General features: G+C 70.5%; 52 protein-coding genes, 2 tRNA genes, 1 pseudogene and 1 riboswitch (2 of these 56 cut by a window edge). Of the genes and pseudogenes, 18 read left to right on the top strand and 37 right to left on the bottom strand.

Annotated features, from left to right (window positions below; genetic code table 11):
* The 8 genes from ABD346_RS26680 to ABD346_RS26645 all read right to left on the bottom strand — a co-directional run.
* Window positions 1-498: the 5' portion of a GNAT family N-acetyltransferase gene (locus ABD346_RS26680; RefSeq protein WP_344378317.1), read on the bottom strand. It extends 21 nt beyond the left edge of the window; 498 of the gene's 519 nt are visible here — the first part of the coding sequence; its start codon is at window positions 496-498; the stop codon falls past the left edge of the window.
* Window positions 498-1,670 carry a type III PLP-dependent enzyme gene (locus ABD346_RS26675; RefSeq protein WP_344378316.1) on the bottom strand — a complete coding sequence of 391 codons (1,173 nt, stop codon included), beginning with the start codon at window positions 1,668-1,670 and terminating at the stop codon, window positions 498-500. The genes ABD346_RS26680 and ABD346_RS26675 overlap by 1 nt, the downstream gene beginning before the upstream one ends.
* Complete coding sequence (locus ABD346_RS26670; protein WP_344378314.1) at window positions 1,663-2,982, bottom strand: DUF6271 family protein; 1,320 nt, start codon at window positions 2,980-2,982, stop codon at window positions 1,663-1,665. The genes ABD346_RS26675 and ABD346_RS26670 overlap by 8 nt, the downstream gene beginning before the upstream one ends.
* Complete coding sequence (locus ABD346_RS26665; protein WP_344378313.1) at window positions 2,964-4,034, bottom strand: phytanoyl-CoA dioxygenase family protein; 1,071 nt, start codon at window positions 4,032-4,034, stop codon at window positions 2,964-2,966. The genes ABD346_RS26670 and ABD346_RS26665 overlap by 19 nt, the downstream gene beginning before the upstream one ends.
* 787 nt (window positions 4,035-4,821) lie before the next feature.
* On the bottom strand, window positions 4,822-6,339 hold the full coding sequence (locus tag ABD346_RS26660) for a glycoside hydrolase family 3 protein (RefSeq protein ID WP_344378312.1): 1,518 nt from the start codon (window positions 6,337-6,339) through the stop codon (window positions 4,822-4,824).
* Between the two features lie 9 nt (window positions 6,340-6,348).
* On the bottom strand, window positions 6,349-7,203 hold the full coding sequence (locus ABD346_RS26655) for a carbohydrate ABC transporter permease (RefSeq protein WP_344378311.1): 855 nt from the start codon (window positions 7,201-7,203) through the stop codon (window positions 6,349-6,351).
* Window positions 7,204-7,205: 2 nt separating this feature from the next.
* Window positions 7,206-8,204, bottom strand: a complete 999-nt coding sequence (locus ABD346_RS26650; RefSeq protein ID WP_344378310.1) for a carbohydrate ABC transporter permease — start codon at window positions 8,202-8,204, stop codon at window positions 7,206-7,208.
* Window positions 8,205-8,280: 76 nt separating this feature from the next.
* The gene (locus ABD346_RS26645; RefSeq protein WP_344378309.1) at window positions 8,281-9,561 is read right to left on the bottom strand and encodes an extracellular solute-binding protein; all 1,281 of its coding nucleotides are present in this window, start codon (window positions 9,559-9,561) and stop codon (window positions 8,281-8,283) included.
* Between the two features lie 480 nt (window positions 9,562-10,041).
* On the opposite strand from ABD346_RS26645, the gene ABD346_RS26640 reads away from it, so the two are divergent.
* From ABD346_RS26640 to mctP, 3 genes are all read left to right on the top strand, one after another.
* A complete protein-coding gene (locus ABD346_RS26640) occupies window positions 10,042-10,803 on the top strand; it encodes a GntR family transcriptional regulator (protein WP_053729863.1) in 762 nt (253 codons plus the stop codon).
* A gap of 132 nt (window positions 10,804-10,935) precedes the next feature.
* Window positions 10,936-11,211 (top strand): DUF3311 domain-containing protein, encoded by a 276-nt coding sequence (locus ABD346_RS26635; RefSeq protein ID WP_344378308.1) that lies wholly within the window; start codon window positions 10,936-10,938, stop codon window positions 11,209-11,211.
* Window positions 11,208-12,827, top strand: coding sequence for a monocarboxylate uptake permease MctP (gene mctP, locus ABD346_RS26630; protein ID WP_344378307.1), 1,620 nt, complete (start codon window positions 11,208-11,210; stop codon window positions 12,825-12,827). The genes ABD346_RS26635 and mctP overlap by 4 nt, the downstream gene beginning before the upstream one ends.
* Here mctP and ABD346_RS26625 read toward each other — a convergent pair.
* Window positions 12,811-13,362 (bottom strand): annotated as a pseudogene (locus tag ABD346_RS26625) (Uma2 family endonuclease); the annotation flags it as partial. The gene mctP and the pseudogene ABD346_RS26625 overlap by 17 nt on opposite strands.
* A gap of 115 nt (window positions 13,363-13,477) precedes the next feature.
* Window positions 13,478-13,606, top strand: a riboswitch (cobalamin riboswitch).
* Window positions 13,607-13,733: 127 nt separating this feature from the next.
* Here ABD346_RS26625 and ABD346_RS26620 point away from each other — a divergent pair.
* Both ABD346_RS26620 and ABD346_RS26615 read left to right on the top strand, forming a co-directional pair.
* Complete coding sequence (locus ABD346_RS26620; protein ID WP_344378306.1) at window positions 13,734-16,109, top strand: ribonucleoside-diphosphate reductase subunit alpha; 2,376 nt, start codon at window positions 13,734-13,736, stop codon at window positions 16,107-16,109.
* Window positions 16,109-17,125 carry a ribonucleotide-diphosphate reductase subunit beta gene (locus tag ABD346_RS26615; RefSeq protein ID WP_344378305.1) on the top strand — a complete coding sequence of 339 codons (1,017 nt, stop codon included), beginning with the start codon at window positions 16,109-16,111 and terminating at the stop codon, window positions 17,123-17,125. Before ABD346_RS26620 ends, ABD346_RS26615 begins: the two co-directional genes overlap by 1 nt.
* Window positions 17,126-17,218: 93 nt before the next feature.
* Here ABD346_RS26615 and def read toward each other — a convergent pair whose 3' ends face one another.
* The 8 genes from def to ABD346_RS26575 form a co-directional block, all read right to left on the bottom strand.
* The gene (def, locus tag ABD346_RS26610; protein WP_344378304.1) at window positions 17,219-17,851 is read right to left on the bottom strand and encodes a peptide deformylase; all 633 of its coding nucleotides are present in this window, start codon (window positions 17,849-17,851) and stop codon (window positions 17,219-17,221) included.
* A 58-nt stretch (window positions 17,852-17,909) separates the two neighbouring features.
* Window positions 17,910-18,890 (bottom strand): tetratricopeptide repeat protein, encoded by a 981-nt coding sequence (locus tag ABD346_RS26605; protein WP_344378303.1) that lies wholly within the window; start codon window positions 18,888-18,890, stop codon window positions 17,910-17,912.
* 117 nt (window positions 18,891-19,007) lie between these two features.
* The gene (locus ABD346_RS26600; protein ID WP_344378302.1) at window positions 19,008-20,264 is read right to left on the bottom strand and encodes an HD-GYP domain-containing protein; all 1,257 of its coding nucleotides are present in this window, start codon (window positions 20,262-20,264) and stop codon (window positions 19,008-19,010) included.
* Window position 20,265: 1 nt separating this feature from the next.
* The gene (locus ABD346_RS26595; RefSeq protein ID WP_381227845.1) at window positions 20,266-21,762 is read right to left on the bottom strand and encodes an HD-GYP domain-containing protein; all 1,497 of its coding nucleotides are present in this window, start codon (window positions 21,760-21,762) and stop codon (window positions 20,266-20,268) included.
* Window positions 21,763-22,049: 287 nt separating this feature from the next.
* On the bottom strand, window positions 22,050-22,364 hold the full coding sequence (rsrA, locus tag ABD346_RS26590) for a mycothiol system anti-sigma-R factor (RefSeq protein WP_344378299.1): 315 nt from the start codon (window positions 22,362-22,364) through the stop codon (window positions 22,050-22,052).
* The gene (locus ABD346_RS26585) at window positions 22,361-23,005 is read right to left on the bottom strand and encodes a sigma-70 family RNA polymerase sigma factor (protein WP_167157084.1); all 645 of its coding nucleotides are present in this window, start codon (window positions 23,003-23,005) and stop codon (window positions 22,361-22,363) included. Before ABD346_RS26585 ends, rsrA begins: the two co-directional genes overlap by 4 nt.
* A gap of 247 nt (window positions 23,006-23,252) precedes the next feature.
* Window positions 23,253-23,888: an alpha/beta hydrolase family protein gene (locus ABD346_RS26580; RefSeq protein WP_344378296.1), complete on the bottom strand. Its 636-nt coding sequence runs from the start codon at window positions 23,886-23,888 to the stop codon at window positions 23,253-23,255.
* Between the two features lie 58 nt (window positions 23,889-23,946).
* Window positions 23,947-24,762 (bottom strand): SOS response-associated peptidase, encoded by an 816-nt coding sequence (locus tag ABD346_RS26575; protein ID WP_344378294.1) that lies wholly within the window; start codon window positions 24,760-24,762, stop codon window positions 23,947-23,949.
* Between the two features lie 50 nt (window positions 24,763-24,812).
* On the opposite strand from ABD346_RS26575, the gene ABD346_RS26570 reads away from it, so the two are divergent.
* From ABD346_RS26570 to ABD346_RS26555, 4 genes are all read left to right on the top strand, one after another.
* Complete coding sequence (locus ABD346_RS26570) at window positions 24,813-25,514, top strand: M50 family metallopeptidase (protein ID WP_344378293.1); 702 nt, start codon at window positions 24,813-24,815, stop codon at window positions 25,512-25,514.
* A gap of 26 nt (window positions 25,515-25,540) precedes the next feature.
* Window positions 25,541-26,866, top strand: coding sequence for a 3-phosphoshikimate 1-carboxyvinyltransferase (gene aroA / locus ABD346_RS26565; protein WP_344378291.1), 1,326 nt, complete (start codon window positions 25,541-25,543; stop codon window positions 26,864-26,866).
* Window positions 26,867-26,881: 15 nt separating this feature from the next.
* Window positions 26,882-27,895, top strand: coding sequence for a ribosome small subunit-dependent GTPase A (gene rsgA / locus ABD346_RS26560; protein ID WP_344378289.1), 1,014 nt, complete (start codon window positions 26,882-26,884; stop codon window positions 27,893-27,895).
* A 99-nt stretch (window positions 27,896-27,994) separates the two neighbouring features.
* A complete protein-coding gene (locus ABD346_RS26555; RefSeq protein ID WP_114038981.1) occupies window positions 27,995-28,318 on the top strand; it encodes a DMT family transporter in 324 nt (107 codons plus the stop codon).
* A 69-nt stretch (window positions 28,319-28,387) separates the two neighbouring features.
* Here the strand turns inward: ABD346_RS26555 and ABD346_RS26550 are convergent, their stop codons facing one another.
* Window positions 28,388-29,047 carry a TetR/AcrR family transcriptional regulator gene (locus ABD346_RS26550; RefSeq protein ID WP_344378288.1) on the bottom strand — a complete coding sequence of 220 codons (660 nt, stop codon included), beginning with the start codon at window positions 29,045-29,047 and terminating at the stop codon, window positions 28,388-28,390.
* Between the two features lie 154 nt (window positions 29,048-29,201).
* On the opposite strand from ABD346_RS26550, the gene hisN reads away from it, so the two are divergent.
* Both hisN and ABD346_RS26540 read left to right on the top strand, forming a co-directional pair.
* The gene (hisN, locus tag ABD346_RS26545; RefSeq protein WP_344378287.1) at window positions 29,202-30,008 is read left to right on the top strand and encodes a histidinol-phosphatase; all 807 of its coding nucleotides are present in this window, start codon (window positions 29,202-29,204) and stop codon (window positions 30,006-30,008) included.
* Window positions 30,009-30,261: 253 nt separating this feature from the next.
* Window positions 30,262-30,660 carry a CBS domain-containing protein gene (locus ABD346_RS26540; protein ID WP_053729881.1) on the top strand — a complete coding sequence of 133 codons (399 nt, stop codon included), beginning with the start codon at window positions 30,262-30,264 and terminating at the stop codon, window positions 30,658-30,660.
* Window positions 30,661-30,747: 87 nt separating this feature from the next.
* On the opposite strand, the gene ABD346_RS26535 is transcribed toward ABD346_RS26540, so the two are convergent.
* Complete coding sequence (locus ABD346_RS26535; RefSeq protein WP_344378434.1) at window positions 30,748-32,217, bottom strand: catalase; 1,470 nt, start codon at window positions 32,215-32,217, stop codon at window positions 30,748-30,750.
* A gap of 127 nt (window positions 32,218-32,344) precedes the next feature.
* Between ABD346_RS26535 and ABD346_RS26530 the strand changes: the two genes are divergently transcribed.
* Entirely contained in the window at window positions 32,345-32,761 is a 417-nt protein-coding gene (locus ABD346_RS26530) for a Fur family transcriptional regulator (RefSeq protein ID WP_053729883.1), read from the top strand.
* 169 nt (window positions 32,762-32,930) lie between these two features.
* Here the strand turns inward: ABD346_RS26530 and ABD346_RS26525 are convergent.
* The 4 genes from ABD346_RS26525 to ABD346_RS26510 form a co-directional block, all read right to left on the bottom strand.
* Window positions 32,931-33,004, bottom strand: a tRNA-Met gene (locus ABD346_RS26525).
* A 75-nt stretch (window positions 33,005-33,079) separates the two neighbouring features.
* Window positions 33,080-34,912, bottom strand: a complete 1,833-nt coding sequence (locus ABD346_RS26520; protein ID WP_344378285.1) for a tetratricopeptide repeat protein — start codon at window positions 34,910-34,912, stop codon at window positions 33,080-33,082.
* Window positions 34,913-35,152: 240 nt separating this feature from the next.
* Window positions 35,153-35,226 (bottom strand) — tRNA-Met (locus ABD346_RS26515).
* Window positions 35,227-35,340: 114 nt separating this feature from the next.
* Entirely contained in the window at window positions 35,341-38,226 is a 2,886-nt protein-coding gene (locus tag ABD346_RS26510) for a UPF0182 family membrane protein (protein ID WP_344378433.1), read from the bottom strand.
* Window positions 38,227-38,361: 135 nt separating this feature from the next.
* On the opposite strand from ABD346_RS26510, the gene ABD346_RS26505 reads away from it, so the two are divergent.
* Complete coding sequence (locus tag ABD346_RS26505) at window positions 38,362-38,907, top strand: PPA1309 family protein (protein ID WP_344378283.1); 546 nt, start codon at window positions 38,362-38,364, stop codon at window positions 38,905-38,907.
* A 25-nt stretch (window positions 38,908-38,932) separates the two neighbouring features.
* Here the strand turns inward: ABD346_RS26505 and ABD346_RS26500 are convergent, their stop codons facing one another.
* From ABD346_RS26500 to ABD346_RS26485, 4 genes are all read right to left on the bottom strand, one after another.
* Window positions 38,933-40,021, bottom strand: a complete 1,089-nt coding sequence (locus tag ABD346_RS26500; RefSeq protein WP_344378282.1) for a YlbL family protein — start codon at window positions 40,019-40,021, stop codon at window positions 38,933-38,935.
* A gap of 109 nt (window positions 40,022-40,130) precedes the next feature.
* On the bottom strand, window positions 40,131-40,301 hold the full coding sequence (locus ABD346_RS26495) for a hypothetical protein (RefSeq protein WP_344378280.1): 171 nt from the start codon (window positions 40,299-40,301) through the stop codon (window positions 40,131-40,133).
* Between the two features lie 163 nt (window positions 40,302-40,464).
* Window positions 40,465-40,929: a molybdenum cofactor biosynthesis protein MoaE gene (locus ABD346_RS26490; protein WP_344378278.1), complete on the bottom strand. Its 465-nt coding sequence runs from the start codon at window positions 40,927-40,929 to the stop codon at window positions 40,465-40,467.
* 78 nt (window positions 40,930-41,007) lie between these two features.
* The gene (locus ABD346_RS26485) at window positions 41,008-42,114 is read right to left on the bottom strand and encodes an SDR family oxidoreductase (protein WP_344378277.1); all 1,107 of its coding nucleotides are present in this window, start codon (window positions 42,112-42,114) and stop codon (window positions 41,008-41,010) included.
* Window positions 42,115-42,303: 189 nt separating this feature from the next.
* Here ABD346_RS26485 and ABD346_RS26480 point away from each other — a divergent pair, with 189 nt between their 5' ends.
* Together ABD346_RS26480 and ABD346_RS26475 are read left to right on the top strand one after the other, a co-directional pair.
* Window positions 42,304-43,758 (top strand): zinc-dependent metalloprotease, encoded by a 1,455-nt coding sequence (locus ABD346_RS26480; protein WP_344378276.1) that lies wholly within the window; start codon window positions 42,304-42,306, stop codon window positions 43,756-43,758.
* Window positions 43,755-44,276, top strand: coding sequence for an NUDIX hydrolase (locus ABD346_RS26475; protein ID WP_344378275.1), 522 nt, complete (start codon window positions 43,755-43,757; stop codon window positions 44,274-44,276). Before ABD346_RS26480 ends, ABD346_RS26475 begins: the two co-directional genes overlap by 4 nt.
* 86 nt (window positions 44,277-44,362) lie before the next feature.
* Here the strand turns inward: ABD346_RS26475 and ABD346_RS26470 are convergent, their stop codons facing one another.
* The 4 genes from ABD346_RS26470 to ABD346_RS26455 all read right to left on the bottom strand — a co-directional run bounded on the left by ABD346_RS26470 (window position 44,363) and on the right by ABD346_RS26455 (window position 48,202).
* Window positions 44,363-45,118 carry an AIM24 family protein gene (locus ABD346_RS26470; RefSeq protein WP_344378273.1) on the bottom strand — a complete coding sequence of 252 codons (756 nt, stop codon included), beginning with the start codon at window positions 45,116-45,118 and terminating at the stop codon, window positions 44,363-44,365.
* A gap of 13 nt (window positions 45,119-45,131) precedes the next feature.
* Window positions 45,132-45,812: an AIM24 family protein gene (locus tag ABD346_RS26465; protein WP_344378272.1), complete on the bottom strand. Its 681-nt coding sequence runs from the start codon at window positions 45,810-45,812 to the stop codon at window positions 45,132-45,134.
* Window positions 45,813-45,825: 13 nt separating this feature from the next.
* Window positions 45,826-47,499: a TerD family protein gene (locus tag ABD346_RS26460; RefSeq protein WP_344378270.1), complete on the bottom strand. Its 1,674-nt coding sequence runs from the start codon at window positions 47,497-47,499 to the stop codon at window positions 45,826-45,828.
* Window positions 47,500-47,605: 106 nt separating this feature from the next.
* Window positions 47,606-48,202: a M48 metallopeptidase family protein gene (locus tag ABD346_RS26455; protein ID WP_189962741.1), complete on the bottom strand. Its 597-nt coding sequence runs from the start codon at window positions 48,200-48,202 to the stop codon at window positions 47,606-47,608.
* Window positions 48,203-48,427: 225 nt separating this feature from the next.
* Between ABD346_RS26455 and ABD346_RS26450 the strand changes: the two genes are divergently transcribed.
* A complete protein-coding gene (locus ABD346_RS26450) occupies window positions 48,428-49,561 on the top strand; it encodes a ThiF family adenylyltransferase (protein WP_344378432.1) in 1,134 nt (377 codons plus the stop codon).
* 40 nt (window positions 49,562-49,601) lie between these two features.
* A complete protein-coding gene (locus tag ABD346_RS26445; protein WP_344378269.1) occupies window positions 49,602-50,972 on the top strand; it encodes an ABC1 kinase family protein in 1,371 nt (456 codons plus the stop codon).
* Between the two features lie 57 nt (window positions 50,973-51,029).
* Here ABD346_RS26445 and ABD346_RS26440 read toward each other — a convergent pair whose 3' ends face one another.
* From ABD346_RS26440 to ABD346_RS26420, 5 genes are all read right to left on the bottom strand, one after another.
* The gene (locus ABD346_RS26440) at window positions 51,030-51,200 is read right to left on the bottom strand and encodes a hypothetical protein (RefSeq protein ID WP_344378268.1); all 171 of its coding nucleotides are present in this window, start codon (window positions 51,198-51,200) and stop codon (window positions 51,030-51,032) included.
* Window positions 51,201-51,341: 141 nt separating this feature from the next.
* The gene (locus tag ABD346_RS26435; protein ID WP_114038864.1) at window positions 51,342-51,665 is read right to left on the bottom strand and encodes a hypothetical protein; all 324 of its coding nucleotides are present in this window, start codon (window positions 51,663-51,665) and stop codon (window positions 51,342-51,344) included.
* Window positions 51,662-52,030, bottom strand: coding sequence for a WhiB family transcriptional regulator (locus ABD346_RS26430; protein WP_053729898.1), 369 nt, complete (start codon window positions 52,028-52,030; stop codon window positions 51,662-51,664). The genes ABD346_RS26435 and ABD346_RS26430 overlap by 4 nt, the downstream gene beginning before the upstream one ends.
* A gap of 166 nt (window positions 52,031-52,196) precedes the next feature.
* Window positions 52,197-52,550 (bottom strand): hypothetical protein, encoded by a 354-nt coding sequence (locus ABD346_RS26425; RefSeq protein ID WP_189962743.1) that lies wholly within the window; start codon window positions 52,548-52,550, stop codon window positions 52,197-52,199.
* A 179-nt stretch (window positions 52,551-52,729) separates the two neighbouring features.
* On the bottom strand, window positions 52,730-54,916 hold the full coding sequence (locus ABD346_RS26420; RefSeq protein WP_344378266.1) for an ATP-dependent DNA helicase UvrD2: 2,187 nt from the start codon (window positions 54,914-54,916) through the stop codon (window positions 52,730-52,732).
* Window positions 54,917-55,179: 263 nt separating this feature from the next.
* Here ABD346_RS26420 and ABD346_RS26415 point away from each other — a divergent pair, with 263 nt between their 5' ends.
* Entirely contained in the window at window positions 55,180-55,422 is a 243-nt protein-coding gene (locus ABD346_RS26415) for a mycoredoxin (RefSeq protein ID WP_344378264.1), read from the top strand.
* A gap of 161 nt (window positions 55,423-55,583) precedes the next feature.
* Here the strand turns inward: ABD346_RS26415 and nudC are convergent, their stop codons facing one another.
* Window positions 55,584-55,921 carry the 3' portion of an NAD(+) diphosphatase gene (gene nudC, locus ABD346_RS26410; RefSeq protein ID WP_373300922.1) on the bottom strand. Its footprint extends 625 nt past the window's final position, so 338 of the gene's 963 nt are visible here — the last part of the coding sequence; its start codon lies beyond the right edge, outside the window; its stop codon occupies window positions 55,584-55,586.

The following is a 55,921-nucleotide window of genomic DNA, read 5'->3' as shown; positions in this document are numbered from 1 at the left end:
GTACACCGCGTTCGTGCCATAGCTCGCCGGCAGGTCCACCTCGGGGTGGGCGCGGTACCCCAGTCGGGCCCAGAGGACGTGGGCTCCTCGGACCGCCGCCATGGAGATCCGCTCGTATCCCAACTCCCTTGCCACGGAGAGAAGGTGGGTCAGGAGCTTTGGGCCCAGGCCCCGGCCCCGCAGGTGCTCGGCTATCACGAGGTCGTGCGCGTGCAGGTTGCGCGAAGGGTGGTCCCCGTCCTCGGCACGGCTGAGGTCAGGGCTCGTGAAGGGTGGGTACGGCAGGGCGAGGAGGTAGCCGCCCACCTCATCCCGGTGCTCCAGGACGAAACAAGTACCCGCTGCATAGCGGGACTTGAGGGCTTCCCGGCCCTCCGACAGGCCGTCCTCGGCATACGCTCCCGCCTCCAGGGCCACGATCGCGTCCCAGTCGCACTCGGCCAGCGGGCGGACGACGACGTCCGCGTCCAGCAGCAGCTCAGCGTCCAGCAGGCGCATTACCTCGAACCTCCGATGCAGGTGTAGGGCAGCGGGTCGAAGCCGTTGAAGCCCTGGGTCGTGTAGCCGACGGCGTACGCGCCGCAGGAGTGGATCCAGACCGGGTCGCCGGACGCCGCGCCCTCGGGGACCTGGACGAGTCCGGCCTCGCAGTCGTACGCGTCGTCGCTGTCGCAGGTGGGGCCCGCGATCACGGCCGGGACGTACCGGCCGCCCGCGTGGCCGGGAAACTCCAGGCGGTACTGCAGCTCGTCCATCTCGTACAGGCCGTTGAACTTTCCGCAGCTCAGGTACAGCCAGTGCTGCCGCTCGCCGTCGCGCTGCCGCCGCGCCGAGAGCCGGGCCACACGGGCCCGGATCGCGCCGTGGTCGGCGACCAGATGACGGCCCGGCTCCATGAGGAACTCCAGGGGGGAGGCCGACTCCTCGCTGAGGCGTTGCATGCCTTCGCGCAGGACGGCGAAGATCTTGTCGAGCGGCGGGTCGAGCGGGCGGCCGTGCTTGTCCAGGCAGCCGAGGGCGGGCAGGCCGCCGCCGAGGTTGACCGTGTCGAGCAGGATGCCGCGTCCGTTCAGGACCGCCACCAGGTCGGCGAGCTCGTCGAGCGCGCTCTGCCAGGCCTCGGACGTCATCTGCTGCGAGCCGACGTGCACGGACAGGCCCGACGGGGCCAGGCCCGCATCGCGCGCCGCTTCCAGGACGCGTACGGCATCCTCGGCCGAGCAGCCGAACTTCTGGCTGAGGCCCCACAGCGCGCCATCCCCGCTGGTGGCGAGACGGCAGAACACCCGGGACCCCGGGGCGAGCCGGGCGATCGCCGCGACGTCCTCGACACTGTCGGTCGCGAAGTCGCGGATGCCCATGCGGTAGGCGTCGGCGATGTTCTCGTCCGACTTGATCGTGTTTCCGTAGTGGATCCGGTCGAGCGGCACGCCGGTCCTGACGGCCTGCTCGATCTCGTTCGGGCTGGCCGCGTCGAAGCCGGCGCCCTGGCGTGCGAGGCAGTCGAGCACCTCGTCCACCGGGCACGCCTTCATGGCGAACCGGACCTGGATTCCGGGCAGTTCGCGCACCAGCGTCGCGTACTGCGCCTCGATTCCCTCCAGGTCGAAGAAGATCCGGTCGTCGGTGGCGGCGACCAGGGCGGCCCGGACGGCCGTGCTCTCACGCATCGTCGACACCCCGGACCGGAGCCTCGGCCCTGCTCGCGGTCACCAGCGGGCCCCACGCCTCGATGAGCAGCGCGAAGTCCTCGATGTCGGCCTGCGCCTCGTCGAGCAGGCGCTCGCGCAGCGGCACCAGGTGGTCGGCGAACTCGGCGTACCTTCCGCCGAGCTGGCGGTAGCAGCGGTCGAGGACCTCCAGTCTGCGGACGTTCTCGGTGCGGTCCGCGCCCGCGCTGTCCGCGGCGAGCCCGGCGATCGTGGCGGCGCGCACGTGGTGCTGCTCGTCGAGCAGGGCGCCGCGCGCCTCCTCCATCGCCGTGTAGACCGGGTAGAGGTAGAGCATCGACAGGAGGAACTTGGTGAACCGCAGCTGGTAGGCGGTGAACCCGGGGCCGGTCCGGCGCTCGGGGGTGTAGTAGTTCACGATGTTCCGGTTGTGGACCACGCCGGGCAGCGTCGCGTCGCGGACCAGGTGCAGCAGGAAGTAGTCGCTGCCTATCGTGCTGGTCGCGGGCGGCAGCGGCACGCGTTCGTACACCTCGCGGTCGAGGCCGATGTTGCACATGTCGACCCGCCAGATGTCGGGCGCGCCCAGCGTCGACTCGTCGTGGGTGAAGGGGTCGGTGCCGGCCCCGACGAACGAGTCCTCGACCAGCTCCCGCCGCTCTTCGGGCGGGGTGCCGGCGTCGGCCCACAGGCCGACCACCTCGTGGTAGATCTCGGGGTCGAGGTCGCGGATCTCGCCGATGTCCACCGACAGCTCGCCCACGAACGAACTGCCCACCATCGCGACCGGCTTGTGGATGTCCGCCGGGTCGAGCCGGGTCCGCGTGACGTCGGGCACGGCGTCCACGGCCCGCTTGCCGAGCGAGAGCAGTTCGTGGTGGATGGGGAAGACGGGCTCGCCGTCCAGGATCTGGTAGCTGCTGTCGGAGTCCCGGCGGTGCACGGAGTGGCAGCCGAGCGCACTCGCGACGAGGAAGGCCCGGTTGGTGCAGGCGCCGTACGACACCTCCGAGGGCAGCATGAGGTCGAGCATCAGATCGGGCTTGGCCAGTCCGGCCCGCTCGATGACGCGCTGGAGGAAGTCCCGCTGCCGCGCCTCGTCGAGGTGGTGCACGAGGACGCCCCCGACAGGCGTCAACTCCCTTACAACAGCGGCATGTCGCGTGCGGCTCGGCTCGTCGGCGGAGTCCAGGATCAGCAGATGGACCTCGACGTCGAAGTGTTCGGCGGCGTACGCGGCCTCCTCGTGCACGGCCGTGATCGTGGCCGCGCAGGCCCGGTTGGTGGGCAGCGTCAGGCAGATGCGTCGCACGCGGGCTCCTCGGTCGGCGTTGCGGGCCCGGTGGTGCCCCAGGATTCGAGGCCGAGCAGCTTGGCGCCGAGGTCGGTGAGTTCGGCGGTGGGGTACCGGAGGGACTCGTGCCGGCGCGCGTCGCCGACCAGCGTCTTGTTCCAGTCCGGGGTGCTGAGGCTGCGCCAGGATTCGACGCGGGACTTGCGCACCTCGTGGTCCGACTCCAGGGCGGGCATCATCGAGAGGTACTGGACCGCGCGGACACCGTTGTCGGAGGTGTTGCGGGCAACTCCGTGCGCGAGAAGCCCGTTCCAGATCAGCAGGTCACCGGCCTTGAGCTGGGGCCGGACGACGGGGAATTCGGCGCGGTCGGTGTTCGGCCTGATGGGGTCGCGGCCGGCGGGCTGTGCGACCTTCCACTCCTCGAAGCGGCGGAACAGCTCGGGCGAGCACTGGAAGCCGCCGTGGTCGTCCTGGGTGTCGTTGAGCGCGATGATCCCCTGGACGCGCTGCGGCAGCACGCCGAGCGTGGTGTCGACGTCCCAGTGCAGCTCGATGTCGAAGCCCTTGTCGGTGGGTTCGATGTGCGCGCGGTCGCGGTCCTTGACGTTGGGCGGGTTCAGATTGAGCCGGTCGAGGGTGACCCAGAGCTCCTCGCAGTCCCACACGTCGGCGAACGCGTCGTACACCCGCTGGGTCTGGCGGCTGTCCCACAGGAGCTGGTGGTGGTACGCCTCGACGAACCCGTAGACGTGCAGGTGCTGTTCGAGCTCGGAGGCGAACGCGCGGTCCTCGGAGTACCAGGTCTCGGGCCGCTCGGGGTCCAGGCCCTGGAAGTCCCAGGTGAAGTCGAGGAGGCGCCCGGCCGCGGCGGCCGGGATCGCCTCCTTCACTATGACGTAGCCGTACGTCTGCCAGAACGCGAAGTCGTCCTCGGACAGGACGCGCAGCGGGCGGGACTTCTCGATGTCCCGCAGCGGGGTGCGGGCGAGGTACGTCTCGCCGCCGTCGGAACTGAAATAGGGGACGTCGGAGGCGGCTCGGTAGAGATATCGGTCGGATGCCGGCATGCGGTCACTCCAGGGTGCGGATGGGCGGGCGGCTGAGGGGATCCCGCGGGCACAGGGACATGGCCCGGGCGCGGGCGTCCTGTTGGGCGGGGATCGGCAGGGTGCGGCGGCCGGAGCGGTACGCGCGGCCGGCCCGGGGAGTTCACGGTCGGCGGCGCAGAGCTGCGGCTGATGGGGTTCGGCATACGGTCGTGCTCGCGTCCGGCGTGCACCTTGCGGCCGTCCGGGGCCGGGAATGTGCGGTGTGCCGGGCGATGCGGGGCCCTCGGCGTGGTTCTTGCGCCGACCGGTTCACAGTCGGGCATTGCGAGGGCAAACAGGCGCGTGGCAACCGGACTTGGCAAGCTCGGCGCCTCGTCGCGCCGGCCGGTCACCCGGTGGAGAGTGTGCGTCTCCACGAAGACAGGGCCGGGGTTGCCACCTCCTTGCGCTCGGTGCCGCTCATGGGACGGGGGCACCTACACCGATCTTGCGTACCTCCAAGGTGGACTAGACCAACTTCCGGTGTCAACCCCCAAGTTGGGGCGGTGGCGACACCCAAAACGGACAGGTTCACGCACCGGACACACGGAGGATACGTACTGTCAAGTAGACGCCCCCACAGCCGAGTTGACGGCCTCTCGGCCGCGGGACCGGAGCGTTCCGCTCCGGCGGCTCGCACAAGTCGGCCCTCGCGGACACCGAAAGTCGGCCCCATCGTACATGCGGCGTCAGATGTGCCCGCACATGCAAACGTGGCGGGTGACGGTCCGCCGACCGTCACCCGCCACGTGGTTCGTGGGCTGTGTCAGGCCCCTGCGATGGCCTCCGCGGCTGCCCGTCCGCAGACCCGCGCCGCGCCGTGCGTCGCGATGTGCAGGGCGCCGCGCGGGGTCGCCCGCGGGACGCCCATCTCGACCACGACCGTGTCCGGGCGGGCGGCGAGGAGGGCGTCCAGGGCGGCCGCCATCCACGGGTGGCGGTGTTCGTCGCGTACGACCGCGACGACGCGGCGCTCCCCCGCGGCGCCGAGCACATCGGCGGCGGAGCAGTCCGTCCCGAAGGTGCCGCTCTCGGTGCCGGGCAGCAGGGCGGCGAGCTCGCCGCCGATGCTCCAGGGGGTCTCGCTGCTCACCGCGATGTTCATGACGGGCGTGAACGTGGCCACGTACGGGGCCTGCTCCAGCGGGCGCCACGACGGCGAAGCGGTGATCCGGGCGGCCCGGCGCGCGGCCACCAGGCCGATGTCGCTGCCGGTGCCGGGCGCGGTCCCCTCCTGCACCGCCGCGCCCGGCGCCGCCACATCCCCCCTGGCCCGCCTGGTCCACGCCGCCAGCGCACGTACCCGTGCGGCGGCGTCGGCCAGGCGTTCCTCGGCCAGGTCGCCGTCCCGTACCGCCCTGACCAGCGCGTCGCGCAGTCGCAGTACGGTGCCCTCGTCGGCCAGGCCGCCGCCGACGCACAGGGCGTCGGCGCCCGCCGCGATCGCGAGGACGGAGCCTCGCTCGATGCCGACCGTCCCGGCGATGGCCTGCATCTCCACCGCGTCCGAGACGATCAGCCCGTCGTAGCCGAGCTCCTCGCGCAGCAGTCCGGTGAGGATGCGCGGGCTGAGCGTGGCGGGACGTGCGGGGTCGAGCGCGGGAAGAAGGATATGCGCACTCATGACCGACTTGGAACCCGCCGCGATCGCGGCGCGGAAAGGCACCAGCTCACGGGCGTGCAACGTGTCGAGATCCACATCGATGCGGGGCATCGCGTGGTGCGAGTCGACATTGGTGTCGCCGTGCCCGGGGAAGTGCTTGGTGCAGGCGGCGACCCCGGCGGCCTGGAGGCCCTCGATGTAGGCGGCGGTGTGCCGGGCCACCAGGTCGGTCTCGGCTCCGAAGGCCCGTACGCCGATGATCGGGTTGTCCGGGTTGGAGTTCACGTCGGCGGACGGCGCCCAGTTCAGGTTGACCCCGCACTCGGCGAGCCGGCGGCCCAGCTCGCGGGCGACCTCGCGGGTCAGGTCCACGTCGTCGACCGCGCCGAGCGCGAGGTTGCCGGGGAAGGACGAGCCGGTGCGCACCTCGATGCGGGTGACGTCACCGCCCTCCTCGTCGATGGCCACCAGGAGGTCGTCCTGCTCGGCCCTCAACTGGGCCGTTAGCGCTGCCACTTGGGGCGCGGAGACGATGTTGCGGCCGAACAGGCCGACGGAGGCGAGGCCTTCGCCGATCCGGCGAAGGAGCCAGTCCGGCGCGCTGGTGCCGGTGAACCCGGGCTGGAGGACGGCGAGGGCGTCGCGGGTCAGCGTGTCGGAACCCGTGGTCATAGTCGTCATGGGGCGGAGTTATCCCTTCACTGCGCCGGCCGTCAGACCCGCGGCCATCTTGCGCTGGACGAGGAGGAAGAGAATCACGATGGGGACGGCCATCATGGTGGATCCGGCCATCATCGGGGCGTACTCGGTGCCGTGCTGGGTGGTGAAGTTGGACAGCCACACCGTGGCCGTCTGGTGGTTCTGGCTCATCAGCATGAGGGCGTAGAGGTACTCGTTCCACGCCTGGATGAAACCGTAGACCGAGGTCGCCACCATGCCGGGCGCGAGCAGCGGGAAGACCACACGGATGAAGGCGCCGGTGCGGCTGCAGCCGTCGACCATGGCCGCCTCCTCCAGCTCCTTGGGGACGTTGACGATGAATCCGCGCAGCGTCCACACCGTGAAGGGGAGGATGAAGGTCAGGTACGTGATGATCAGGCCCGAGAGCTTGTCGTACTGACCGAGGTCGTTGAGCAGCAGGAAGACCGGAATGATCATGGCGACCAGCGGCACCATCTGGACCGCGAGGATGCCGACGATGACGATCTTGCGGCCGCGGAAGGCGAACCGGGAGATGGCGAGCGCCGCGAGCAGGCCGACCGCGATGCCGATGAGGACCACGACGAGCGAGACGGTCAGGGAGCGGCCGATCGAACCCCAGAAGTCGCCGATCTGGAGCGCCCGCTTGAAGTTGTCGAGCGTGAAGTTCGTCGGGAACAGATGCGGATCGGGGTCGATCGCGTCCTTGGCCGGCTTGAACGCGGTGTTCAGCATCCAGTAGACCGGGAAGCCCGCGGTGACGAAGACGAGCAGGCCGAGCAGGTTCCAGCCGAGCTTGGTCTTCTTGCGGGCGGGGCGGCCGGGCGCCGCAGTTGAGGCAGCCATCGTTACTCCACCTCTCCGATCTTCAGCATCTGGCGCATGTACACGGCGATCACGCCGAGCAGCAGGATCACGGTGAGCAGGGCGATCGCGGAGCCCTGGGAGTAGTCGTTGACCACGAAGGCCTTCTCGTACGAGTACGTGGTGAGCAGCTGGAACTCGGCCTCGGGGTGGCCGCCGCGCATCACGAAGACCTGTGGGAAGACGCCCATGTCCCAGATGACCGACAGCGTCGCGAGCATCACGACGACGGGCTTGAGGATCGGCATGGTGACGTGCCGGAACACGCCCCAGGAGCCGGCGCCGTCGAGCCGGGCGGCCTCTTCGAGCTCCTTGGGGACCTGGGTGAGACCGGCGCTGAGGGTGATGACCACGAACGGCACCGCGCCCCAGACCACGAGCAGCATGATGACGGCGAGGCCCTGGGTGCCGTCGGCGAACCAGTTGTGGCCGTGCATCTCGACGCCGGGAAGCTGGCTGAGCAGCCAGTTGAGGACACCGAAGTCGGAGTCGAACATCCACTTGAAGACGGTGATCGCGACGACGATGGGCATGCCCCAACTCGCCACCAGGGCGACGTTGATGAGCGTCTTGACCCAGCCCGATACCCGCTGGAGCAGCAGGGCGATCAGCATGCCGATGACCATGGTCAGGACGACCGCGGTGGCGGCGAACAGGACGGTGCGTACGACGACCTGCCAGAACTCGGCGTCGCCCAGGACGTTGGTGAAGTTGTCGAAGCCGACCGACTCGGCGGCCTTGAAGCCCCACAGCTGCGGCTGCCCGAATTTCTGGAAGGACAGGGTGACGAGCCGTACCAGCGGATAGCCGAGGACGAGCGCGAGGACGAGCAGACAGGGCGCGAGCAGTGCCCAGGGCACCGCCGCTCCTCCGCCCGCGCCGCGCTTCTTCCCCGGCTCGCCGGGTCGACCGGATCCAGCACCCGGTAGTGGGTCGCGCCGCGCCGGCGGCACCTTGGCGGTGGTTGTCTCTGCGGCACTCATCGCGCGCTCCTGGTGATCCCTCTCTGGAACTGGCCGGGCAGGGCCCCGTCGTGGTGACGGGGCCCTGCCCAAAAGGTCACTTGGTGTTGATGACCTTGTCGATCGCGGCGTCCGCGTCCTTCGCGGCGGCCTCGACCGTCTGCTTGCCGGTGCCGATGTTCTGCAGCATGGTCTGCAGGACCTGGGCCTTCTCGACCTGGCCCCAGCCCGGCGCCATCGGGACGAACCAGCTGGACTCGGCCGCGGTGGCCGGGACGGCCGTCTTCGGGTCCGACTTCAGCGGTGCGAGGTCCGTCTTGTTGTTGGGCAGGTTGCCCTTGGCTATCAGGCCCTTCTGGCCCTGGGTGCCGGTGAGGGCGTTGATCCACTCGGCCGCGAGGCCCTGGGCCTTGGACTTGACCGGGATCGCGAGGTCGGAGCCGCCGAGGAAGACCGGCATGGCCTTGCCGGACGGGGCCGGCATGACGAAGCTCTCGATCTTGTCGGCGAGCTTGCCGACCTTGTCGTTCTCCGGCAGGGCGGCGTTGGCGCCCTCCCAGGCCGGGCTGAAGACGAGGCCGGACTTGCCCTGGCCGTAGACGATGGGACGGTCGGACTCGTCCTTCGTCTTGTCGCCCTTCATGTACTTGTCGACGACGTTCTTGAACTCGGTGAGGCCCTTGAGGGACTCCGGCGAGGACAGGTTGGCCTTGAACTTGCCACCGTCCTCCTTGGCGATGGAGCCGCCGGCGTCGTACACGAAGGACATCGCCGCGTACCAGTCGCGGGTGGGCTGGTACCAGGCGCTGAACTTGTCGCCCTGCTTCGCCTGGATCTTGTCCAGGTCGGCGGTCAGCTCGGTGTACGTCTTCGGGGTCGCGGTGATGCCCGAGTCGGCGGCGATGTCCTTGCGCCAGGTCGCCGTGCGGCCACCGGCGTAGTAGGGGACGCCGTAGGTCTTGCCGTCGTACGAGACCGAGGCCTTGAGGCCGTCCAGCCAGGCGGCGGAGTTGTCGAACTTCGACGGGTCGACCTCGGCGAACGCGCCCTTGATCGAGTAGGCCAGCATCTCGGTGTTGCCCATCTCGACCACGTCCGGCGCCTTGTCGGTGGCGAGGACGGCGTCGAGCTTGGCGTTCTTGTCCGGCCAGCCGTAGTACTCGTGGTTGATCTTCAGGCCGGGGTGCTTGGCGACGATCGCGTCGTCGGCCGCCTTGACCAGCTCGGGCCAGTTCTTCTGCGCGTCGACCGTCAGCCAGACGGTGAGCTCCTTGGCGTCACCCCCCGCGGCGCCGTCCTTCTTGTCACTACCGCCGCACGCCGCGGCGCCGATCATGATGCCCGCGACGCCGATCGCCGCGATGAGCTTGCGCTTCACGCCACTCTCCTCAGGGATCACTGACCCCGTTGCCTTCTTCGTGGCCGCGCCCACCGCGATGCCACATACGACGAGTACTGCCCGTGGGGCCGGGTTCTGGTCTTTAATGGTTTAGACCAGTACCGGGAGCTTGGCCTAGACCTTTAGGGGTGTCAAGGGTCGATAAGAACGCTGAGACCGTCCGTTATCGGACCGACACCTCACCGCCCGGAACACCCCGCAACTCCCCCCGCATGAGCCCGATCCGGCCCGCGCCGGGCTGCCCGCGGCGGCTCCACTGGGCTTTAATGGTTTAGACCAACTTGCACACTTCCCCGCACGTCCGCCGCGTGGCGGTGTATAAGAAGGGCTGTCGATCGCGTTACCGGACCGACACCCTGGCGGAGGGCGACGACCCGTGACCGGTCCGTGCCACCATGTGAGCCGCGACAGACGGAGGAGCCGGTGACGGCAGCAGCGCAGCACTCGGGAAGGCAGGCCATGGCCGACGGGAGCGGGAGCGAGACAGAGGCGGGCGCCGGCGCCCGCACCGCTCGCGTGCCCAAGTACTACCGCCTCAAGCGTCACTTGCTGGAGATGACGGAGACCCTGCCGCCCGGCACGCCGGTGCCGCCCGAGCGCACGCTGGCCGCCGAGTTCGACACCTCCCGCACCACCGTGCGCCAGGCCCTCCAGGAACTGGTCGTCGAGGGCCGCCTGGAGCGCATCCAGGGCAAGGGCACGTTCGTCGCCAAGCCGAAGGTCTCCCAGCCGCTCCAACTCTCCTCGTACACCGAGGACATGCGGGCCCAGGGCCTGGAGCCCACCTCCCAGCTCCTGGACATCGGCTACGTCACCGCCGACGACACCCTCGCCGGGCTGCTCGACATCACCGCCGGCGGCCGCGTCCTGCGCATCGAGCGGCTGCGCCTGGCCAGCGGCGAGCCGATGGCCATCGAGACCACCCACCTGTCCGCCAAGCGCTTCCCGGCGCTGCGCCGCTCGCTGGTCAAGTACACCTCCCTCTACACCGCGCTCGCCGAGGTGTACGGGGTGCACCTCGCGGAGGCCGAGGAGACCATCGAGACGTCGCTCGCCACCCCGCGCGAGGCCGGGCTTCTCGGCACCGATGTCGGCCTGCCGATGCTGATGCTGTCGCGGCACTCCCTGGACGGCCAGGGCGAACCCGTGGAATGGGTGCGGTCGGTGTACCGCGGCGACCGGTACAAGTTCGTGGCCCGCCTCAAGCGGCCGGCCGACTGAGCGCCACTTCCCGGTCGTTGAGCCGTCCGGAATCCGGACGGGGGTTCCCTTGACCGAAACTCTCCCCTAGATTTCCTGCGCATTACCAAGTGATCCAACGCACAGGTGATCGTGAGGGGACGGAGCCACCCAATGCCGGATTCGACAGAAGTGAGGAGACCGGTGATCACGCCCTTGCGCGTGGTCATCGCGCTCTGCCTGATCGCGCCCTTCGTGGCGATGCTGTGGGTGAGCTCGTACGCCAAGACCGACCCGGCGCTCGGCGGCATCCCGTTCTTCTACTGGTACCAGATGCTCTGGGTGCTGATCTCGACCGCGCTCACCATGATCGCGTACAAGCTGTGGCAGCACGACCAGCGCTCCCGCACCGCCTCCACGTCTGACAAGCAGGGGGGTGCGTCCACGTGAAGGACGGCGTGAACGGCGTCGCGCTCGGCGTCTTCATCTTCTTCTTCCTGGCCGTCACGGTCATCGGCTTCATGGCCGCGCGCTGGCGCAAGGCCGAGAACGAGGCGAGCCTGGACGAATGGGGCCTGGGCGGACGGTCGTTCGGCACCTGGGTCACCTGGTTCCTGCTCGGCGGCGACCTGTACACGGCGTACACCTTCGTCGCCGTACCCGCGGCGATCTACGCGGCGGGCGCTGCGGGCTTCTTCGCCGTGCCGTACACGATCCTCGTGTACCCGCTGATCTTCACCTTCCTGCCGCGCCTGTGGTCGGTCTCGCACAAGCACGGCTACGTCACCACCTCGGACTTCGTGCGGGGCCGGTTCGGCTCCAAGGGCCTGTCCCTCGCGGTCGCGGTCACCGGCATCCTCGCGACGATGCCGTACATCGCGCTCCAACTGGTCGGCATCCAGGCCGTGCTGGACGTCATGGGCGTGGGCGGCGAGTCCGGCAACTGGTTCGTCAAGGACCTGCCGCTGCTCATCGCGTTCGCGGTGCTCGCGGCGTACACGTACTCCTCCGGCCTTCGCGCGCCCGCGCTGATCGCATTCGTGAAGGACGGTCTGATCTACCTCGTCATCGCGGTGGCGATCATCTACATCCCGATCAAGCTGGGCGGCTTCGACGCCATCTTCAGCGCGGCGCAGCACAAGTTCGCGGGCCCGCCCGGCGGCAAGCCGACGGGGGCGATCGCGCCCGGCGAGTCGAGCCAGTGGACGTATGCGACGCTCGCGCTCGGCTCGGCGCTCGCGCTGTTCATGTACCCGCACTCGATCACCGCGACGCTGTCCTCCAAGAGCCGCAACGTGATCCGCCGCAACACCACGATCCTGCCGCTGTACTCGCTGATGCTGGGCCTGCTCGCGCTGCTCGGCTTCATGGCGATCGCGGCCGGGGTCAAGGTCAAGAACGGCCAGCTGGCGATCCCTCAGCTCTTCGAGGACATGTTCCCGGACTGGTTCGCGGGCGTCGCCTTCGCGGCGATCGGCATCGGCGCGCTGGTCCCGGCGGCGATCATGTCGATCGCGGCCGCGAACCTTTTCACCCGCAACATCTACAAGGACTTCCTCAAGCCGGACGCGACACCCGCGCAGGAGGCCAAGGTCTCCAAGCTGGTCTCCCTTGTCGTGAAGGTCGGCGCGCTGGTCTTCGTCCTGACCATGGACAAGACGGTCGCGATCAACTTCCAGCTCCTGGGCGGCATCTGGATCCTGCAGACCTTCCCGGCGCTGGTCGGCGGCCTGTTCACCCGCTGGTTCCACCGCTGGGCGCTGCTCGCGGGCTGGGCGGTCGGCATGGTCTACGGCACCCTCGCCGCGTACGGGGTGGCCTCGCCCACCCAGAAGCACTTCGGCGGCTCCTCGAAGGAGATCCCGGGCATCGGCGAGATCGGCTACATCGGCCTCACCGCGTTCGTCCTGAACGTGGTGGTGACGGTGGTCCTCACGGTCGTCCTGCGCGCCCTGAAGGCCCCCGACGGCATCGACGAGACGTCGCCCGAGGACTACACGGCGGACGCGGGCGACCCGGGCGTGGCCACGGAACTGCCCCCGGCGACGGCGGGGTCGGCGCACTGAGTTCTGCTCGTACACATACGCCGAAGGGCAGCGTGCGCACGTTCGCGTACCGGCGGCCTTCGGGCTCGCTGTAGACGGAGATCTCGCACTTGGCCCGGTCGATCAGCAGGTATACGGGAATGCCCGTCTCCGCATAGGCCTGAGGCTTCTCGACGTGGTCCCGCCGGTGAGTGTCCGAGTCCCACGAGGTCACCTCGACCACCATGAGAATGGGGTCCGGGTCGACCCAATCGCCCTGCCCGACGAAGGCATCCGGATGAGCCAGCACCGCATCGGGGATGGCGCGCCCCGTCCGGTATTCCTCCGCCTTGATCCCCTGTCCCGGGTGCAGGAAGAGGTCGTCAGGCCGAGCCTGCATGCAGACCTTGAGCAGCCACTGAATGATCCGGTTGTGATCGCCGTCCGGGATGGCCTTGCTCCTGATGACCCCGTTGATGAATTCGAGCCGCGTTCCCTCCCTCTCGCGGGCTGCTATGCGCGCCAGAGCCTCGAATTCGTCGGGCAGCATGTGGGGGCGGTCGGCCATCACGGTCATGCCTCGCTCACCTTCCTCGACGGTGCTGTCTCCGACGATAGCGGAGAGGTACGTCACAGGAGCGCCACATCGCGGCTGACACAACATGTGGGGGCTGCCGCATCCGGAGCCCCCCACATGTATGCTCGTCCTCGCTGTCGCCGCAGGGGAATCCGGTTCGAATCCGGAACTGTCCCGCAACGGTATGACCTGTACGTCTTTGTGCCGGTCGAGTCCGATGACCTGCCGATGGCGCGTCCGGGTCGACCGAACCGGATGCCAGACGTCCGGGCCTCGCGGTTGGGCCGGTGGACGACGCGCTCGGGCTGCCCCGACGCGCGCCGACGCCTCCCTCCGAAGGGCCCCGTGCCGAGCGAGGGAGTGCCCCCCACGTGACCATCGCCCCTGCGGATCCCGCTTCAGCGATCACCGAAGAGCTGGCGGATGCCCCGGGGACCGCGTTGCTGCGGACCCTGACCGATCTCACCGCCGACCTCGCGGACACCGACCCCGGCCGGGTCGCCGCCGCCGCGCTGCGGGGCCGCAACGCCCGTTCCGACGAGGCCGAGCTGCGCGAGCTGGCCACCGAGGCGGCCGCGGGGCTCATCTCCGAGGACCCGGCGTACTCCCGCCTCGCCGCCCGCCTCCTGACCATCACCATCGCCGAAGAGGCCGCGACCCAGGGCGCGGTCTCGTTCTCCGCCTCGGTCGCCGTCGGCCACCGCGAGGGCCTGATCGCCGACCGCACCGCCGAGTTCGTCGACGCCCACGCCGCCCGCCTCGACGCGCTGGTGGACGCCGCCCTCGCCGACGGCGCCGACGACCGCTTCGGCTACTTCGGCCTGCGCACCCTCTACTCCCGCTACCTGCTGCGCCACCCGATCACCCGCAAGGTCGTCGAGACCCCCCAGCACTTCATGCTGCGCGTGGCGTCCGGCCTCGCCGAGGACGAGTCGGTCCGCGCCCTGGACGAAGTGGCGTCCCTGTACGGCCTGATGAGCCGCCTGGACTACCTGCCGTCCTCCCCGACGCTCTTCAACTCCGGCACCCGGCACCCCCAGATGTCGTCCTGCTACCTGCTCGACTCGCCGCTGGACGAGCTCGACTCGATCTACGACCGCTACCACCAGGTGGCACGCCTCTCGAAGCACGCGGGCGGCATCGGCCTCTCGTACTCCCGCATCCGTGGCCGCGGTTCGCTGATCCGGGGCACCAACGGCCACTCCAACGGCATCGTCCCGTTCCTGAAGACCCTCGACGCGTCGGTGGCCGCGGTCAACCAGGGCGGCCGGCGCAAGGGCGCGGCCGCGGTGTACCTGGAGACCTGGCACTCCGACATCGAGGAGTTCCTGGAGCTGCGCGACAACACCGGTGAGGACCAGCGGCGTACGCACAACCTGAACCTCGCGCACTGGATCCCCGACGAGTTCATGCGCCGGGTCGACGCCGACGGCCAGTGGTCGCTGTTCTCGCCGGCCGACGTGCCCGAGCTCGTCGACCTGTGGGGCGAGGAGTTCGACGCCGCCTACCGCAAGGCCGAGGCCGCCGGGCTCGCCCAGAAGACCATGCCGGCCCGCGACCTGTACGGCCGCATGATGCGCACCCTCGCGCAGACCGGCAACGGGTGGATGACGTTCAAGGACGCCTCCAACCGCACCGCCAACCAGACGGCCGAGCCCGGCCACACGGTCCACTCCTCCAACCTGTGCACCGAGATCCTGGAGGTCACGGACGACGGCGAGACGGCGGTCTGCAACCTCGGCTCGGTCAACCTGGGCGCCTTCGTCGTGGGCGACGGCATCGACTGGGAGCGCCTCGACGCGACCGTCCGCACCGCCGTGACCTTCCTCGACCGGGTCGTCGACATCAACTTCTACCCGACCGAGCAGGCCGGCCGCTCCAACGCCAAGTGGCGCCCAGTGGGCCTGGGCGCGATGGGCCTCCAGGACGTCTTCTTCAAGCTGCGCCTGCCCTTCGACTCCCCCGAGGCCAAGGCCCTCTCCACCCAGCTCTCCGAGCGGATCATGCTGACCGCGTACGAGGCCTCCACCGACCTCGCCGAGCGGTCGGGCCCGCTGCCCGCCTGGGACAAGACCCGCACCGCGCGCGGCGTGCTGCACCCCGACCACTACGACGTCGAGCTGACCTGGCCGGAGCGCTGGGCGGCCCTGCGGGAACGTATCGCCAAGGTCGGCATGCGCAACTCGCTGCTCCTCGCGATCGCCCCGACCGCGACCATCGCGTCCATCGCGGGCGTGTACGAGTGCATCGAGCCGCAGGTCTCCAACCTCTTCAAGCGCGAGACGCTGAGCGGTGAATTCCTCCAGGTCAACGGCTACTTGGTGGAGGAGCTCAAGAAGCTCGGCGTGTGGGACGCGCAGTCCCGCGAGGCGCTGCGCGAGGCGAGCGGCTCGGTGCAGGACTTCAACTGGATCCCCGCCGACGTGCGCGCCCTGTACCGCACGGCGTGGGAGATCCCGCAGCGCGGCCTGATCGACATGGCCGCCGCCCGCACCCCGTTCCTCGACCAGTCGCAGTCCCTGAACCTGTTCCTGGAGACGCCCACCATCGGCAAGCTGTCGTCGATGTACGCGTACGCCTGGAAGCAGGGCCTGAAGACGACGTACTACCTGCGCTCGCGCCCGGCGACCCGCATCGCCCGCGCCGCCCAGGCCACCCCCACCATCCCCGTCCAGCAGGCGGCCCCCGACGCCGACGCGATCGCCTGCTCGCTCGAAAACCCCGAGTCCTGCGAGGCCTGCCAGTAATGAGCACCACCCAAGACAAGAACCTGCTCGACCCGGGCTTCGAGCTGACTCTCCGCCCCATGCGCTACCCGGACTTCTACGAGCGCTACCGGGACGCGATCAAGAACACCTGGACCGTCGAGGAGGTCGACCTCCACTCCGACGTCGCCGACCTCGCGAAGCTGACGCCGGGCGAGCAGCACATGATCGGCCGCCTGGTCGCGTTCTTCGCGACGGGTGACTCGATCGTCTCCAACAACCTGGTGCTGACGCTCTACAAGCACATCAACTCCCCCGAGGCGCGGCTCTACTTGAGCCGTCAGCTCTTCGAAGAGGCCGTGCACGTCCAGTTCTATCTGACGCTGCTCGACACCTACCTCCCCGACCCGGAGGACCGTGCGGCCGCGTTCGACGCGGTCGAGGAGATCCCCTCGATCCGCGAGAAGGCGCAGTTCTGCTTCAAGTGGATGGACTCGGTCGAGAAGATCGAGCGCCTGGAGACGAAGGCCGACCGCCGTCGTTTCCTGCTGAACCTGATCTGCTTCGCGGCGTGCATCGAGGGCCTGTTCTTCTACGGTGCCTTCGCGTACGTCTACTGGTTCCGCAGCCGGGGTCTGCTGCACGGCCTCGCGACCGGCACCAACTGGGTGTTCCGCGACGAGACGATGCACATGAACTTCGCCTTCGAGGTCGTGGACACCGTCCGCAAGGAGGAGCCGGACCTCTTCGACGATCTGCTTCAGGAGCAGGTCACCGACATGATCAAGGAAGCGGTCGAGGCGGAGCTCCAGTTCGGCCGCGACCTGTGCGGTGACGGCCTGCCGGGCATGAACACCGAGTCGATGCGCGAGTACCTGGAGTGCGTCGCCGACCAGCGCCTGACCCGGCTCGGCTTCCCGGCGGTGTACGGCTCGTCGAACCCGTTCTCGTTCATGGAGCTCCAGGGCGTCCAGGAGCTGACGAACTTCTTCGAGCGCCGCCCGTCCGCCTACCAGGTGGCGGTCGAGGGCTCGGTGGGCTTCGACGAGGACTTCTAGTCCCCCACATACGTAAGGCGTGGGGCGCCGCTGCCACGGGGGGAGCGGAGCCTCACGCCTTACGGTCTTGCGCCAACTGCCTTACGGGGAACGTCAGTTGTTGGGCACGGTCTCGTAGCGGGCCGTGCCCTCCGCCATCTGCTTCAGCGCGTCCTTGCGGTCCCGCTTGGAGAGCCGGTCGATGTACAGGTACCCGTACAGGTGGTCCGTCTCGTGCTGGAGGCAGCGCGCGAAGTAGCCGGTGCCGCGCACCCTGACCGGGTTGCCCTCGGCGTCCTGGCCGGTGACCACCGCGTAGTCGGGGCGGGCGAGTTCGGCGTACGCGGTCGGCACGGACAGGCAGCCCTCGTTGGACTCGTCCAGGACACGCAGCTCGGACGGCAGCTCTTCGAGGACCGGGTTGCAGACGACGCCGACGTGCCGGACGCCCTCGTCGTCCATGCAGTCGTAGACGAAGACCTTCAGGTCCACACCGATCTGGTTGGCGGCCAGGCCCACGCCCTCGGCCGCCTTCTGGCTGGCGAACATGTCGTCGACGAGCTTGGCGAGCTCGCCGTCGAACTCGGTGACGTCCTTGCACTCCTTGTGGAGCACGGGGTTGCCGACCACCGTGATCGGGCGGGCGGTGCCGCGCTCGCGGTAGGCCAGCTCGCGCGCCTCGCAGTCCTCCGTGTCCACGACGAACCCGTCGTTCTCGACCTGCTGGTCCGTCTCCTGCTGCGCCATGTCCGCCGTAAGCCTTCCTGAAAACCCGATTCCGATCCCATACAGCCTAAGGCCAGGCTCAGCAGACTTCTTCTAGATCCCGCCACTCCCGGCTGTCCGGGTTGTCGGCCACCCAGCCGTCGAGGAGGCCGCGGACCAACCCCGCGGGGGCCGCGATGCCGCATTCGCGTTCCGGGACCCACAGGTCGCCGGAGGTGCGGTGGCCGAGCGGTCCCGGGTGGCCGGGCTCGCTGTGGTCGTGCGGGTCGAGGTGCTCGCCGTCGCCCTCGTCGCTGGGCATCTGGGACTCGGAGCAGGCCCGGCACAGCAGGCGTACGGAGGAGGACCAGTCCTCGGCGGCGAAGCCGGCATCGGCCGCGAGCTGCTCCAGCGCGTCCCGGTCGGCCTCGGTGGCCGCCTCCAGGAGGACCACCCAGGTCGGCACCGGCGAGGGCGCCCACAGCTCGATCTCGTCGAAGACCGGGAAGGACGGGCCGGCGGCGGTGGTGCGCTCGCCGTGCGGGACGCCGTCGTGCAGCACGACCTCGCCCCAGCGCCGCCCGGAGGACGGCAGCGGGATGGACAGGACTTCCATGCGGGCCGGGTCGAGCCGGCGGCCCCACACCACCTCGGCCTCGCCCTCGGGCGAGAGGCGCACGGCGGCGCTGCCCAGCTCCATGCCGACGGGCTCACCGCTGCCGGTGGCCTCGCCCGGCACCTTCAGGCCGTACGCCTGCCAGGCCCGGCGGGCCAGCGGCCAGTCCTGCAGGGCGGTGGCCGCGATGCCGACGTTCCACCAGTCGGGGGCGCCGGTCTCCTTGTCGAGGAGGGCGACCGCACGAAGCCCGGCGGCCCGCGCCTGCTCCCAGTCGTGCCGGAACTTGTGCAGGAGCGCCAGGTTGAACCAGGACTCGGACAGCCACGGTTCCAGGTCCGCGGCGCGCGTAAGCAGCGCCCCGGCGTCCTCGTACCGGCCGTCGCCGATCAGCGTGAACGCACGGTCCGTGGCCTGCCGCCACGAGGCGGAGGGCCGGTGCCGTCCCTTGCCGAAGATCCTCACGATTCCCGCCTGCCCAGACCGGCCCCGACTACCGGGTCGGTCTTACGGTCTCCCAGTTTTCTGGGTTCTTTTCGCATCCAACCATGCCCAGCCGGAAGGCCGCTCATTACTCCTGGGTTACCCAGGAGGCACCCGGGTCAGACAGCCTCGGGCCAGCACGCGTGCCAGGGATTCGACAACCTGGGGATGGTAGTCACGGCCGGTACCGAGACGCAGCTGTTCGAGTGCGCTCAGCGACCCTCCGGGGCCCGGTGAGCCCTCCGCGAGGTCGTCGTAGGCGTTGACCGCGCGGACGATCCTGGCGGGCAGCGGCTGCTCCCGGTACGGGTCGGCCTGCCGCTCCACGACGACCGCGACGTCGGCGGGCACCCCGGTCTGGCGCACGACCGCGCCGCCGAGCAGCGCGATGCGGCGCTGCTCATCGGCGGGCAGCGTGGCGGTGGCCCCGGCGGGGACCGGGTCGAGCAGGGACAGCTGCCCGATGTCGTGCATGAGCGCCGCGTACTCCAGGACGGTCAGCTCGCTCTCGGAGAGCCCCAGCTCGCGCCCGACGGCCCGGCTGAGCTGGGCGACCCGGCGGGCGTGGCCCGGCTTGGTGTATCCGGCGATCTCGGTGGCGCGGGCCAGTGAGGTGATGGTCTGGCGGTACGTGGTGCGCACGGCCGCATACCGCCGGAAGGCCAGCTGGGTGAGGAGCAGCGGCACGCAGAACACGGGCAGCGCCCACAGCCCGGCGGCGGCGACGGCGAGGGCCATCACGGTGCCGGTGGCGCACACGGCGGACCCGATGCCGATGAGCCCGCGCAGTTCGTCGCGCAGGAGCGGCCCGAAGGGGTACCGGGTGCGGGCGTACAGCAGCAGGGCGCAGACCACCGCGTCGCACAGCGCGGTCAGTACGAGCAGCAACAGGAGAACGAACGCGAAGTACGGTCCGTGCCCGAACCAGGCGTCGAGGTGCCCCGAGTTGTAGAGCGGCTGAAAACAGACGGCGGCGAAGGCCACGGTGAGCACCCGCCGGGCCGCCTGGTCCAGGCTCGGCCCGCGCCCGACGGCCACATGCGGTACGGATCCGAGCAGGGCCGCGGCCATCACCACGGCGATCACCTGGAGCACCCCGTGCCGGGTGGCGTGCCCGGCGTTCTGCCCGAGCAGCGCGTAGGCCAGCGCCCCGGCCGAGGCGAGCGGCGCGGGGTCCCGCTCCCCGTCCCCGGCCCCCCACCGGGCCAGCTCCCCCACCGCGATGAGCGCGCCGAACGCGGCGGCGGTGCCGGGTTCGACGAGCCCGTCGTGCAGGGTCGCCCCGAGCGCCCAGGCGGTGAGCAGCCCGGCGAGGGCGTAGGCGGCGAGGACGGGGGCGGAGGGCCGGGCGGCCATGTCAGGCGCCTTGGGCGTTCGAGCGGCGGGGGTCGGGGAGCCCGGGTGCGGGGTGGGGGCGCGGCCCCGGTTCGCCGACGTCCGCTAAGGGCGAGATCCGGCCGGTCGCGGGCGGGGTGGGGAGCAGATCCGCGGCGGGCTCAGCGGGCGTCCCCACCGGTCTGGACGGCGGTACGTTTCCGCGCGCCCCGAAGCCCGCAGGCTCGTCCGCGGTGACCTCGACGTGCCATCCGTACCGGGACAGCGCCCGCACCAGGCCGCCGACCATCCGCGGGTCGAACTGCGCGCCCGCGCACCGCTCCAGCTCGGTGACGGCCGCCGCGACCGGTCTCGCCTGCCGGTAGGAGCGCGTGGACGTCATCGCGTCGAAGGCGTCGGCCACCGCGACCACCCGGGCCGCCTCGGGGATCTGGCCGCCCGCGAGCCCGTAGGGATAGCCGCTGCCGTCGAGCCGCTCGTGGTGGTGCAGGATCGCGGCGCGGGCCTCGCCGAGGAAGCCGATGCCGCGCACCATCTCGTGCCCGTACTCGGGATGCAGTTCGATCACCGCCCGCTCCTCGGGGGTGAGCGGGCCGTCCTTGCGGAGCACCCGGGTCGGCACCCCGAGCTTGCCGACGTCGTGCAGGATTCCGGCGAACCGGATGACCTCCAACCGCCCTTCCTCCATGCCGAGTTCGCGCGCGATCATCTCCGAGGCCCGGCCGACCCGCTCGCTGTGGCCGCGCGTGTACCTGTCCTTGATGTCGACGGCCTGGACGAGGGCGCGGATGGTGGCCCGGTGGGCGGCGCGCTCGCGGTGGTACTGGGCGAAGACCCAGCACGAGATGTACATGGGAAGCAGCACGAACAGCGCCGCGGGCGGCCCGAACCGGCTCCGCCAGAGGACGGCCATCATCAGCCCCGCGAGCCCGTGCACACAGTGCGGGGCGAGCGAGCGCAGCAGGAGCCCGCGCCAGGCGGTGCGGGGCGGGCGCCGTTCGGCGGTGGCCAGGATGAGCCCGTCGAGCGCGGTCAGGGCCAGGCAGAACACCAGGGCGGCGGCCCCGGCCGGCAGCAGCGCGTACGGGAAGTCGGGTGCGGCGGCGGCGCCCCGCCCGCCCAGCGTCTCGCGCCCGCCGAGCAGCACATGGGCGCCGGCCGCCGCCGACGCCGCGATCGCGAGCTGCGCGGCCCGCCAGACCCGGCGCACCCGGCGCGGCTCCTCCTCGACGGACGCGATGAGCGCACCCGGCACCGCGACGAGGGCGGCGGCGGCCGGCGGGAGCAGGAAGGCGGCGGCGAGCAGCACCGGGAAGAAGGAGCCGGAGGCGATCGGCACGTTCACGCGCCCGGCGAGCACCGGGCAGCGCGGCGGCCATTCGCAGAGCGCGTACAGGCCCGCGAGGAGCGCCACGGCCGCCCAGGGCACGCCCTGGCGCAGTACGGGCAGCGCGCATGCGCCCGCGCCCACGACGGCGCCCACGACGGCGATGCGCGCCCCGACCGGAATGTCCCGCAGCCCCCTCGGCTCCGCCATGGCCCCCACCTCCCCATCCGCCCGGGCAGCCCAGTGCGTACAGCTTCGCGAGAATAGGCCTGCGTGCGGTGACGGTGGGGCGCATGGTCGGAATAGGGCGTTTCGAGCCTCCCGGATTAGCACATTCGGGTGACGCCGGGCGCCCCATGGGCATGAGGACACAGCAGAGCGGCCACGACGTGAGGTCGTGGCCGCTCTCAACTGCCCTGCCGCGAGCGGCAGTTCACCGTTCTAGATCATCCGTGTCACAGCGCCGGATCACCTGGAGATCATTCGGACCGCAGCGTCGGCATCTCTCCCGTGACGACGTCCTGTTCGGGCACCGCCTGGCCGGAGCGGATCAGGTCGATGCGGCCCATCACCTTGGAGCGCAGATCGCTCGGCACGTCGTCCGAGCCGCAGCAGCGCTTCACCAGCTTCTTCACGGCCTGCTCCAGGCCGTACTTCTCCAGGCACGGCGAGCATTCCTCGAAGTGCACCTCGAACTTGTCGCAGTCCGTGGGGGGCATCTCGTGGTCGAGGAACTCGTAGAGGTGGTCCAGGACCTCAGAGCAGTCCGTCTCGTGCGGCTCTCCGCAGCTCATGAGCCCGAGCCTTTCGCTTCGTCCGACTCGCCGGCGCCGGCCGGGACGAGCCCGCGGTCACGGGCGTAGTCCTCCAGCATTCCGCGCAGTTGGCGGCGGCCCCGGTGCAGCCGGGACATCACTGTACCGATGGGTGTACCCATGATGTCCGCGATCTCCTTGTACGCAAAGCCCTCTACGTCCGCGAGATACACGGCGATGCGGAACTCTTCCGGAATGGCCTGCAGGGCTGCCTTCACGTCCGAATCCGGCAGATGGTCGAGCGCCTGCGACTCGGCGGAGCGCAGCCCCGTCGACATGTGCGACTCGGCGCGCGCGAGCTGCCAGTCCTCGATCTCCTCCGCGGCGCTGCGCTGGGGTTCGCGCTGCTTCTTCCGGTAGGAGTTGATGAAGGTGTTGGTGAGAATCCGGTAGAGCCAAGCCTTCAGGTTGGTGCCCTCGCGGAACTGGTGGAAGGACCCGTACGCCTTGGCATACGTCTCCTGGACCAGGTCTTCCGCATCGGCGGGATTGCGCGTCATGCGCAATGCGGCCGAGTACATCTGGTCGAGGTAGCCGAGGGCATCCCGCTCGAAGCGCGCATTGCGCTCGGCGGTGGTCTCTTCCACGTGGCCGTCGTCGGTCCCTGTGACCGGACCCACCTCCTCGAACGCTGTGCTGAGCCCGAATGCGGACCCACTCGAATCGGAGGATAGACGACGATCCGCTCCGCCCGCCGCTCGAATAGGAGCGGTCCTGGCCGCGGAAAGCACCGTCCACTCCAGGTCAGAGGCGGCCTTGCGGCTCGGGCAGATGGTCGAACCCATGCGACGGACTCCCTCTCCACAGCTGGTCTGCGTATCCCTTACGTCGCGCATAACAGTGCGCCCGCATTCCGCATTCCCGGCGTCAGGCCATCAGCGTGCCGAGCCATTCGCCGACCGCCGCGGTGATCACGTCCAGTGCCTCCTGCTGGGTGAGGGAGGCCCGCTTGGGCACCGCGAACCCGTGGTCGCCGAACGGCACTTCCACGAGCCCGTACGCCCCTTCGGGGAACTCGGCGGGCTTCCCGAAGGGGTCGTTGCCGCCCTGCACCACCAGGGTGGGCACGCCCGCCCCGAGCAGCTCCGGCGCCCTCGACTTCTCCGGCTTGCCCGGCGGATGCAGCGGGAAGCTCAGGGCGAGGGCTCCGGCCGCGCCGAGCTCCGCCGCCGTGCGGCAGGCGACCCGGGCCCCGGCGCTGCGGCCGCCCGCGACGACGGGCAGCCCCTTCTTCACCACGGCCGGCCACAGGTCGCGCCATCCCGTGTCCAGCGTCTTCGGTGCCGGGGCGACCTTCTTGCCGGCCACCCGCCAGGGCTGCTCCACCAGAGCCACGCTCACCCCGAGCGGCGGCAGAGCGCCGGCCAGCGCCTGGAGGTCCCGGGCCTCGATCCCGCCACCCGCCCCATGACTCACGGCCAGCACGAGGCGGGCCTTCTTGGCGGTGTGCCAGGTGATACGCGCCTCGCCGGCGCCGGTCTCGATGATCTCGCTGGTGCTCACGGGGCCATCCTGCCGCCGGGCCGGGCGGGGGCGGCGTACGACATGGGCGAGGTCACCGTCAGAACAGCGTGCCCTCCTCGGGCCCCTCCAGCTCCGTCAGGAGTTCCGGCCCGTTGTTGCGTACGTTGCTCACCGCCGTCGAAACGGGATACGCCCGCATGAGGCCGCCCGGCGGCGGCGCGAGCAGATCCCTCAGCGACTCGGTGTCCGTGTGGGACGGGTCGAGCCAGGCGCCCCACCGGTCCGGCATCAGCATCAGCGGCATCCGGGGATGGATGTCCGCGAGCGAGCCGGGACCCTGTGCCGGGGCCACGCCCAGCGGCCCCGTCTCGGCCTCCGTGGTGACCACCGAGCAGGTCACCCACCAGGCCGACGGGTGGTCGTCGGGCAGCGTGCGGTCGCGCCAGAACTCGTACAGGCCGGCCATCGCGAAGACCGAGCCGTCCGCCGGGGTCACGAAGTACGGCTGCTTGCGCGGCCGCTTCTTCCTGCCCTCGACCTCCAGCTCGCGCTCCCCGGCGCCGGTGACCCATTCGTAGTAGCCGTCCGCCGGGATGATGCAGCGGCGGGAGGCGAAGGCCTTCTTGAAGGAGGGCTTCTCGTGGATGGTCTCGGCGCGCGCGTTGATCATCCGGGCCGCACCCTCGGGCGATTTCGCCCAGGAGGGGACGAGTCCCCACTTCAGCTTGCGCAGCTGACGAACCGGACGGGGGGAGTCGGCGTCCTTAAGAGGGCGCTCAAGGACGACGTAGACCTCTTTGGTCGGAGCCACGTTCCAGTCGGGCTCCAACGCCTCCGCCGGATCCCACTTCTCTATTTCAAAGATTCCTGCGAGATCCTCGGGCCTGCGACTCGCTGCATACCTACCGCACATAGGTGCCACACTGCCACGGCGCCCGTACCCCATGAGGAGCCGTCCCAGAAATGTCCGCGCTTGAAGACTTCCAGCTCTTCGGCACCCAGAGCGCGCCAGCCCAGTGGCTGGTCGTCGCGACGGGCATAGCCGCGCTCGCCGTCGTCGTCCCGCACAGCCTCTGGCGCCTCTCGCGCAACGCCATCACCATCGCCCACGAGGGCGGCCACGGCCTGGTCGCGCTGCTCACCGGCCGCCGCCTCGACGGCATCCGGCTGCACTCGGACACCAGCGGCCTGACCGTGAGCCGGGGCAAGCCGCACGGCCCCGGCATGATCCTCACGGCCGCCGCCGGATACACCGCTCCCCCGCTGCTCGGCCTCGGCGGCGCCTGGCTGCTCGCCGCCCACCACGTCACGCTCTTCCTGTGGCTGGCCACAGCCCTGCTCGTCGCCATGCTGGTGATGATCCGCAACGCGTACGGCGTCCTCACCGTCGTGGTGACCGGCGCCGCCTTCCTGCTCATCTCCTGGCTGACCAGCCCGGACGTCCAGTCGGCGTTCGCTTACACGGCCGTGTGGTTCCTGCTGCTCGGAGGGGTGCGCCCGGCGTTCGAGCTGCAGAGCAAGCGCCGCCGCCACAACGACGGCGACTCGGACGCCGACCAGCTCGCACGGCTCACCCACGTACCACCGGCGCTCTGGCTCTTCCTCTTCCACGCCGTTTCTGTCTGCTCCCTGATCGGCGGTGGCCGCTGGCTGCTCGGTCTCTAGCTGACGGCCCCACTAAAGTGAGGACCATGACCGAAACGCCCGTGCACCCCGCCCTCTGGCCCGCCCCCCTCGCGAGCGGAGCCGTCGATGCGACCGTCACCGTGCCCGGATCGAAATCGGTCACCAATCGCGGGCTCGTCCTGGCGGCGCTCGCCGCCGAGCCCGGCTGGCTGCGCCGCCCCCTGCGTTCACGCGACACCCTGTTGATGGCGGAGGCCCTGCGCACCCTGGGCGTCGGCATCGAGGAGGGCGTGGGGCCCGACGGCTCCGGCGAGGCCTGGCGCGTGATCCCGGCCGGCCTGCACGGCCCGGCCACGGTCGACGTCGGCAACGCCGGTACGGTCATGCGCTTCCTGCCCCCGGTCGCCGCCCTTGCCGACGGCCCGGTCCGCTTCGACGGCGACCCGCGCTCCTACGAGCGCCCGCTCGGCGGCGTGATCGAGGGCCTGCGCGCACTCGGCGCCCGCATCGACGACGACAACCGCGGCGCGCTCCCGATGACCGTGCACGGCGTGGGCGCGCTCGAAGGCGGCCGGGTGGAGATCGACGCCTCCTCCAGCTCCCAGTTCGTCTCGGCCCTGCTGCTCTCCGCACCCCGCTTCAACCAGGGCGTCGAGGTGCGGCACGTGGGCTCCACGCTGCCCTCCATGCCGCACATCCGGATGACGGTCGACATGCTGCGCTGCGTGGGCGCCCAGGTCGACGAGCCGGAGACGGGCGGCGAGCCCAACGTGTGGCGGGTCTCGCACTCGGCGCTGCTCGGCCGCGACCTGACCGTCGAGCCGGACCTGTCCAACGCCCAGCCGTTCCTGGCCGCGGCCCTCGTCACGGGCGGCACGGTCGTCATCCCCGACTGGCCGGTGCGCACCACCCAGCCCGGCGACCAGCTGCGCCAGATCTTCACGGAGATGGGCGGCACCTGCCAACTGGCCGACCGCGGGCTGGTGTTCAACGGTTCCGGCCGCATCCACGGCATCGACGTGGACCTGAGCGAGGTCGGCGAGCTGACCCCCGGCATCGCGGCCGTCGCGGCGCTCGCCGACTCCCCGTCCACGCTGCGCGGCGTCGCGCACCTGCGGCTGCACGAGACGGACCGCCTGGCCGCGCTCACCAAGGAGATCAACGAGCTCGGCGGCGACGTCACGGAGACCGCCGACGGCCTGCACATCCGGCCGCGCCCGCTGCACGGCGGCGTCTTCCACACCTACGACGACCACCGGATGGCCACCGCCGGCGCGATCATCGGCCTCGCGGTCGACGGCGTGCAGATCGAGAACGTGGCGACGACGGCCAAGACGCTGCCCGACTTCCCGGACATGTGGAGTTCGATGCTGGCAGGGTCCGGAAGCTGAGCGGGGCCTAGGATCATGCGCCGCTACGGCAAGAACCCCGACGAGGACGACATCCGTGTCCGCCCCAACCCCAAGGGCAACCGCCCCCGCACCAGCATCCGCCCCAAGCACGAGGATGCCGCCGAGGGCATGGTCCTCACCGTGGACCGCGGCCGGCTGACCTGCCTGGTGGACGACCGCCGGATCACCGCGATGAAGGCCCGCGAACTGGGCCGCAAGGCGGCCGTGGTGGGCGACCGGGTCGACATCGTCGGCGACCTGTCCGGCAAGAAGGACACGCTCGCGCGGATCGTGCGGATCGGCAAGCGCAGCTCGGTCCTGCGGCGCACCGCGGACGACGACGACCCGTACGAGCGCGTGGTCGTCGCCAACGCCGACCAGCTCGCCATCGTCACCGCGCTCGCCGACCCCGAGCCGCGGCCCCGCCTCATCGACCGCTGCCTGGTCGCGGCGTACGACGGTGGCCTGGAACCGTTCCTGGTCCTGACGAAGTCGGACCTGGCCCCGGCGGACGAACTCCTGGAGATGTACGGCGCGTTGGGTGTCCCGTACGTGGTCACCTCGCGCGAGGAGCTGTACGAGGGCGACGCGGCGGAACGGGTGCGCGAGCAACTGCACGGCCGGGTCACCGCCTTCGTCGGCCACTCCGGCGTCGGCAAGACGACCCTGGTCAACGCGCTGGTCCCGGAGGCCCAGCGGCGTATCACCGGCCATGTGAACGCGGTCACCGGGCGCGGCCGCCACACCACCACCTCGGCGCTGGCGCTGCCCCTGGACAGCGCGGACGGCGGCTGGGTCATCGACACCCCGGGCGTACGGTCCTTCGGCCTTCACCACGTCGACCCGTCAAGGGTGATTCTGGCCTTCCCCGATCTCGTACCGGGCACCGAGAACTGCCCGCGGGCGTGCAGCCACGACGAGGCGGAGTGCGCCCTGGACCAGTGGGTGGCGGACGGTCACGCCGATCCGGCCCGGCTCTACTCGTTGCGCCGACTGCTCGCGACGAGGGAGCGACGCGAGGGCGACTGACCTGTTTCCAGGGGCGCCTGCATGCCCTCCGTTGCATAATCGCACCAAGTGTTGACCAAGCAGTCAGCGACGACGATGCGTTGTGGGAGGCCCTGGGACATGGCGTGGCTGCTGGTCGTGGTGGCGGGAATCCTCGAAACGGGCTTCGCCGTCTGCCTGAAGCTGTCGCACGGTTTCACCCGGCTGTGGCCGACGATCGCGTTCGCCGCGTTCGCGTTGGGATCGTTCGGCCTCCTCACGCTGTCGCTGAAGAAGCTGGACGTGGGTCCGGCGTACGCGGTGTGGACGGGCATCGGGGCGGCCGGCACCGCGATCTACGGCATGGTCTTCCTCGGCGACGTGGTCTCCACCCTCAAGCTGGTGTCGATCTCGCTGGTCATCGTGGGCGTGATCGGCCTGCAGATCTCGGGCTCGGCCCACTGACCCGCACCCCGAGTACTTTTGACGGGTCGTCACGAGCATCTTTGACGAGTCGTCAGGGGCCGGACCCGGCTAGCCCGCCGCGCGCACCGGCAGCCGGGCGAGCACCGAGCGGATGTACCCGGCGGGCCCCTCACCCCGCCCCGGCGGCGCCACCACACAGGAAAGCCCGAGCCGCACCGCCGTCTCGCAGTACCGCCCCAGCTCCACCGGATCCGCGCCCGGCACCTCCTTCTCCAGCACGGCGAGCGCGCGGTCCCGTACGGCGGCGACGAGTTCGGCGGGCCCGGGCACCCCGGCGTCGGCGCGGCGCTGGGCGGGCACGGCCGAGACGGCCGCGGTGGTACGGACCGAGGGCGCCGGAAGGCGCTCGCTCCAGCAGCCCGTGAGCAGAGCCCGCACCAGAGCGCTGGAGCGGGCCGAGCCGACCGTCCACTCCGCGACGCGGACCAGGCGGTCGGCGGGGCCGACGGGGGTCCGCCCCGCATCGGAGCCTGTCGGAGATGCCGGGGGGCGTTCGGCGAGCGCTCTGTCGACGCCCCGCAGATAAACATCGGCCTCCCGGCGCACCAGCGCTCGGGCCAAGCCGTCTTTGCTTCCGAACTCGTTGTAGAGGGTCTGCCGCGAGACCCCGGCGGCGGACGCCACGTCCACCATCCGGACTCCCGACCAGGGCAGCCCCGCGAGCGCCGAGAGAGCGGCGTCCAGTAAGGATTCCCGCGCTGTGGGCATGGTCGCCTCCCGAGCCCCCGAGACTTGCGAGCGGCTCCGAGTTCAGAGTTGACGCGCTCGGAGGGACTGTCAATAGCCGCCGTGGGCGGCGCGCGGGGCGTCCGTAGTGCGGGCATTGTGGTCCACACCGCGGGCGATCGCTACGGTGGTGACCATGCCCGACTATCACGATGACCTGCGCCTGGCCCACGTCCTCGCGGACGCCGCCGACGCCGCCACCATGGACCGGTTCAAGGCCCTCGATCTGAAGGTCGAGACCAAGCCGGACATGACGCCGGTGAGCGAGGCCGACAAGGCTGCCGAGGAGGTCATCCGGGGTCATCTGCAGCGGGCCCGGCCGCGCGACGCGGTACTCGGCGAGGAGTACGGCCTGGAGGGCACGGGCCCGCGCCGCTGGGTGGTCGACCCGATCGACGGCACCAAGAACTACGTCCGGGGCGTGCCGGTGTGGGCGACCCTGATCTCGCTGATGGAGGCGGGCGAGACGGGCTTCCAGCCGGTGGTCGGCGTCGTCTCCGCGCCCGCCCTGAACCGGCGCTGGTGGGCGGCGAAGGGCCACGGCGCGTTCACCGGCCGCAGCCTGACCTCGGCGACGCGCCTGAAGGTCTCCAGCGTCTCGAAGCTGGCCGACGCCTCGTTCTCGTACTCCTCGCTGAGCGGCTGGGAGGAGCGGGGCAAGCTGGACGACTTCCTGGACCTGACCCGGGAGTGCTGGCGCACCCGCGCGTACGGCGACTTCTGGCCGTACATGATGGTCGCCGAGGGCTCGGTGGACTTCTGCGCGGAGCCGGAGCTGTCCCTGTGGGACATGGCGGCGAACGTCATCGTGGTGCAGGAGGCCGGAGGCGTCTTCACCGGGCTCGACGGGCGGCCGGGCCCGCACAGCGGCAACGCGGCGGCCTCCAACGGCCTGCTCCACGAGGAACTGCTCGGCTACCTCGGCGACGGCGCGCAGGCGTAGGCGGGGCGCCGGCGCGGCCATGCCCGGGCTCACGAGGGCCGAGCCCGGGCTCCTGACGCCCACGACTGGGGCTCACGAGGGGCGTGAGTCGTACTTTTACGCGCCCCTCGACTGACCTCTACCAGCCCCTTGTTGACGGCCGGTCCGGATGCGACTCTAGGAGTCCCCCCACTTGTGAACTTGTGAATTCTCTCCGGAGCGGGCTTGCTCAGCCGCGCCGGGAACTGAATCCACCAAGGAGGTGGCTCCATCCATGCTCGTCCGTGACGCCATGAGCACGATGGTCCTCACCATCGGACCTGCCCACACCCTCCGCCAGGCGGCCCGGCTGATGTCCGCACGCCGGGTCGGCGCGGCCATCGTCCTCGACCCCGACACCAGCGGCATCGGCATCCTCACCGAGCGCGACATCCTCAACTCCGTCGGCCTGGGCCAGAACCCGGACCACGAGACGGCGAGCAAGCACACGACCACCGACGTCGTCTTCGCGGCGCCGTCCTGGACCCTTCTGGAGGCCGCCGAGGCCATGACGCACGGCGGCTTCCGGCATCTGATCGTGCTCGACGGCCACGGCCCGGTCGGCGTCGTCTCGGTCCGCGACATCATCCGCTGCTGGGCCCCGGCGCGGCGCGAGGCCGCGATGGCCGGCTGACCGCCCGGCTTCGGCCCAGGAACGCCAGAAGGCCGGGCCCCCGAAGGGAACCCGGCCTTCTGTTCATCTTCGGCCTGCGACCCGGAATCAGCCGCGCAGGGCCTGGACCGCGGCTTCGAGCCGCTTGCCGAAGTCACCGTCCGCCTGGCGGAAGTTGTTGATCGCGCGCTCGGCGATGTCGTCGCGCGAAACCTTGGCGATGAAGCCCGCCAGGTTGTCGATCAGACGGGCCTTCTCGTCCTCCGAGTACAGCCGGTAGAGGTTTCCGGCCTGCACGAAGTCGTTGTCCTCGGCGTGCGAGGGCGCCTGAGTGCTGCCGGTGACGCCGGAGACCGGGCTGCCCTGCCACAGCGGGCGGTCGGTCTGGAACGGCCCGCCGAAGCTGTTGGGCTCGTAGTTCTTCGCGCCCTTGTGGCGGCCGTCGTACAGGTAGCCGTCACGGGAGTTGGTACGCGCCTCGGTGGCGTGCGGGCGGTTCACCGGCAGGTGGTCGGCGTTGATGCCGACGCGGTAGCGGTGCGCGTCGCCGTACGCGAAGAGACGGCCCTGGAGCATCTTGTCCGGCGAGGGACCGATGCCGGGGACGAAGTGCGCGGGGCTGAAGATCGACTGCTCGACCTCGGCGAAGATGTTCTCCGGGTTGCGGTTGAGCTCCAGCTTGCCGATCTCGATCGGCGGGTAGTCCTCGTGCGGCCACACCTTGGTGAGGTCGAACGGGTTGAAGCGGTAGGTCGCCGCGTCCGCGTCCGGCATGATCTGCACCTGCACGGTCCAGGACGGGAAGTCACCGCGCTCGATGGCCTCGCGCAGGTCGCGCTGGTGGCTGTCGGGGTCCTCACCGGCGAGCTTGTTGGCCTCGTCCTGGGTGAGGTTCTTGATCCCCTGGTCGGTCTTGAAGTGGTACTTGACCCAGAAGACCTCGCCGGCCTCGTTGTTCCACTGGAACGTGTGCGAGCCGTAGCCGTTCATGTGGCGCAGGGTCGCCGGAATGCCGCGGTCACCGAAGAGCCAGGTGACCTGATGGGTGCTCTCGGGGCTCAGGCCCCAGAAGTCCCAGACGTTGTCGGCTTCCTGGCTGCCCGTGTACGGGTCGCGCTTCTGGGTGTGGATGAAGTCGGGGAACTTGATGGCGTCCTTGATGAAGAAGACGGGCGTGTTGTTCCCGACCAGGTCGTAGTTCCCCTCCTCCGTGTAGAACTTCAGCGCGAAGCCGCGGGGGTCGCGCACGGCGTCGGCGGAGCCGAGGTTGCCGGCCACGGTGGAGAAGCGCAGAAACGTCTCGGTCTGCTTGCCGACCTCGGAGAGGAACTTGGCACGCGTCCACTGCGAGACGTCCCGGGTGAGCGTGAAGGTGCCGTACGCCCCCGCGCCGCGGGCGTGGACGATGCGCTCCGGAATGCGCTCGCGGTTGAAGTGGGCGAGCTTCTCCAGAAGCGACTGGTCCTGGACCAGGACCGGACCGCCGGCGCCCGCGGTCGCGCTGTTCTGGTTGTCGGCCACCGGTGCGCCGGCTTCCGTGGTGAGCGGTCCCTGTGTCACGTGCGCCTCCTGCGTCATGTCCTGCAAGTCCTGTCCCTTGGCGTATGCCTGACCCGATCCTACAATGGACATTGTCTAAGTCAAGCAAGCATCCAAAGCCACACCTGTTCGGAACTGGACCCCTCCCCCTGTTAGGCTGGTCCTCATGAGTGACCTGTTGGAGCGACTGCGCGGCCGCGGCTGGCGCATGACCGCACAGCGGCGCGTCGTGGCCGAGGTCCTCGACGGCGACCACGTGCACCTGACCGCGGACGAAGTCCATGCCCGCGCGGTGGAACGGCTGCCCGAGATCTCCCGGGCGACGGTGTACAACACCCTGGGCGAGCTGGTGACCCTCGGCGAGATCCTTGAGGTGTCCACGGACCGCCGCGCCAAGCGCTACGACCCGAACGCCCACCGGCCGCACCAGCACCTGGTCTGCGCCCAGTGCGGCGCGATCCGCGACGTCCACCCGCAGGGCAACCCGCTGGCCGACCTCCCCGACACCGAGCGCTTCGGCTTCACGATCGCGGCCGTCGAGGTCACCTACCGCGGCACCTGCCCGAACTGCGCGGCGGCCTGACCCGCAGCGGAAGCGGCCTCCCGCCCCTGAACACGAAGAAGCCCTCCGGCCACCAGGCCGGAGGGCTTCACTTCTGTCTGCGAACGATTCGGATCTGCTCTGTCCACGAACAGCTCAGAAAATGACCGAGGCCCGAATTCCCCAAAGAATTCGGACCTCAGTCTGCAAGTAGCGGGGACAGGATTTGAACCTGCGACCTCTGGGTTATGAGCCCAGCGAGCTACCGAGCTGCTCCACCCCGCGTCGGTGAACACAACCTTACGGGACGCCGCCGACCAGCGCAAATCTGTTCCCCACCTGCGGAAACCCCCGAATTCGCTAAGCCGTGAGCTCCTGGTGGAGCGCCTCGCGCAGCCGCGCGGCCCGCTCGGCGACCTCCGCCGGGCCCAGCTCGACCGCCTTCGCGCACCAGCGCTGCCCCTCGGCCAGCTCTCCGTGGCGGGCGGCGAGCAGGGCCAGGCGCAGCGCGGCCCTGCCGTGCCCGGCGTGGGCGGCGCGGGACCACCACAGGGCGGCCTCGCGCTCGCGGCCCTCGCGGGCGAGCAACAGCCCGAGGTTGAAGGCGCCGTTGCGGCTGCCCGCCTCGGCCGCCTCCCCGTACCAGCGCGCGGCCGCCTCCAGGTCGCCCCGGGCCGCGGCCAGCATGCCGACCCGGACCTGGGCCCGGCGGTGGCCCTGCTGCGCGGCCCGCTCGTACCACTCCTCGCACTCGGTCTTCTCCGCCATCGGCTCGCCCAGCGCGGGCGGCCCCGGCGGGGGCTGGCGTGCGTCGAGAACGGTGGCGAGCCGGAAGGCGGCCTCGGCGCTGCCGCCGCCCGCCGCGCACCGCAGATGGCGCTCGGCGGCCTGCTCCTCGCCGTCCCGCAGCAGCGCGATGCCGACCTGGAGGGCCGCGTCGGTGTGCCCGGCGGCGGCGGCCCGCTCGTACCACTTCAGGGCCGTACGGTCCTCGTCGCGGCCGGCGAAGAGGATGCCCAGGTTGAAGGCGGCGTCCACGCTGCCGGCTTCGGCGGCCTTGGAGAACCAGGGCTCGGCGCCCGTCGCGTCGCCGGCCTGGAGCAGCAGGATGGCGAGCGCGTTGGCCGCCTCGCGGTGCCCGGAGTAGGCGGCCCTGCGGTACCACTGCTCGGCCTGGGCGGTGCGGTTCTGGGCGGCGCAGAGCAGCCCGAGGTTGTACGCCCCGTTCACGTCACCGGCGCCCATCGCCTCCCGGTACCAGCGCTCGGCGGTCTGCTGCTCGCCCCGCGCCGCGTGCAGCGCTCCCAGGGCGTTGGCCGCGTTGCCGTCGCCGTCCTGGGCGGCGCGCAGCCACCACACGGCGGCGCTCTCCTCGTCGCCCGCGTCGCGCAGCAGGAAGCCGAGCGCGCAGGCGGCCTTGGCCTCGCCGTCCTTGGCGGACGTCAGGTACCAGCGGCCGGCCTCCTTGAGCTCGCCGCGCTTCTCCAGGATCGCGCCGAGGTGCAGGGCGGCCCGGCGGTGGCCGCGAGCGGCCGCCTGCCGGTACCAGGGCTCGGCCTCGTCGGACGACCCCTCGCCTTCCGGCGCCTGGTCGACAGCGATGTCACCGGGGCCTTCGCCGGTCGCCTCGTCGTCGCCCCGCCCGTCGAGGAGGCGGGCAAGACGGTAGGCGGCCTCGCGGTGGCCCTGTTCGGCGGCGGCGCGCAGCCAGCGCTCGGCGCCGACGTCGCTGCGGTGCTCCAGGAGGTCGGCGAGCGCGTACGCGCCGAGCGCGTGGCCCTGTTCGGCGGACTGGCGCAGCCAGTACTCGGCGGCCGGCTCGTCTCCGCGCTCGCGGTAGTGCCGGCCGAGCGCGTGCGCGGCGGCGGCGGATCCGGCGACGGCGGCGATGCGCCACCAGCCGGCCGCCTCGTCCGCGTAACCGCGCTGATGGAGCAGGACACCCAGGTTGTTGGCGGCGGCCCGGTCGCCCTCGGCGGTGGCGCCGCGCAGATAGGGCTCGGCGCTGTCGAGATCGCCGCGGCGCAGCAGCAGGGAGCCGAGCACGCTCATCGACTCGGCGTCGCCGCCGTCGGCGGCACGCCGGTGCCGCGCCTCGGTCTCGGCGTCAGCGGTGTCAGCATCCTCATCGGAGCGTGTCTGCACAAACCGCCCTGTCTCCAACAGAGTTGCCCTGTCCCCCATAAATACCATCGTCGCACCACCCGCAACCCGCGTACACCTGGTATACCGCAGCCAGTGAGGTCACTTCAGCGTTTTGTCGACATGCCCACAGAGAGACAAGCCAAACCCGTTGTACCCAACTCCCCCTGGGAAGACCAGTTTTCACACCGGAGGGTTCCGGCCACCGCTAATCGGACAAGCTCGGCGGACCTCGGCGCGAACGCAACGAGGGCCCGGATCCTTGAAAGGATCCGGGCCCTCGTCAGTGAGTAGCGGGGACAGGATTTGAACCTGCGACCTCTGGGTTATGAGCCCAGCGAGCTACCGAGCTGCTCCACCCCGCGTCGGTGAACACAACGCTACCACGCGGTGGAGTGGCCCCCTGACCAGCACGGACCGGAGCCGACCCGGTGTGCCCAGGCCGGCTCCGGTCCGGCCGGGTCGGCTCTCGTGCCGCGTCAGCTCTTCGGCTGACTCGCCTTCCCCTCCGCGTCGGCCGCCTTCTGCAGGGCGTCCTGCAGCGCCTTCTGGGCGTCGCCGTAGGCCTTCCAGTCACCCTTGGCGAGCGCCTTCTGGCCGTCGTCGTACGCCTTCTGCGCGTCCTTGATGGCCTGGTCCACCGTCGCGTTGCCGGAGGCCGGCGGTGTGGTGGTGGGTGGCGTGGTCGGCGGTGTCGTCGAAGGCGGCGGGGTGGCCCCGTCGGCGCCGAAGACCGCGCTGAGCGCGTCTCCCAGGTTGTCCTTGAAGACGGTCCTGTCGCCGTAGGAGACGCCGACCTTCTTCAGGAGCGGGTAGTTGGCGCTGCCACCGCGTGCGTACACCGGCTCGATGTAGAGGAAGCCTCCGCCGAGCGGCACGGTCAGCAGATTGCCGTAGTCGATCTCGGAGTCGGTGCCTCTCAGGTTCCGTACGAACTCGGCGACTTCGGGCAGACCGTTCAGCTTGCTCTGCACCTGTTGCGGGCCCTGCACGTTGTCGGTGACCTTGAGCAGTCTGATCTTGCCGTAGTCCTTGCTCGCGGCATCGGCGTCGACCGCCATGAACCCGCCCAGGTTGGGCCGGCCGTTGGGCGTGAACGTCGTGGTCAGCGAGAACTTCTTCCCCTCGGCCTCGGCGCCCGGCATCTTCATGGACAGGTAGTACGGCGGAACCGCGCTGTTGTCCTTGTTGGTCGGGTCGTCCGGCACCTGCCAGGCGTCACTGCCGCTGTAGAACTGCGCGGGGTTGGTGACGTGGTAGCGGGTGAGCAGCTCGCGCTGGACCTTGAACATGTCCTGCGGGTAGCGCAGGTGCGCGAGCAGGTCCGCGGGAATGTCCGCCTTGGCCTTGACCGTTCCGGGAAACGCCTTCATCCAGGTCTTGAGGACCGGGTCCTTGTCGTCCCACTGGTACAGCGTGACCGTGCCGTCGTACGCGTCCACGGTGGCCTTCACCGAGTTGCGGATGTAGTTGACCTGGTTCTGCTGGGCCATCACCGCGCGCTGGTTGTCGGTCAGCGAGTCGGTGGTGGTTTCGCCGAGGGTCGTGCGCGAGGCGTAGGGGTAGCCGTCGGTCGTCGTGTAAGCGTCGACCACCCACTGGATGCGCTTGCCGACGACCGCCGGGTAGGCGTCGCCGTCGATGGTCAGCCAGGGGGCGACCGCCTCGACGCGCTCCTTGGGGGTGCGGTTGTAGAGGATCTTCGATCCCTTGCCGATGGCTCCCGAGTACAGGATCTGCGGCTCGCTGAAGGTCACGGCGTACGCGGCCCGGTTGAACGGGTTGGACAGGCTCACCCCGCCCTTGCCCTTGAAGCTCGTCGTGACCTGACCCTTGCCCTCGCTCTCGTAGTCGAGCTCCTTCTGGGGCCCGCCGACGATCGAGTACTGGTCGGTCTTCTCGCCGTAGTAGATGCGCTGCTCGTAGCCGGAGGCGAGCTGGCCGGTGGTGGGCAGGCCCGACTCCGTGAAGTCCGGGGCGCCGTTGTCGTCCACGCTGGTGCCCTTGGCTGCGATCGCGCCGAAGCCGTGGGTGTAGGTGAAGTGGTCGTTGATCCAGTTGCGCTTGTCGATGCCCTTGAGGTTGAGCTCGCGCAGCCCGATGACGGTGTCCTGCTCCTTGCCGTCCTTGTCCGTGTAGCGGTCCACGTCCAGGGTCGAGGGGAACTGGTAGTACTTCCGCTGCTGCTGGAGCTGCTGGAAGGCGGGCGAGACGACGTTGGGGTCGATGAGCCGGTAGCTGGCCGCCGTGTCGGCCGCCGAGCGCAGCTTCGGGTTGTCCTTGGCGTCGGTGGTGCCCTTGTAGTCCTGCACAGCCGCGTTGTCGATGCCGTACGCCTTGCGGGTGGCATCGATGTTCTTCTGGATGTACGGGGCTTCCTTGGCCTGCTCGTTGGGCTGGACCTGGAACTTCTGCACGATCGCCGGGTAGAGACCGCCGATCAGGATCGCCGAGAGCACCATCAGGCCGAAGCCGATGACGGGCAGCTGCCAGGTACGGCGCCACAGGGTGGCGAAGAACAGCACGGCGCAGATGACCGCGATGCAGAACAGGATCGTCTTCGCCGGGAGGTAGGCGTTGGCGTCGACGTACCGAAGGCCCGTCCAGTTGTTGGTCGCCTTGAAGTCACTGGACTTGACCGCCAGGCCGTACCGGTCCAGCCAGTAGGCCACGGCCTTGAGGACCACGAAGACGCCGAGCAGCACCGAGAGGTGCCCGGTGGCCGCTCCCGTGGCGCGCGCGCCGGGGCTGGTGATGCGCAGGCCGCCGTACAGGTAGTGCGTCAGGGCGGCGGCGATGAGCGACAGGACGGTGGCGGCGAAGCCGAAGCCGAGCATGAAGCGGTACCAGGGCAGGTCGAAGGCGTAGAACGACACATCCAGATGGAACTGGGGGTCCTTCTGGCCGAACGGCACCCCGTTGACCCACATCAGCCAGGTGCGCCACTGACCGGAGGCGGAGGCGCCGGCGATGAGCCCGACGAGCGCGGTGATCCCGAGCAGCATCCACTTCTTGTACGGGGCGATGCCCATCCGGTAGCGGTCGAGGCTCTGCTGCTCCAGGGACATCGCGCTGAGCGGCGGCCGCAGCCGGTGCGCCAGCCAGATGTTCAGGCCGACGGCCACCGCCATCAGCAGCCCGAAGACGCAGAACAGTCCGATCTTGGTCCACAGCTGGGTGGTGAAGACCGACGAGTAGTGGACCGAGCGGTACCAGAGCCAGTCGGTCCAGAACCCCGCGAACATGACGAAGGCCATGGCAAGCACGGCCAGAATGCCCAGTGTCATGAGCAGGGTCCGGACCCGGCGGGACGGCCGGCCGACTCTGATCCGTGGCCCGGACGGGCCTGAGCCGCGGTCCGGCATCTGGAAAGCCAAGGTGCGCACCTCGAAGTTCGCTGTCGTATGGGCGGGCCCAGCGATCGTAGAGCCCACTCATGCAACTTACTGAGGCTTTACTCAGTTCCCGATCGGGGGGTGAAAGAGGGCAGGATGTTGTCCATGTCCAACGTTTCCCCCTCCGGCCCTCCGATGGCCGCGAGCCCGCTCACCCGCGCGGTGCTCGAAATCGACGAGTACGCATCCGGTCTGGGCTGGGACAAGCCGGCCCGCCTTTTCGCGCTCGTCGACACCGCGAAGCTCCGTGCCCAGGCACCGGGCCTGGTCTCCACCGCCGACGACGCCCAGGTCTCCGGGCTGACCCCGATCGAGCAGGAGGAGATCCCGCGGAACAAGCCGCTGGACAAGTTCCTCGGCACCATCGCGTGGCCCGACTCGGTGGCCGGCTGCGCGCTCACGGTGGAGCGCCTGATGCTGCCGCCGTCCGCCGAGACGTCCGTGCCCGAGGGCCTCGGCGACAAGGAGCTCGCCAAGTGGGTGGCCGCCCACCCCGACCGCCAGGAGGTCCGGATGACGGTGGCGGTGCTGCGCGGCGGCGCCCGCGAGTCCGCCATCCGGCTGCGCGAGAAGGACTCCCCTACGGAGGTCCTCACCGGCCCCGACCTGGTGCCGGGCCTCGCCGAGGCGCTGGCCGCGACCTTCGCCTAGGGCGCCTGCGGGGGCGCGGCCGGCGTCACTTGGCCGAGCAGCTCGGCAGCCCGGCCGTGTCCCCCGTGCGGATCTTGTCCAGGGACTGCCGGGCGTCGCGGATGGTGTCGACCTTCACCAGGGTTAGGCCCGAGGGGATGTCGGAGGCCGCGGCTTCGCAGTTGTCCTTGGGCGTCAGGAAGTAGCGGGCGCCCGCCTGGCGCGCGCCGATCAGCTTCATCTCGATGCCGCCGATCGGGCCGACCTTGCCGGTGTCGTCGATCGTGCCGGTGCCGGCGACGAACTTTCCGCCGGTCAGATCCTCGGGCGTCAGCTTGTCGACGATGCCGAGCGAGAACATGAGCCCCGCGCTGGGCCCGCCGACATCGGCGAGCTTGATGTCGACGGTGAACGGGAAGGCGTGGTCGGTTCCGGCCTGGATGCCGACGATGGCCCGGTCGCCGTCCTGCGCCTTCTCGGTGGTGATGGTGAGCTTCTCGCCGCCCTCGGGCTCCCTGCCCGCCTTCTTGGCGGCTTCCGCCTCCTTGGCGGGGATGATCGTGAAGACCACGTTCTGGCCGGGCTTGTGCTTGGTGACGAGGGTCGCGACGTCGGCCGGCTTGGTGACCGGGGCGCCGTCGACGGCCTTGATGGCGTCGCCCGCGTGCAGCTTGCCCTCGGCCGGGCTGCCCTTGACCACCGAGGAGACGATGACCCAGCTCTTGACCGGGATGGACAGCTCGTTCAGGGCCGCCACCTTGGCGCTCTCCTGGGACTGGCTGAACTCCTCGGCGTTCTCCTGATTGGACTGCTCGTCGGTCTTGCCGTCCGGGTAGAGCGTGTCGTGCGGGACGACCACGCTGTCGTGCGCGAGCCAGCCGTAGACGGCCTCGACGATGTTCATCCGGTAGTCCGCACCGGTGACCCTGACCGTCGTCATGTTGAGGTGGCCGGTCGTGGGGTAGGTCTTGTGCCCGGAGATCTGCAGCACCGGCTCGCCGCCGGAGTCGCCGAGCGTGTTCACGGTGGGTCCGGGAGACATCTCGGAGTACGGCACTTTGATGAGCACCCCGGCGCAGAGCAGCGCGATCAGCACGAGGGTGGAGGCGAGCATCGTCGCGGTGCGGCGTGGCATGGAACGACAGTACGGGACCGATCTGTGCGCCCACCCCTGGGGCCGGTCCGTACGGGGGCCGTTGGCGATCGCGTACGAAACCGGGGCGCCTCGCGCCGGTCGGGAACGCTCAGACGGCGTCGGTTCCGGAGTGCGATTTCGACATGGCTTCTCTGAACCGGCTGTACCCGGCGAGTTCGGCAACATCGCCGGATGTGCGATCGCGGGCGGCCCAGGTCGCCCATATCGCCGCGCCGACAGCAGCGAAAAGCGGAATCAGCAACCACAGGAGTGCAGCCATTCCGACCTCCCGTCCCCAATGAGCGACCGTAACTGACAGATCAGCAGATTAGTCATCTGCCAGTCCAACGCTCAGGCCAGGGGTGCGGTTACGCAAATCGGGGCGCAAGGCGCCCGACAGGGTTTCAGCCACGCGCCCTCGTCAGCAGCCGTACGAGAAGCCCTCAGCAGGCCCCCACCCATTCCTCCGTGCCGTCCGAGAACCTCTGGTGCTTCCAGATCGGGACCTCGTGCTTGAGGTCGTCGATCAGCTTGCGGCAGGCCTCGAAGGCCTCCCCGCGGTGCGGGCAGGAGACGGCGACGACGACCGCGATATCGCCGACGGCCAGATCGCCCACACGGTGGACGGCGGCCAGCGCACGGACCGGATACTCGGCGACGACCTTTTCGGCCACCCGGCGCATCTCCGCCTCGGCGCTGGGGTGGCAGGAGTACCCGAGCGTGTCGACGTCCGTGCCGCCGTCGTGGTTGCGCACGGTGCCGACGAAGAGCGTGGTGCCACCCGCCGCGAAGTCGCCCGAAGCCGCGAAGACCTCGTCGACGGAGATCGGGGTGTCGCGGATCGCCAGGAGGCGGATCGGGTCCTGCGCCGCCTGCTCACCGGGGTGGTCGGGGTACGTGCGTGCCATGTTCCCATCGTGCCGTACGGCACCGACATCCCGGAATAGCTCTTTCGACCGGGGGCCGCGCGCCCGTGTAGGAGGGTCCTACAGCCCCCGGCGCTTGCGGGCCCTGCGCACCACCGCGGCGGCGCCGAGCAGCGCGACCGTGGCGCCCGCGGCACCCGCGGCGGTGGCGTCCTTGCGGCCGAGCCTGCGGCCCGCGACGGTGTGCCGTCCCGCCACCTCTTCGAGGAGCTCGGCGAGGACTTCCTCGTTGGTCCAGCGCGGCCGCCAGCCCGCGTCGTGCAGCCGCCCGACGCTCACGACCCACGGGTGCATCGTGTACGCGAGGTCACCGGCGGGCGAGGGCGTGAGGCCGATCCGGTGCAGCCGGGCCGCCGCGCCCAGGGCGACCGCCGAGGGCAGCTCCATGCGGCGGATGCCGCTGAGCTCCTCGACCTCCTCCTGCTCCAGCCACCCGTCGCAGCCGACCGCGAACTCTCCGTCGACCTTCTCCAGGGCGGCGTACTCCAGCGCGCTGCACAGGTCCTCGACATGGCAGAACTGCCAGGTCGGGCGGGATCCGGCGACGACCAGGAGGCGCGGCGACTCGAAGTACCGGGTGAGCGCGGTGTCGGTACCGCCCACCAGGACGGCGGGCCTTACCACCGTGACGTTCAGGCCGGGGTGGGCGCGGGGTGCGCGGCGCCCCAGGCGCTCGATCTCCAGGAGGTCGCCGACGCCGGTCGCCTCGGCGGTGGCCCGCAGCTCGGCGTCCTCGGAGAGCGGGATGTCGTTGTCGGGCAGCGCCCCGTAGACCATCGCCGAGGTGCAGAGCACGACCCGGTGGACGCCGGCCGCGGCCGCGGCGGTCAGCACGGTCTGGGTGCCACGCACGTTGTAGGCGGTGCGGGCCGCCGGGTCGGTCTCCAGGTCGAGGTCGAGCGCCAGGTGCACGACGACGTCGGCGCCCCGCAGCTTCTCGGCGATCGCCGGGTCCCGTACGTCCAGGATGTGCCAGGTCGCCTCGGAGACCTCGCCCCGTCGCTCGTCGATGGCGACGACCTGCTTGACCTCGTCGGACGCGGCGAGCCGCGAGGTCAGCAGGGCGCCGATCCCGGACGCGGCACCGGTCACGGCGACGACGGGACCGCGCGATGTTGAGGTTGAGAGGTTTCGCGCTGCGCGAACCTGCGGATCTGGGGAACTCACCGGGCGTCTCCAGCGGTTGTCTTCAGTACGTACGTTAATGACGCGTACGTACCAGGTGGCGTCCATCCTGCCGCAGGCCGCGAGGCTGCGGAGCACCGAGCCCTTATCCGGTTCGGATGTCTACGCTGGTCTTGTTGTGGGGAAGCCGCCGTCGGCAGTAGCCGGCGGCCTGACGAGCCGAGGAAACCCGTGAGTGACACCCCATTCGGATTCGGCCTTCCGCCGGAGGAGCCGGACAACGGCGACGGCAAGAAGAAGGACCCTGCCGGAGGTGGTCAGGGTGCCGGCGGCCAGGGCGGCAACCCCTTCGGCTTCCCGGGCGCGGGCGGCGGCGGGGACAACCCGTTCGCCGCGATGTTCGGTTCGATGAACCCGAACGATCTGGGCGCCGCCTTCCAGCAGCTCGGCCAGATGCTCAGCTACGAGGGCGGTCCCGTGAACTGGGACATGGCCAAGCAGATCGCCCGCCAGACGGTAGCCCAGGGCACCGCCGACGGCACCAAGGACGAGAGCATCGGCCCCGCCGAGCGCGCCGCCGTCGAGGAGGCCGTGCGCCTCGCCGACCTGTGGCTGGACGACGCGACGTCGCTGCCCTCGGGCTCCACCACCGCCGTGGCGTGGAGCCGTGCGGAGTGGGTCGAGGCCACCCAGCCCGCCTGGAAGGAACTGGTCGACCCGGTCGCCGAGCGCGTCGGTGCGGCCATGGGCGGCGTCCTGCCCGAGGAGATGCAGGCCATGGCGGGCCCGCTGATCGGCATGATGCGCTCCATGGGCGGCGCCATGTTCGGCCAGCAGATCGGGCAGGCCGTGGGCACGCTCGCGGGCGAGGTCGTCGGCTCGACCGACATCGGCCTTCCGCTCGGCCCGGCCGGAAAGGCCGCGCTGCTGCCGCTGAACATCGAGGCGTTCGGCAAGGACCTGGGCGTCCCCAAGGACGAGATCCGGCTCTACCTGGCCCTGCGCGAGGCCGCCCACCAGCGGCTCTTCGCCCATGTGCCGTGGCTGCGCTCGCATCTGTTCGGCGCCGTCGAGGGCTATGCGCGGGGCATCAAGGTCGACACCGCGAAGCTGGAGGACGCCGTCGGCCAGCTCGACGTGTCGAACCCGGAGCAGCTTCAGGAAGCCCTCCAGCAGGGCATGTTCCAGCCGGAGGACACCCCCGAGCAGAAGGCCGCCCTGGCCCGTCTGGAGACGGCCCTCGCGCTGGTCGAGGGCTGGGTCGACGCGGTGGTCCACGCGGCCGCCAAGCCCCGGCTGACCTCGGCGGACGCGCTGCGCGAAATGCTGCGCCGGCGCCGGGCGACCGGTGGCCCGGCCGAGCAGACCTTCGCCACCCTGATCGGCCTGGAGCTGCGGCCGCGCCGGCTGCGGGACGCCTCGCGCCTGTGGGCCTCGCTCACCGACGCGCGCGGTGTGGACGGCCGGGACGACCTGTGGGAGCACCCGGACATGCTGCCGACCGCCTCCGATCTGGACGACCCGGACGGCTTCGTGCACCGCGAGCACCTCGACTTCTCGGAGCTCGACAAGATGCTGGGCGAGGCCGCCGAGCAGAACGGCCCGTCCCTGAAGAAGGACAAGGGCGCCGAGGCCGACGAGAAGACGGACGGCTCCGACGACGGCAAGGGCGATTCCGACAAGTGACCCTGCACGACGACGCGGTCCTCGTACTGAAGTCGTACGAGGACCAGGCCGAGCTGCGCCAGGCCTACCTGGACCATCTCTGGGCGCACCCCGACGGCATGTGGAAGGCCTGCGAGGCGGGCCACCTCACGGCCAGTGCCCTGGTCATCGACCCGGAGCAGGGCAGGGTGCTGCTCACCCTGCACAAGAAGCTCAACATGTGGCTCCAGATGGGCGGCCACTGCGAGCCGGGCGACGCCACGGTGGCGGCGGCCGCGCTGCGCGAGGCCGAGGAGGAGTCCGGCGTCACCGGGCTCACGCTGCTCGCGGGCGGCCCGGTCCGCCTGGACCGGCATCCGATCCCGGCACCCTGCCACTGGCACCTGGACGTCCAGTACGCGGCGCTCGCCCCGGCCGGCGCCGTCGAGGCGATCAGCGACGAGTCCCTGGACCTGCGCTGGTTCGGCTACGACGAGGTGGCCGCGGTCGCCGACACGTCGGTGGTCAACCTCCTTGAGGCGACCCGCGCGCGGCTGTAGCCGGAGACGGACCCGGCTCCAACGGGCATAAAAGTAAGGGGCGCTCGCCATGGCGAGCGCCCCTTACCCGTGCCCTGAAGGAGCGGCTAGCTCCAGGCGTTGCCCTGGTTCTGCGCGTGGACGCCCTGCTGGCCCATGCCGTACTGGGCGCGCAGGCCCTGGCCGATCATCGCGTTCTGCGGCGGCAGCACCTCGCTCGGCTGCACGAGGGCGAAACCCTGGCCCAGGAAGCTCAGTTCCCAGCCCTCGCCCGTGTTGCCGCGGCGCCGCCAGACGCCCGTGGAGTGCGTCTGCGCCTGCATCTGGACCCGCAGCGAGGTCGACCAGGCCACGATCGCGTCCGCGTCGGCGTTGACGTACTTGTCGGGCGTGACCTGCAGCATCAGCGGCTGGCCCGAGGTCATCAGGACGACCTTGCCGGTGCCGGTGATGTTGAGCTGGTACTTGCCGGTGCCGGAGACGCCGTACTGGCTGTCCACGGCGATGACTTCGTGGTGCAGCGAGGAGTCCATCGCGAGGACGTAGCCGCTGTCGACGGTCAGGCCGTCCCGGTCGACGTCCACCACGTGGACGTGCTGGGCCAGGTTGGCCAGGTAGACCGTGCCCTGGCCCGAGACGCGCATCAGGTCCAGGCCCTCGCCGGTGCGGGCGCGGGCATTGCGCTGGCCGTTCGACTGGTACTCGCCGTCGAATTCCATCAGCCCCTGGTAGGCGACCATCGAGCCCTTGCGGGCGAGGAGGTCGTCGTGGCCGGTGAGCACGGCCCGCAGCAGCTGCGGGTTCTGCGCCGTGTACCGCTCCTGGGACTGCTGCTCGGTGTAGCTGAAAAGCGGGCTCTGCATGGTGTCTCTCCCCCTAGCCCCGGGCCCGCAGGCGGTCCGTGCTGTCCTCACTCGGCTGTACGACGACGATGCCCTGGCCCGAGAAGGCCATCTGGAAGGCCTCTCCACTGCCCCGGCCGATCAGCGAGGACGCCTTGAAGCTGCGCTTGCCCTTCACCTTCAGGTTCGGGGACCAGGCGACCAGGGCGTCCGGGTCGACGTACGTCTCGTCCTCGCCGCTGCCGCAGTCGACGACGACCGGGGTGCCGCGCGAGGTCAGGGCGACCCAGCCGGTGCCGGAGATCTTGACGTTGAACAGGCCCTGGCCCGCGAACTTGGCGAGCCCCTTGACCCGTTCGACGCCCCACTGGAGGCTCGCGTCGAAGGCGAGCACATTGGTGCCGTTGACGGAGATCGCGTCGTTGTTGAGGTTGACGATCACGACATTGGCGCCGTAGTCGGCGAGATAGAGCAGGCCGTCGCCGGTGCACTTCATGAGGGGCGCGCCCTCGCCGGTGATCCAGTCCCGCGCCATCTGGCGCACGGCCGGCGGGTTGGGCTCGTACTGGATGAAGCCCTCGTAGGCGACCATCGAGCCGACCCGGGCGAGCAGGTCCTGGCCGGTGACCATGGCCACCTTGAGCATGGCGCTGCCGTGGTTCTCCATCCGGGCCGCGACGGGGGTCGGGGCGTAGCCCGCGAGTTGCTGGTTCATTGTCCGGGCTCCCTCAGACCTCGTACGGCTGGACGACGATGAAGTTGCCGGGGGCGCCCCGGAACTGGAGATTGACGGACTCGCCGCTGTGCCCCGGATAGGCGTTGCGGCGCAGTCGTACCTGGCTGGAGACGATCACCTGGGACGCGGCGGACCAGGCGACGATCGCGTCGCTGTCGGCGAAGGTGGTCGGCGTGACCGGCAGCACCACCGGGGTGCCGTGGGTCATCACGACGACGGTGCCGGTGCCCTGGAACAGCATGGTGAACAGGGCGCCGCCGGGGATGCCGTGCCCCTCGATGCGGCGGACCTCGTACTGGAGCGACTCGTCGAAGGCCAGGACGTGCTCGGCGGAGACGCAGATGCCGTCGCCCTGGAGCTCGATGGGGTGCAGATAGGCGCTGTTCTCGGCGAGGAAGACCTGGCCGCGGCCGGAGCAGCGCATCAACTGCATTTCCTGGCCGGTCGCGTTGCCGACGATCCGGCCCGCGAAGCCGGCTCCCTTGTAGCCGAAGTCGACCTTGCCCTGGTACATGACCATGCTGCCCTGGCGGGCCAGGACCGGCTGGCCGCCGGCGCCGAGGTCGACCCTGACCAGCTGCTTGTTCTGCGACGTCCAGCGCTGGCCGGTGGGCAGTTCCTTGTACATCTGAATGGCCGCGTGGAGGCCGCCACCGCCCTGGGGCATGCCCTGCGGCTGACCGTAGGGCGCGGGCTGGCCATAGGGCGCCGGCTGACCGTACGGGGCGGGAGCGCCCGGCGGCGGCACCTGGCCCGGGACGGGGCCGGGCTGCTGGCCGAACTGGGGCTGCTGCGGCGGCTGTCCGTAAGGGGGCTGCTGCGGCTGTCCGTACGGAGCGGGCGCGGGCGGCGGCACGGTGCCGGGCACCAGGTGCATCGGTGCGGCGATGGTCGGCGCGGCGTGGATCTGCGGGCTGGGCACGGGAGGCGGCGGCGGGGTGGATCCCTGCGGCGGCGGCGCGTAGTGCTGCGGGGCGGCCGGGGCGGGCGCGGGCGCCGGCGCCCCGAAGGAGGGCGCGGGCTGCGGGGCCTGCGCCGGGGCGCCGAACTGCGGGGCGGGCGCGGCGGCTTGGGGCGGCGGCGCGAAACCGGGCGCCGCACCCTGCGGCTCCGGCTGCTGCGGGGCCGCGGGCTCCTCCTCCAGGACCTCGCCGCCGAAGTTCTTCAGGAGCGCTTCGAGGCCGCCGTCGAAACCCTGGCCGACGGCGGCGAAGCGCCACACGTCCTTCAGGTAGAAGTCGCCGAGCATGACGGCCCGCTCGGTGCTGAACTCCGCACCGGTGAAGGAGTACCGGACCACTTCCTCGCCACCGGCGACGACCCGGATGTAGCCCGGCCCCACCTGCGACATCTGGCCGGCGCCGTCGAGCGTCGCGGTGAAGGAGAGCTTGTGGATGCCGGCCGGAACGCGGTCCAGGGTGACGCGGAACGACTCGGTGTCGCCGGACTGGGCGCCGAGGAGCTGGATCGACTCCTCAGGGGATTTGGGCTGGTTGAAGAAGACGAAGTAACGGTCGTCGGACAGCCGCTCGTTGGCGTCGAGCCCGAAGCAGCTGATGTCGAAGGTCAGCCCGGGACCGCCGATCTGCACGCCTACGTACAGATCCGTCCCGGCCGTGAGATCACTGACCTTGGCCTTGTGGCCGCGCTGGAATTCCCTGGCCATGCGTACCGACCGTCCCCCATCCCGAGGTGATTGCGTCGCGCCAGGCTAACGGCTGCCTCGGACAATCGGCGAAGCCGCTACACATTCGGTACAGAACCGCCGGCTCTCACTCTCCGCGAGCGGCGGGCAGGTGCGGAAGGCGGTCGGCGGCCACCACGCCTTCGAGGTAGCCGCGGGCCCGTTCGGTGCGCGGATAGGCGTCCAGGAGCTGCCAGAACCGGGGGCCGTGGCCGGGTACCAGGAGGTGGGCCAGCTCGTGCACGAGCACGTAGTCGACGACGTACTCGGGCATGCCCTGGAGCCGGTGCGAGAGGCGGATGCTGCCCTCGGCCGGGGTGCACGAGCCCCAGCGCGTGTTCTGGTTGGTCACCCAGCGCACCGACGCGGGGCGGGCCCGGCCCTCGAAGTACTGCTCGGAGAGACGCTCGGCGCGCTCGGTCAGTTCCGCGTCGCCCAGCATGCGCTTGCTCTCCTGCGCCGCCAGTTTGTCCAGCATCACCGTGACCCAGCGCTGCTCCTCCGCCTCGGACATCCGGGCCGGGATCAGCACGATGGTGCGGTCGCCCTCGCGGTAGGCGGAGACCGTTCTGCTGCGCCGGGTGCTGCGGCGGACCTCGACCGCGCTCGTCGCCGGACCGCGTGGCGGCAGGCTGGTGGGGCTGCGCGGCGGGCTTCCGGCACTCTGCAGTGGGTCGGCGGGCACGCCCCGACGTTACCCGCTGTCAGTGGGGGAAGTCCCGCCTCCGGGACGGTTGAGCCATGATCCATCCGACGGGGTGCAGCATTTGAATGACTAATACCCCTCGCCTGTGGACAACTTTTCACGCCCTTCTCCGCAGCCGTGCATTCTTGCCCCATGCCGCGCGACGGCCTGCGATCGGGCAGGTTCCGGGGACGTGCGGACATGCGGGACAACGGGGGTTCGACCATGCATCCGATGCTGAAGCCGGCACTGCGCCGGGCCTGGCGGGACCGGCAGACCGTGCAGTTCGGGATCACACCCGCGCAGGCGGTGGTGGTGTCGCCGGTGGATCCGGCGACGGGCCATTTCCTGGAGATGCTCGACGGCACCCAGGGCCTGCCCTTTCTGTACGAGCGGGCTCGCGCCCTGGACCTGCCACCCGGTCAAGTGGACGAGCTGGTGGCCCGGTTGACGGCGGCGGGCGTGGTGGACGATCCGACGGCGGGCGGCCCGGCGGCCGATGCGTTACGGAATCGGTCGGATGCGCTGGAGCGACTACGGCCGGATCTGGCTTCCCTCTCGCTCATCCACCCGGAGCCGGGCGACGCCGCGCGCAGGCTGGCGGCCCGGAGGGCCATACGGGTCCAGGTACGCGGCGCCGGGCGGGTAGGCGCGACCATCGCCGCGGTGCTATCGGGCTCCGGGGTGGGCCGGGTCGACGTCCTCGACGGGGGCGTCGCGCAGCCGGGCGATGTGGCGCCGGGCGGGCTGCCCGAGCGGGCCGTCGGCGAGCGGCGGGCGACGGCCGCGGGCCAACTTGTCCGGCGGACGGCGCCGGGCGGGCCGCCGCGCCAGGGGCGGGACGCGGAGCGGGCCCCGCTCTCCCTGATCGTGGTCGCCCCGCGCGAGGCACTCGATGTGTACGCGCCGGACGCGGCGGACGCCGAGGTCTGGGTCAGGGCCGGGACTCCCCATCTGTACGCGGGAGTTGTGGAGACGACGGGGGTGGTGGGGCCGCTGGTGCTGCCCGGCGGCACCGGGTGCGCGGGGTGTCTCTCGCTCGGCCGCACGGAGCGCGACCCGGGCTGGCCGCGGCTGCTCGCGCAGTGGCGCTCGGGACGGCAGCGCACCGCCGTACCGGCCTGCGACCTGGCGTTCGCGACGGCGGTGGCGGGTCTCGCGGCCGGGCACGCGCTGGCGTTCCTCGACGGTGATCTTCCGGCGAGTACGGGCAGCCGCTGGGAAGCCTCGCTGCCCCGGCTCGACTGGCGGTCCACACCGATCGAGCCACACCGCGACTGCTTCTGCGGCGCGGTTGGGAACACTCAGGGGGAGCAGGTCTCGGGGACGGCGGAGCCACACGACACAATGGCCCGGTAGCGCCTGCGAGGTCGCTGCTGTCTGGGATTTGGAGGGGCGCATGTCTGATCTTCCCCGGAAGGCGGTCACCCGGACCGCCAAGCTGGCCGCGCTGCCACTTGGCTTCGCCGGCCGGGCCACCTGGGGCCTGGGCAAGCGGATCGGCGGGAAGTCCGCGGAGCTGGTGGCGCGCGAGCTCCAGCAGCGCACCGCCGAACAGCTCTTCAAGGTCCTGGGCGAGCTGAAGGGCGGCGCCATGAAGTTCGGGCAGGCGCTGTCCGTCTTCGAGTCGGCCCTCCCGGAGGAGGTCGCCGGCCCCTACCGGGCCGCCCTGACCAAGCTCCAGGAGGCGGCGCCCCCGATGCCGACCCGCACGGTCCACGCCGTACTGGAAGAGCGGATCGGCGCCGACTGGCGGGAGCTGTTCCTGGAGTTCGAGGAGAAGCCGGCGGCGGCCGCCTCGATCGGGCAGGTGCACCGGGCGGTGTGGCACGACGGGCGCGAGGTGGCCGTCAAGGTGCAGTACCCGGGGGCCGGCGAGGCGCTGCTCTCGGATCTGACGCAGCTCAGCCGGTTCGCCCGGCTGCTCGGTCCGCTGATTCCGGGGATGGACATCAAGCCGCTCATCACCGAGCTGCGCGACCGGGTCTCGGAGGAGCTGGACTACGAGCTGGAGGCGCGCGCCCAGCGCGAGCACGCCGCGGAGTTCGCGGGCGACGGGGATGTGCTGGTGCCGGACGTGGTGCACCAGTGCGACCAGGTCCTGGTGACCGAGTGGATCGAGGGGATACCGCTCTCGGACGTGATCAAGGACGGTACGCCGGAACAGCGGGACCGGGCCGGGCAGTTGCTGACCCGTTTCCTGTTCTCGGGCCCGGCCAGGACGGGGCTGCTGCACGCCGATCCGCACCCGGGCAACTTCCGGCTGCTGCCGCCCGAGAAGGCGGGCGGTCCATGGCGGCTCGGGGTCATGGACTTCGGCACGGTGGACCGGCTCCCCGGCGGGCTGCCCGCGACGATCGGCGAGTCCCTGCGGATGACGCTGGAGGGCGAGGCCGAGGCAGTGTACGAGCTGCTGCGCGGGGAGGGCTTCGTCAAGGAGTCCATCGACCTGGATCCGGACGCGGTCCTCGACTATCTGCTGCCGATCATCGAGCCGGCCCAGGCCGACGAGTTCACCTTCAGCCGGGGCTGGATGCGCGGGCAGGCGGCCCGGATCGCCGATCCCCGCTCCCCCGCCCACCAGTTGGGCAAGCAGCTCAATCTGCCACCGTCGTATCTGCTGATACACCGCGTGACGCTGTCCACCATCGGCGTGCTGTGCCAACTGGACGCGACGGTGCGCATGCGGGACGAGCTGGAGGAGTGGATGCCCGGGTTCCTGGCGGAGACCCCGGCCGAGTCGGAACCGGAGGCGGCCGAGGAGGCGTGAAGGCGGGCCCGGGAGACCTGAGGGCGAAGCCGGGAGCGGTGCCGGGCGAGCCGGGCGCTACCACCAGGAGGCGTCGAGCCTGCCTTCGATGGCCCTGATGTTGGCGCGGGCGCAGTCGTCGCAGTAGTAGCGACCGGTGCCGTTCTCGACCGAGTAGGTCCAGGTCGGCGGTGGGCCCTCGGCCGGAGCCGGGGTCCCGCAGTGGGAGCACACGATGGTTTCGGCCATCGGCCGATTCTGGTCGTCCACCTCGCGACGATACCGCCGCGCCCGGCCCTTTGGGGTCACAACGCACCGCGGGGGCCGGTCCGTTCGGACCGGCCCCCGCGTCTTACTGCTTACTTCTTGGTCGTGCCGAGGCGCGTGCCGTCAGTGCATGACGGCCATGGCGAGGGCACGGCGGGCCCGCATCGACGCGCGCTCGGCGCGCCGCTGCATCCGCCGGGCGGCGACCATGCGTACGGCCTGGCGCTCCACCTCGGCTTCCCGCAGCCGCTGATGCATATGAGCACGGGCCAGGGCTTCTGGCATGAGTTGCATTTCGAGGGTCCTGTTCTGACGCGACTTGTTCGCGCCGGTGGTGGTGAAGTCTGGGGTCGCGGAGCCGGTGGGCTCGCTGGCGGACGTCGTCATCGGGGCCTGCTTCTGGGGGTCGTTCGTTCGGGGGTGGTCGATGGTTCCCGGGCGGTTCATGCCGCGACCGGGTTCTTGCGCGGGCGACCACGCGGCCGCTTGCGGGCGACGACCACACCCTGGACGAAGAGCTCGCCGCCCCAGACGCCCCACGGCTCGCGCCGCTCCTTGGCGCCCGCGAGGCAGGCGGCCATCAGGGGGCAGGTCTGGCAGAGCGACTTGGCGTACTCGACATCGGCCGGCGACTCGGCGAAGAAGACCTCCGGGTCGAAGGAACGGCAGGGGACGGGTACGCCGAGGTTCTCGATGGCGTCGTCGAGCGCGGTGAGCGCGGTGAGGGGAGTCAAGGCGGGGTCCTCCGTGAGACCGGGCGGGGGGAGAGTCGGGGCGGGCGGTACGGACGGGGCGTGCGCTTCGAGTTGCACGGTGATTTCTTCCTCGTCTTGTTCGGCTGTGTCGGTCCGGCCGGTCGGCCGGGTTTCGGCTGGCACCGAGGCCCCCTTCACTCCGTCCGTCCCGTTCGGGACAAACAGAAGGGCCGCGGATCCCTGATGGGGTTCCGCGGCCCTGAAGGCGCCTGCCTGATCTGGATCAGGCTGGATCACTCCAGGGTTCGAGCCCACGGAAGGCCCACATCATGTGGTGCTGGTACTGCTTCGTCTGCTTTTCGGCTCCGGCACCGGTCGCCGCAAAGGCGTGGGCCTGAGCCCGTCCCTTCGCTACTGCTGCTCCCGGCGCCTGGATCGGTCGCTCATTGCGCTCATCACGCACGGGGAGGCTCGCCAGGGAGGCCGGGACGACGGCGGAGATGCCGACGAGACCGGAGGCGCCGGCGGACAGACCGGTGCCCTGGAACGAAGAGCCGAGCGTGCAGGTGGCGGCGACCGAGCGGTCCGTCACTTTGGTGCTGATGAAGCTGGTGGTGATCTCGATGTAGCTGGCCACTGGTCTCGCCTCCTCTCGGCGTCTCGGGGACTTCGGCCTCGCGGCCTGATCCCATGCGTATTCGGATAAGTACAGCTAAGTACAGCACGGAGACCGGGCTTCGGAGAAGCTCTCGTTTCCGTGGTTAAGAACCTATGGGGATTCCTGGGGCGGGCGCAAACTATTTTTTCGACGAGTTTTCATGAACCTGCCTCGTCGACTCCTCCAGGCTCCTCACCTGCGCAGATGGCCAGGACATCGGTGCCGAACCGATCCAGCTTGCGGGCGCCGACGCCGGAGATCACCGCGAGCTCGTGCCCGTTGGACGGCACCGCCTCCGCGATCGCCATGAGCGTCTTGTCCGTGAAGACGACGTACGGCGGCATGCCCAGCTCCCCGGCCTGGTGGGAGCGCCAGTCGCGGAGCCGCTCGTACAGCGCCTCGTCCATGTCCGAGGGGCATTCCTCGCAGCGCATCAGCTTCATCTCGCCGGCCTCGGTGAGTGTTTTCCCGCACACCCGGCACAGCACCGGGCCCCGGCGGACGCGCTTGCGGATGGCGGGGCCGCGCTCGATGCCGCCCGCACCGCCCGCCGCCGCCCGGGCGGCCCGGGAGCCGGTGCCCGGGCGCAGGCCGTCCAGGAACTGGCTGGGGCGACGGTGGGCCCGGCCGCCGGGAGAGCGCGAGAGCGACCAGGAGAGCGCGAGGTGGAACCGGGCGCGGGTGACGCCGACGTACAGCAGCCGGCGCTCCTCCTCGATCTGCTCGGCCGTCTTGGCGTACGTGATCGGCAGCATTCCCTCGGTGAGGCCGACCAGGAACACGGCGTCCCATTCCAGGCCCTTCGCCGCGTGCAGCGAGGCGAGGGTGACGCCCTGGACGGTCGGGGCGTGCTGGGCCTCTTCCCTGGCGCGGAGCTCGGCCCCCAGGTCGGACAGCGTGGCGTCGGGCTTCACCCGCGCGTAGTCCTCGGCGAGGCGGACGAGGGCGGCGAGCGATTCCCACTTGTCGCGCATCGCGCCGGAGCCCTTCGGGGGCACCGCCGTCCAGCCCTTGGTGCCGAGCACGGCCCGCACCTGGGAGGGCAGGTCCACGGCGTGGTCGAGCAGCGAGTCGTTGCGGCCGGCCACGGAGGCGCCCCTGAGGGCGGTCGTGGCCTCGCGGACCTCGGGGCGCTCGAAGAACCGCTCGGCGCCGCGCAGCTGGTAGGGCACGTCGAGGTCCGCCAGGGCCTGCTCGTAGATCTCGGACTGGGCGTTGATCCGGTACAGGACCGCGATCTCGCCGGCCGGAACCCCGGAGCGGATCAGGTCGCGGATGCGCCGGGCGACGCCTTCGGCCTCGGCGGGCTCGTCCCCGTACTCCGTATAGAGGGGCTCGGGGCCTTTCTCGCGCTGCGAGACCAGTTCGAGCCGGTGCTCGGCGGCGCGGCCGCCGGCCTGGTTGAGCAGCCCGTTGGCGAGGTGCACGACCTGGGGGGTGGAGCGGTAGTCCCGGACCAGCTTGACCACTGTCGCGCTCGGGTGGCGGGTGCGGAAGTCGAGGAGGTAGTCGGGGGTGGCGCCGGTGAAGGAGTAGATGGTCTGGCTGGCGTCGCCCACCACGCACAGGTTGCCGCGATCACCCACCCACAGGTCGAGCAGGCGCTGCTGGAGAGGGCTGACATCCTGGTACTCGTCCACCACGATGTGCTGGTACTGGTTGCGGACCCACTGGGCGAGGTCCTCCCGGGCCTGGAGCACACCGACCGTGAGGAGCAGCACGTCCTCGAAGTCGATCACCATGCGGTCCTGCTTGAGCTGCTCGTACGTCCGGTAGATCTGGGCGATCTCGGCCGGGTCGCGGGGCGGCTCGCGGTGTGACTGGGCCACGGCCGCCGGGTAGTCCTCGGGCACCCGCTGGGTGACCTTCGCCCACTCGATCTCGCCGGTCACATCGCGCAGCTCGTTGCGGTCGAGGCGGAGCCCGCTGCGGGCGGCCGCCTCGGCGACCAGCTGGACCTTGCGCTCGACGAGCCGGGGCGGGTACTCGCCGCCGACCGCCTTGGGCCAGAAGGCCCTGAGCTGGTGCAGGGCCGTCGCGTGGAAGGTGCGGGCGTTGACGCTGCCCACGCCGAGCTCACGCAGCCGGCCGCGCATTTCGGCGGCCGCCCGGTTGGTGAAGGTGACCGCCATCACCCCGGCCGGGAGGTAGACCCCCGAACGCACCCCGTACGCGATCCGGTGGGTGATCGCGCGGGTCTTGCCCGTGCCCGCGCCGGCCAGCACGCACACCGGGCCGTGCAGGGCCGTCGCGACCTCGCGCTGCTCCGGGTCGAGCCCGTCGAGCACCGCGTCGGCCGTGTCCGGGACCGGCGGGAAGAGAGTGGAGTGCGTTGCTGATGTCACCCCGCAATGCTGCCAGGTCGTCCGGGACCGGTGCGCCGCGTTGTCCACAGGGGGCGCCCGCAGTCGTACTAATGCGGGCCGCGCCGTCTCCCGCAGGCGCCGGGCACCTGGCCGAACGGCCACCGGGGCGGGCGCCGTGGCGATTCGGTCACATGGGGGCGCGGTGCGGGAATGGTGGTCGGCCCCCGTACGTTCCACCCCCTGCGGAACCGCATTTCGGCGGGGCGCGCACGCCAGTCAGCGATACAGAGGAGCGCGAAGACATGCCGGGCACTGTGACGATGTACAGCACCACCTGGTGCGGCTACTGCCAGCGGCTGAAGAAGCAGATGGACCGCGAGGGCATCGCGTACACCGAGGTCAACATCGAGCACGACCCGGCGTCGGCGGCGTTCGTGGAGAAGGCCAACGGCGGCAACCAGACGGTCCCGACCGTGCTCTTCCACGACGGCTCGACGCTGACGAACCCGTCGCTCGCGCAGGTCAAGCAGAAGATCGGCGTCTGAGAGCGCCCGTACGGCGCGACGGCCCGACCGGGTCCACGCCGCGCCCGTACGGCGACTGAACCCGGAAGGCCCCCGTCCGCACCCAACCCCGGACGGGGGCTTTCCGCATGGTCCGCACCCAACCCCGGACGGGGGCCTTCCGCATGTGTGGGTTACGGGGGTCAGTGCGTCGGCTTCGGCAGGGGCTTGCCGTACCAGAGCTCGATCAGGCGGGCCGCGATCGAGATGCCGTACGGCGGCAGGACCTCGCCGGAGTCGAAGGCGGCGGCCAGGTCCTCGCGGGAGAACCAGCGGGCCTCGTGGATCTCCTCGCCGTCCACGTTGATCTCGGACGAGGTGGCCTTGGCCATGAAGCCGAGCATCAGGCTGGACGGGAACGGCCAGGGCTGGCTGGCGACGTACTCGACCGGGCCGACCGTGACGCCTGCCTCCTCGAAGACCTCGCGGCGCACCGACTGCTCGATGGACTCGCCGGGCTCGACGAAGCCCGCGAGGGTGG

It is taken from the genome of Streptomyces mauvecolor (assembly GCF_039532965.1).
GTDB lineage: Bacteria > Actinomycetota > Actinomycetes > Streptomycetales > Streptomycetaceae > Streptomyces > Streptomyces violascens.
The sequence above is the reverse complement of the archived record's forward strand: the minus strand, read 5'-3'. Positions and strand labels throughout refer to the sequence as shown.

Coding starts and splice junctions, on each gene's coding strand:
- ABD346_RS26465 (WP_344378272.1), bottom strand. CDS start 45,812: ATGAACCAGCAACTCGCGGGCTACGCCCCGACCCCCGTCGCGGCCCGG.
- ABD346_RS26535 (WP_344378434.1), bottom strand. CDS start 32,217: ATGACGCAGGAGGCGCACGTGACACAGGGACCGCTCACCACGGAAGCC.
- ABD346_RS26450 (WP_344378432.1), top strand. CDS start 48,428: ATGCATCCGATGCTGAAGCCGGCACTGCGCCGGGCCTGGCGGGACCGG.
- ABD346_RS26660 (WP_344378312.1), bottom strand. CDS start 6,339: ATGACGACTATGACCACGGGTTCCGACACGCTGACCCGCGACGCCCTC.
- ABD346_RS26665 (WP_344378313.1), bottom strand. CDS start 4,034: ATGCCGGCATCCGACCGATATCTCTACCGAGCCGCCTCCGACGTCCCC.
- def (WP_344378304.1), bottom strand. CDS start 17,851: ATGGCGCAGCAGGAGACGGACCAGCAGGTCGAGAACGACGGGTTCGTC.
- ABD346_RS26460 (WP_344378270.1), bottom strand. CDS start 47,499: ATGGCCAGGGAATTCCAGCGCGGCCACAAGGCCAAGGTCAGTGATCTC.
- ABD346_RS26650 (WP_344378310.1), bottom strand. CDS start 8,204: ATGAGTGCCGCAGAGACAACCACCGCCAAGGTGCCGCCGGCGCGGCGC.
- ABD346_RS26435 (WP_114038864.1), bottom strand. CDS start 51,665: ATGAACCGCCCGGGAACCATCGACCACCCCCGAACGAACGACCCCCAG.
- ABD346_RS26655 (WP_344378311.1), bottom strand. CDS start 7,203: ATGGCTGCCTCAACTGCGGCGCCCGGCCGCCCCGCCCGCAAGAAGACC.
- ABD346_RS26500 (WP_344378282.1), bottom strand. CDS start 40,021: ATGCCACGCCGCACCGCGACGATGCTCGCCTCCACCCTCGTGCTGATC.
- ABD346_RS26575 (WP_344378294.1), bottom strand. CDS start 24,762: ATGTGCGGTAGGTATGCAGCGAGTCGCAGGCCCGAGGATCTCGCAGGA.
- ABD346_RS26445 (WP_344378269.1), top strand. CDS start 49,602: ATGTCTGATCTTCCCCGGAAGGCGGTCACCCGGACCGCCAAGCTGGCC.
- ABD346_RS26615 (WP_344378305.1), top strand. CDS start 16,109: ATGAGCACCACCCAAGACAAGAACCTGCTCGACCCGGGCTTCGAGCTG.
- ABD346_RS26520 (WP_344378285.1), bottom strand. CDS start 34,912: ATGGTATTTATGGGGGACAGGGCAACTCTGTTGGAGACAGGGCGGTTT.
- ABD346_RS26540 (WP_053729881.1), top strand. CDS start 30,262: ATGCTCGTCCGTGACGCCATGAGCACGATGGTCCTCACCATCGGACCT.
- ABD346_RS26495 (WP_344378280.1), bottom strand. CDS start 40,301: ATGGCTGCACTCCTGTGGTTGCTGATTCCGCTTTTCGCTGCTGTCGGC.
- hisN (WP_344378287.1), top strand. CDS start 29,202: ATGCCCGACTATCACGATGACCTGCGCCTGGCCCACGTCCTCGCGGAC.
- rsrA (WP_344378299.1), bottom strand. CDS start 22,364: ATGAGCTGCGGAGAGCCGCACGAGACGGACTGCTCTGAGGTCCTGGAC.
- ABD346_RS26640 (WP_053729863.1), top strand. CDS start 10,042: ATGGCCGACGGGAGCGGGAGCGAGACAGAGGCGGGCGCCGGCGCCCGC.
- ABD346_RS26490 (WP_344378278.1), bottom strand. CDS start 40,929: ATGGCACGCACGTACCCCGACCACCCCGGTGAGCAGGCGGCGCAGGAC.
- ABD346_RS26415 (WP_344378264.1), top strand. CDS start 55,180: ATGCCGGGCACTGTGACGATGTACAGCACCACCTGGTGCGGCTACTGC.
- rsgA (WP_344378289.1), top strand. CDS start 26,882: ATGCGCCGCTACGGCAAGAACCCCGACGAGGACGACATCCGTGTCCGC.
- ABD346_RS26600 (WP_344378302.1), bottom strand. CDS start 20,264: ATGGCCGCCCGGCCCTCCGCCCCCGTCCTCGCCGCCTACGCCCTCGCC.
- ABD346_RS26505 (WP_344378283.1), top strand. CDS start 38,362: ATGTCCAACGTTTCCCCCTCCGGCCCTCCGATGGCCGCGAGCCCGCTC.
- ABD346_RS26510 (WP_344378433.1), bottom strand. CDS start 38,226: ATGCCGGACCGCGGCTCAGGCCCGTCCGGGCCACGGATCAGAGTCGGC.
- ABD346_RS26635 (WP_344378308.1), top strand. CDS start 10,936: ATGCCGGATTCGACAGAAGTGAGGAGACCGGTGATCACGCCCTTGCGC.
- ABD346_RS26675 (WP_344378316.1), bottom strand. CDS start 1,670: ATGCGTGAGAGCACGGCCGTCCGGGCCGCCCTGGTCGCCGCCACCGAC.
- ABD346_RS26440 (WP_344378268.1), bottom strand. CDS start 51,200: ATGGCCGAAACCATCGTGTGCTCCCACTGCGGGACCCCGGCTCCGGCC.
- ABD346_RS26530 (WP_053729883.1), top strand. CDS start 32,345: ATGAGTGACCTGTTGGAGCGACTGCGCGGCCGCGGCTGGCGCATGACC.
- ABD346_RS26470 (WP_344378273.1), bottom strand. CDS start 45,118: ATGCAGAGCCCGCTTTTCAGCTACACCGAGCAGCAGTCCCAGGAGCGG.
- ABD346_RS26550 (WP_344378288.1), bottom strand. CDS start 29,047: ATGCCCACAGCGCGGGAATCCTTACTGGACGCCGCTCTCTCGGCGCTC.
- aroA (WP_344378291.1), top strand. CDS start 25,541: ATGACCGAAACGCCCGTGCACCCCGCCCTCTGGCCCGCCCCCCTCGCG.
- ABD346_RS26570 (WP_344378293.1), top strand. CDS start 24,813: ATGTCCGCGCTTGAAGACTTCCAGCTCTTCGGCACCCAGAGCGCGCCA.
- ABD346_RS26555 (WP_114038981.1), top strand. CDS start 27,995: ATGGCGTGGCTGCTGGTCGTGGTGGCGGGAATCCTCGAAACGGGCTTC.